Source organism: Mesorhizobium sp. M1006, assembly GCF_040318825.1.
In the GTDB taxonomy this organism is placed as follows: Bacteria; Pseudomonadota; Alphaproteobacteria; order Rhizobiales; family Rhizobiaceae; genus Mesorhizobium.
This window is the reverse complement of sequence record NZ_JAMYMZ010000020.1, coordinates 53,915-109,000: the sequence shown is the minus strand read 5'-3', so window position 1 is coordinate 109,000 and position 55,086 is coordinate 53,915. Positions and strand designations below refer to the sequence as shown.

Sequence of the window (55,086 nt, the reverse complement as noted above, 5' to 3'; positions counted from 1 at the left end):
GAATTCTCAAGAGGTGAACCGAATTTGCATGAGCCGGGAAAACATATCACTTTTTGGCGGGGCGCTTCACTGCTTTCTTTCCACCATGGAGAAACCGGTGACCTCCGCGCAAGCGACCGCACTTGCCTGTCTGGACGACATCCAGCCGTCGCTGTCGGCGTGGACGCGGACAATCTTCGACTTCGGCGAGACCGCCTGGCGCGAATACCAGTCGGCCGCCTGGTATGTCGAGCATCTGAAGCACGAAGGCTTTTCCGTCGAGGAAGGTTCTGGCGGCATGCCGACCGCCTTCTGCGCCCACTGGACCAACGGCGCGGGGCCGACCATCGGCCTGTATGCCGAGTATGATGCAGTGCCCGGCAATTGCCAGGATGCTGCGACGGTGAAGCGACCGCGCCCGGGCCTCGGCGAACAGGCTGGCGGCCACACCGATCCGCATTCCGGCCTCGGCATTGCCAGCCTCGGCGGGCTGCTGGCGACCAAGGCGGCGATGCAGCGCCACGGCATATCAGGCACGCTGCGCTTCACCGGCGAGCCGGCGGAGAAGGTGCGCGGGTCGAAGCCGATCCATGCCGCGAAGGGCTATTACGATGGGCTAGCGGGCATGGTCTCCTTCCATCCTTTTTATATGCTGCCGCTCTGCAATACCGCGCGCTGGGATACGCATTGCGGTGCGGCCTATGCGATGATCTACCGCTTTGTGTGCGACGAGCCGGAACATTGGGCGAGGGCGGCAGGCGGCGCAGCACCCATCCCGCAGGCGCATTCGGCAGTCAGGGCGCCCGGCGCCAACGACGCGCTGATGATGATGTATATGGCGTCCAAGGCGCTGCGCGATTCCATGCTGCCGCATCAGGGCGGCTGGTCGATCAGCGAGGCGATCCTGACGGCGGGCCAGGCGACCGCCGACAATCTGCCGGCCGGGCTGGCCGAGATCCAGTACATGATCCGCGTGCCGACGCTGGCGATGGCCGAGCAGGTCACCGCCGTGCTCGACCGCAATGCGGAAGCCGCAGCCAGGATGAGCGGCTGCCGCCATGAGCGGCACTGGGTGTCGAAGTCGCGGCCGGGGCTGGCCAATCACGTCATGGCCGGTATTGCCTTCGACGCGCTGGCGGCGGTCGGGCCGCCGTGCTGGGACGAGACGGCCAAGGCGATCGCCCGCGAAGTCCAGCTCAATGCCGGGGGCGAGGCGACCGAGGAACCATTCATCGACGAACTGGAGCGGCTGATTGCACCACAGGCGGCCGAGGCGCTCCTGCGCCGCGACCTGCCGCCTTGGCAGCTCAATTCGACCTCTGACGATTACACCGACATGTCGTGGCATACACCGACGGCACGATTCTACGTCGCCCGGCCGGCGCTGCGATCCGAGAACGGCCACGCGTTTCCGTCCTGGGCTATGAATGCGCTGGGCGGCATTTCTGCCACCATCGACCCGATGGTCATCTGCGCCGCAAAGACGGTCGCGCTGGCAGCACTTCGCCTGTTGGAAGACGATGCCGCGCGCAACGCGGCGATGGATGAATTCGTCGCCCGCACCGGCGGCGGCATCGGCGGCTCGAACTGGATCGCGCCGCTCTGCGACTACGATCCGCCCATCGGATTTCGCTGGCCGGAATACATCACCACCCCGCGCGGACGGGATTGGTGGATACCAGGCAACCAAGCCGCATGATCAACCAAGCCGCCCTTCACGAGGAGAAACCCCATGACCGTCCATGACCGCATCGTCGCCGAGGCGTTTTCGCTGCAGCACCGCAACCCGGCCGGCGGAACCAAGCCGCTGACCGCCTGGGGCTTCGCCAACGAGACCGACGTGCTGACCGACGTGCTGCTCGGCTCGCCGAATTTCCTGCGCCATCTCTCGACCAGCTCGCTGTCGCGCAAGCATCTGCGCGAAGCGCCATGCAACGTCCAGATCGCGCAGGCGCAGCACAAGGACTTGGTCGCCGCCTATGAGCATTTCGGTGTCAACATCCACTGGCACGAGCCGACGCCGGAGTTGCCGATGCAGGTCTACTCGCGCGATTCCAGCGTCATGACGCCGTACGGCGCCATCATCACCGCCATGTCGCAATGGTGGCGGCGCGGCGAGAACTACGCGGCGATCCGCACCTATAAGAAGCTCGGCATCCCGATCTACGACATGGTCACCGCGGGCACGTTCGAGGGCGGCGACTTCAACGTCATCGAGGACGGCGTCGTGCTGATCGGCTGCGGTGGCGCCCGCACGCAGGAGGAGGGCGCGCGCCAGGTCCAGGCCTGGTTCGACAAGGAGGGCTGGGAGACCCGCATCGCCTTCATCGACGAGTATTACGTCCATATCGACCTGATGGTGGTGCCGATCGCCGAAAAGCTGACCGCCGTCTGCCTTGCCTGTACAGAGCCCGGCATCGTCGACTGGCTGAAGGGCAAGGGCCACGAGATCATCGACGTGCCGTTCCAGGATACTATGGCGCTCGGCTGCAACTTCATGTCGCTGGGCAAGGACAGGGTAATCGCCCCGACCTCGAGCCAGACACTGATCGGCCAGCTCAAGGCGCGCGGCTTCGAGGTGGCGGCCATCGACATGAGCGAGATCTCGAAGACCGGCGGCGGCATCCACTGCATGGCGCAGGCGCTGAAGCGCGAGCCGGCCTGAGGGGCCGGCCTAGCCCGGCCGCTTGCGCGAAAGCGCCATTGTCAGCACCGTCGATCCCGCCCGGCGTGCGGCGCGCGCCTACAGCACGACGAGCTTTCCCTTGCGCAGACGCCGGGCGCAACGATAGACGAGGTCGGCAGCGACCATGTCTTCCATCGCAATGCCCATCGCCTTGTAGGTGGTGATCTGTTGATCCGAAACGCGGCCCGGCGCGCGGTCGAGCAGCATGGCGCCAAGCTCGGTGCCGAAATCCGGGTCGAAGCCGGCAAGCTCGCAAGATCCGACCGGGGTCGGTCTGAATGCATCCTTGGTTTCGACAAAAAGACTGGATCTGCCGATGAGCTCGATCGGCATTTCACCGCCGGGCGGCGCCACCCCGACCGAGGAGACATGCGTGCCCGGCTGGACCCAGCCTGCGTCGATCACCGGCTGGTAGGAGTGGGTCGCCAGGCACACCACGTCGGAACTGCGCACTGCCGTCTCGAGATCGGCGACCGCCACCACCGACGGATGCAGCCGGGCAAGCGCTGCCGCATCGTCGAAGCTCTTCGAAGCGACACGGATTTCGGCAAAGTCGCGCACCAGCGGCAACAGATGCAGGTGCTGGTTGGCCTGCACGCCGGCGCCGACCACGGTCGCTATCCTGGCATCCCGGCGCGCAAGCGCGCGCACCGACAGCACGGCGGAGCCGGAGGTTCGCACCGCGGTTATGAAGGTGCCGTCCATGATGCAGACCGGCAGGCCCGACAGCGGATCGAACAGGCTGATGGTGGCAAGGTGGCTGGGCAGGTTCTTGGCCAGGTTGCCTTCGAAGACGTTGACGATCTTGACGGTCAGGTTCATGCCCTCCATCCAGGCCGGCATGGCGAGGCTGTAGCCGGCCTCGGGGATGTCGAGCTGTGGTCGGGGTGGATTGACGACCTTGCCTTGTGACAGCACCTTGAAGCCGTCTTCCAGAACATCGAGAAGCTGGCTGAGGTCGATGCATGCCATCACGTCGGCTTCGCTCAGCACCAGGATCTCGGTCGCTCCCTTGCTGATTTCCGCCGCACTCCTGCCGGCTGGGCTGAACGCTTCCTTGGTCATCCTGCACTCCTGTGTTCGAAATCGGCTCACCACGTTTGCTTTCAGCGGTGAGGGAAGCGCAGGCTATTGCGAGGTTTTATGTTGTGAAATACGTTGATTTCGGTGTCTCTGCGTGAAATCAACACGCAAATCCCTTAGATAGCGTGGATTGTGAAATGAGCGACCTCGACCAGATAGACCGCAGCCTGCTCCGGTTGCTGCAGGAAGACGGACGCCGGACGACGCTTGATCTTGCCGGGCGTGTCGGGCTGTCTCCGACCGGAACCAGCCAGCGGGTTAAGCGCCTGTTCCGCGACGGGTTCATCACCGCGGTCAGGGCCATGCTCGATCCGCGCAAGGTCGGCCGGGGAACGCTGGTGTTCATCGAGGTCCGGCTTGACCACACGGCGCCTCATGTCTTTGACCGCTTCGCCGAAGCCGTGGCGAAAGCTCCGGAGGTTCTGGAGTGCCATATGGTGGTTGGCGGTTTCGATTATCTGGTCAAGGCGCGGATCGCCGATATGGCGGTGTTCCAGGATTTCCTGCAGCGGATCATCCTGCCGCTGCCCGGCGTGCGCGAAACGCACACGTTCGCCTCCATCGCCGATGTCAAGCCGAACGCCCTTTTGCCGGTGTGATCGGGTAGAGGAGGGGAACGCTGTTCAGGGCGACCTGCATCGCATCTTCGCCATCTAATCGCTCCCCCCTGGCGCGCCTTCAGGTGCAGCGATGCCGGAGACCGGCTCTAGCCTTGCTGGGTCAGCAGGTTTGCGTCGCGTGCGAGCCGCCACTCACCATCCGCCTCCTTGCGCAGGAGCGTCAGCGCATATCCCGATCGATGGACCGGCTCGCCATTCGGCGGGGTCGCGGTCATATTGATGCGGCTGCGGATGAAGGCCCAAGTGCCGAGAAGCTGTAGTTCCACGATATCGCTCGTGCCGTCGATATGAACGCCGGCCGTCTCCCGCGCGGCTGCCGCGAAGATCTCCTTGTCGAAGGGTTCCCGGCCGGGAACCATGAAGATCGCGTCGTCCGTCATTAAGCTGAGGACGGTCGCGATGTCTCCACGCTTGCTCGCATCCATCCACGTCTCGACCAGCTTTCGGATTGCTTTTTCGTCGCCCGTCATCCGTTACCTCCCTGGCATCTCGCCGTCATCGATGGCGCACGGCGCTCCTTCCTCGCTGCTACATAGGGCTTAGATCGCTCTCGTCATCGATTGCAGTGCGTCGCGCCGCGGGTAGCACGGTCAGCGAGCCGGCAGGTTCGCGCCCTCCATGCCTATCGCCAGCCACCGGAGGCGGTGATGCGCTCGCCGGTCAGCCAGGACGCTTCGTCGGAGGCGAGGAACACCGCGACGCGGGCGACGTCGTCGGGCAGGCCGAAGCGACCGAGCGGCGTCATGGCTATAATCTGCTTCTCGAATTCGCTGCCGACGATGCCGATGCGCGCGAGGCCCTCGGTATCGATGCCGCCGGGCGCGATGGCGTTGACGCGGATGTTGCGTGCGCCGAGCTCCCGCGACATCGACAGCGTGATCGTGTCCACCGCACCTTTGGTCGCGGCGTAGACGAGCGAGTTCGGCTGCGGATTGCGGCTGGCGACCGAGCTTATGTTGATGATGCTGCCGCCGCCCGCGCCAAAATGCTTCACTGCTGCTTGCGTGGTCAGAATGATGCCCAACACATTGATGTCGAACTCGCGGTGAAACTCGGCCTCGGTAACCGCTTCCAGCGGCTCGAATGCGAAGACTCCGGCATTGTTGACCAGTATGTCGAGCCCGCCAAACTCCAATTTCGCCGCCTCGAACAGGCGGCGCACATCAGCCGCTTGCGACACGTCGCCCTGGACGGCGACGGCGCGGCCGCCACGGTCGTCGATCTCGGCGACAACGCGGTCAGCGCCTTCCCGTGACGAGGCGTAGTTGACGACCACTGCGGCGCCGGCCGTGGCAAGACTCTTGGCGATGGCGGCGCCGATACCCTTGGAGGCGCCGGTGACGATGGCGACCTTGCCGTTCAGCTTGCTCATCAAATCTCTCCTTTGTTGACGATGAGCGTATTTAATCATGATCGAAACGCGTATTATGGTGCCCGCAATCCGATCTTTCGTGCCTGGAATTCCGGAATGACCACCATCCTCGAAAAGACCGCCGGTCTCGTCGCCTTCGTCCGCACGGTCGATGCCGGCTCGTTCGATGCCGCCAGCCGGCTGGTCGGCTCCAGCCCGTCGGCAGTGTCGAAAAGCGTGGCGCGGCTCGAGCGTCGGCTCGGCGTCAGGCTGATCCAGCGCTCGACGCGCCGGCTCGGGCTGACCAGCGAAGGCATCGCCTATTACGAGCGCGTGGCGCCGCTGCTCAGGGCGCTGGACGATGCCGAAGACATCGTTCAGATGGCCGATACGGCGCGCGGCCTGCTGCGCGTTACAGCGCCGGTCGAGCTTGGGCGTGGCCTGATCGCGGCATGGGCGCAAGCGTTCCTTGCGCAGCACGGCGCAGTCAAACTGGAGCTCAGCGTCACCGACCGTCACGCCGATCTGATCCGCGAAGGCTATGACGTTGCGGTGCGCATGGGGCCGCTCTCAGACACCGGGCTCGTCGCGCGCAAGATCGCCAATCTGCCGATCATGCTGGTGGCCTCACCGGCCTATGTCGAGCGGCGCGGCCGTCCGGCATCGGTCGAGGATTTACGGGACCATGAATTCGTCCGCCACCAGATGGCTGGCCGGCCTTATCCGGTCACATTTGCCGACGGTACGATGATCGTGCCGGATGGGCGGCTCGATACCGATGACGGCGGCGCCATCCGCAATGCCGCACTTGCCGGCACCGGCATCGCGCATCTGATGCGGTTTGCCGTGCAGAACGATCTCGACACGGGTCGCCTGGTCCGCATCCTGCCCGACGTGGCGATGCCAACCATGCCGGTGCACATCGTCCATGCCTACGGGCGGCAGCTGCCGGTCCGGGCGCGGCTGTTCGTCGACTTCCTGGTGGGCCAAATGGCGGCACTGACGCGATAGGGCAGACGCGGTCTGACGCAAGCACCCAGCTTTTGGCAGAGACCAACCGTGCCGGCCGGCGCGAACCACCCTTACCCGAAGCTAGAACGTGATCTTCACTGAATCGGCGCTGCGGTTGGCCGCGCCGTGGTGGACGGCCTCGATGTTGTTGCCGTCGGGGTCGAGCAGGAAGGCGGCGTAATAGCCGGGATGGTAGGATCGTTCGCCGGGCGCGCCATTGTCGGTGCCGCCGCCGTCGAGGCCGGCCCTGTAGAATGCGTCGACCATGGCGCGGTCATTTGCCTGGAAGGCCAGGTGGTGGCGGCCGGTCAGCTTTCCCAGGGCCGCCGGGCTGTCGGGGCTGGAAATGAACAGCTCGTCGGCCCAGAAATAATTATTGCCGGCGCCACCGATCGGTATGCCGAGCACGTTGAGAACCGCCTCGTAGAAACGACGGCTGGCCGCAAGATCCCTGACCACCAGCTGGAGGTGGTCGATGAGACGGCCGCGATGAAGTTCCTGATTTGCCATGCTTGACAGCTCCTGATCGCCGGTTGGAAATCTAGCTTCGAATGGTGCGCGGTCAATCCAGAAAGCCGTGGAATGGCGCCGTCGCGCCGACTGGATAAAAATGCAACCGGATTGTCGGATTCAAGACATGTCCAACGTCCTTCGGACGCAAGCGGCTCGGCGGAGCTCGAAAAGGTCGTGCCGTATCAACGCTTCCGGCATGGGAGAAAAGTGAAATGAGCCTTCCCTATCGTTGGGTTGTCGTCACGGCTGGCGCGCTGATGACCTGTGTCGCCCTCGGGGCGATGTTCTCGCTGGCGATCTTTCTCGAACCGATGGCGCTCGACACACAATGGTCGCGCGCCGGCATATCGAGTGCGATGACGCTGAACTTCCTGGTAATGGGCCTCGGCGGCTTCGCCTGGGGCGCCATTTACGACCGCTTTGGCGCCCGCATCGTCGTCATGACCGGCGCCGTGCTGCTCGGCCTGGCGCTGGTCCTGGCCAGCCGCACCGGTTCGCTGCTCGTTTTCCAGTTGGCCTACGGCGTGCTCGTCGGCCTCGCGGCAAGCGCCTTCTTCGCGCCGATGATTGCGCTGACCTCCGCCTGGTTCGACACGAACCGCAGCCTCGCCGTCTCGCTGGTCTCGGCCGGCATGGGCGTGGCGCCAATGACCATCTCGCCCTTCGCCCGCTGGCTGATTTCGGCCTACGACTGGCGCACCGCAATGTTCGACATCGGCATAACCGCGTGGGTGCTGCTACTGCCGGCCGCGCTTCTGGTGCGCCAGCCGCCCAAGCCCGCTGCCGACGGCGCTGCCCCAAGCGTTGCCGCCGAGGGTGCCGGCATGACGGTTCCGCAGGCGCTGCGCTCGCCGCAATTCATCGTGTTGGGACTGACCTTCTTTGCCTGCTGCGCGGCGCATTCCGGGCCGATCTTCCACATGGTGAGCTATGCCATGCTGTGCGGCATAGCGCCGATGGCGGCGGTCAGCATCTACAGCATCGAGGGCCTGGCAGGGCTGGGTGGCCGGCTGCTTTACGGCGTGCTTGCCGATCGGTTGGGCGTCAAGCCGGTGCTGATCACCGGGCTGGCCATACAGGCCGTGGTCATCGCAGCCTATCTGGCGGTCAGCGAGCTTGGTCAATTCTACACGCTCGCCGTCATCTTCGGCGCCACCTATGGCGGCGTCATGCCGCTCTATGCGGTGCTGGCGCGCGAATATTTCGGCCAGCGCATCCTCGGTACGGTGTTCGGTGCAGTAACCATGCTGTCCAGCCTCGGCATGGCTTTCGGCCCGCTCGCCGGCGGCATGGTGTTCGATGCCTATGCCAGCTATTCCTGGCTGTTCATCGGCTCGGCCCTTGTCGGGCTTGGCGCGATGGCGATTGCGATCGCCTTCCCGCCGCTGCCGCGCAGGGAGTTGCAACCGGCTTAAAGCAGGATCGGTGGAAAAGGGCGGCCGCTTGGATGGCAAGCGGCCGCGATCCAAAAATAGCTGGCAGTGTTTGTTCGGCATTATGAAACGCGAATTGCTATGCAAGCAGAGGCACCACCTCGGCGCCGTCAAGCGTGTAGCGCGCATAGCGGAAATCGCGAATTCTCGCCAATCTGTCGCCGGCCCATTCCAGCAGGATAAAGTATTTTAGCCCTCCGGCCGAGTCGTCCGGATCGATCACCAGAATGGCTGGCTGCCGATCCACCAGGCCTGGAAGCAGCCGCCAATCGTGGATACCCGCGTAATTGTGGAAGTACCGGCCCACTTTCGTGCGGCCACTCGCCCGGAGCCGGTTGACGAGGTCAAGCCGGACGTCCTCGGCCAGCATGTCGCGGATCGCATCGAAGTCGCGGGCGTTGAACCGCTCTACATAGGCTGCCAGACGCGCCTGCTCGGGCTCGGCCAACACCGGCACAGGCCGATCGTCAGGCTCGCCGGCGACCTGGCGCAGGTGCAGACGGCCGCGATGCAGTGCGGCTTTCACCGCCGGAACGCTGCTGTCGATAATGTTGCCGATCTCTTCGATCGTATAGCCGAGCACATCCATGAGGATGACGCTGCTACGCTGCGCCGCGGGCAGGCGCATGAAGGTCTGCAGGCTTGCGGCTGCAGTGTGTCGACCCTCGGCCGACATACCGGGGTCAGGGATCATATCGATATCCTCAACGACATGCGCGGCATCCAACCTGGCACGACGGCGTAGGTGGTCGAGCGCGGCATTGTGCGCGATGCGAAACAGCCAGCCCTCGACATTGGCTATCGGCCCGGTCCCGGGGAACGCCTCGAGCGCCTTGACCGTAGCTTCCTGGACGACATCCTCGGCATCGATCACCGAACCGGTCATGCGGGCACAATAGCGGTGCAGTTTCGGCCGCAATTCGCCGAGCAGCCGGTCAAATGGCTCCCGTCCTTCTAGCGTGCCGGTTGCGGATCCGGTCATCGCACAAGGATCAATTTCATGCGTATCTCCCAGGCAAGGCGCGGGTCATCAGGCGCAGCGTCTTATAGACGCTCGACGATGGCAAAAGGATTCGGTCGAAAAAACTTTGTTTGGCTGGAATCCTTTGATGGTTCCTACGCGTCTCTGGATCACGGGCCCGTCAACCTGGCGGGCCCTTTGTTCAAGCCGGAGGCGCCATAATCATGAGCAAGCAAAGTGCGGGATCAACGAAGGTCTGGGTTCTCGCCCTCACGTCGATAGGCTCCTTGATGGTCGTTCTCGATGCGATGGTCGTGGCGACGGCATTGAGCACGATGCGCGTCGAGCTCGACGCCTCGCTGGAGACGCTGCAATGGACGATGAACGCCTATAATTTGAGTTTTGCCGTCCTGCTCATGACCGGGGCTGCGCTCGGTGACCGGTTCGGCCGCCGCCGTACGCTCGTTGCCGGATTGGCGTTGTTCGTCGCAGCGTCGGTTGCGTGCGCGCTCGCTGGCAATGCCGGATTGCTGATTGCGGCCCGTGCGGTCCAGGGCGCAGGTGCCGCGATGGTCATGCCGCTGGCCATGGCGCTGCTGAGCGTCGCTTTTCCTCCGGAGGAACGAGGCAAGGCGCTGGGTATCTTCAGCAGCATCACCGGCCTGGCCCTGATCATCGGCCCGATAGCGGGCGGTGCGATTTCCGAAGGCCTCTCCTGGCACTGGATCTTCTGGCTCAATGTCCCGGTCGGCATCGTTCTCATCCCGCTGGTGCTGCGTCGGATTCCGGAGAGTCACGGGCCGGGCACGGTTATCGATGTCCTCGGCGTCGTGCTGGTAACTGCGGCGGCATTCGGAGTGGTCTGGGGCCTGATGCGCGGCAACATCGTGGGCTGGAGCAGCTCTGAAGTGCTGACGGCGCTGACGGCCGGGCTGCTTCTCGCCATCGCGTTCGTCCTTTGGCAGCTGCGTGCCCGTGAGCCCATGCTGCCTTTGCGGTTCTTTCAGGCGCGCGCATTCTCCTCGGGCGTAGGGGCGAACTTCCTGCTTTGCGCCGCCATGTACGGCCTCGTATTCCTGTTGCCGCAGTTTCTGCAGTTTGCCCAGAGCCGTGGGCCGTTCGGCGCCGGCATGGGATTGCTGCCTTGGACCGCCACGCTTTTCGTGGTCGCACCGATCGCCGGCAGCCTGATCAACCGAGTCGGCGAGCGCTGGCTTGTGGTGGCCGGACTGATCCTGCAAGCGGCTGGCATGGCCTGGCTGGCGCAGATCGCCGCACCTGATCTGCCCTACGTTCAGCTAGTCGCCCCGCTGATCATTACCGGTGCCGGCGTGTCGATGGCCATGCCTGCCGCGCAGAACGCGGTTCTCAATGCGGTCGCCCGGCCGGAGGTCGGCAAGGCTGCCGGCACGTTCAACACATTCCGCTTTCTCGGCGGCGTATCCGGGATCGCGATCGCCGGTGCGGTGTTCGCCGGCACTGGAAGCTTCTCGTCCACCGACGCGTTCAGCGATGGCTTCACCTCGGCAATCGACGTCTCCGCTCTGCTCTCGCTCGCCGGCGCGCTCGTCGGATTGGGGCTCCCGGAGCGTCGCGCAGTGGCGCTCGCGAATGCCAGCAAGGAGGCGTAACTCGAAGGCGGGAAGCTTGCGCTTGCTCCCACTGTTGTCGCGCTAACAGCAGCCGCGCCAGCGCAGCAAAAAGGTCGCCGAGCGTCGGTTGCCGGCCGGTCCTGTGGCGGGGCATCTGTGTCCAGACCCAGATCTTGCGCCCGTGATGGCGGCGAACATGCTGCATCGCAGCACCCTCTCGCCGATATCGGCGGGCCAAGGCAGTGCGAAAAAATCGTCAAGAATGGACAATTCAGGCTGTTTCCTGCTGTTTTTTGGCTTTTATTAGTCGCGCCTCACGTTCCTGTTTCAAATGTGTCAACTTTTTGTGTTGCGTTGCACAATGGTGGTCCTATTCTGCGCAAGGGGGGCGCTTCCGATTGGAATGCGCCGTGAACGACGCCGCTATATTGACCGATTGGCAGTTTCGCCGTCCCTCCGGCGTATGCCGCTAATGGGAAATGCGCGCGACACCCAATTGGACGCGCTGAGGGCCATCGCCGTGACGATGGTGCTGTACTCCCATTTCTTCGCGGCCGGAGGGTCCTCGTTCTGGGGCCATATCGGCGTGCGCCTGTTCTTCGTGCTGAGCGGCTTTCTGATCACGCGACTGCTGCTGGAAGCCAGAGCGGCCGCCGAATTCGAAACCGGACCGGCGCTGAAATCCTTCTATATCAGGCGGGCGCTGCGAATATTCCCGCCCTATTTCGCCGTGCTGGGTTTCGTCTGGCTGGTGGACCTGGAGCAGTCCAGAGGATCGCTGGCCTGGCATGCCCTCTATCTGTCGAATTTCTGGTACGCGGCGCAGAATGAATGGACGCCCTGGCTGCTCTGCCATTTCTGGAGCCTGAGCATCGAGGAGCAGTTCTATATCGCCTGGCCACTGATCGTCCTGCTGGCACCGCGCCAGCGCCTCGAAGCGATCTGCATCGGCGTGATCATGCTGTCGCTGGCCTACCGGTTTTATTGGCCGATCGCGGGAACGCCCGGTTTGGCGCGCGACCTGCTGCCGCCGGCGTCGATGGATGCATTGGCGTCAGGCGCGCTGCTCGCCGCCTACCGGTCAAGAACAGCCGGCTTGCCGCAATGGCTTCGAGCTGGCTGGCCGGGGCTCGCCGCGGCGTTTTTCGTTCTGCAGTGGTTTGCGCCGGCGCCGGCAAATCCGGTGCAGGAATGGGGTCTCTGGCTGCTGTTGCAGATCCTGCCTGTCGCGCCTCTGGTGGTCATCGTTGCAAGCTGTTCAACGGGCATTGGCGGTCGCGTCGGAAAACTTCTCGAACTGCCGCCGCTGCTTGGCCTTGGCCGCATAAGCTACGGCGTCTATCTCTACCATCCCATAGTGCTGGCTCTGGTTGTCAAGTCGCAGCCCTGGATCCCGCTCAACGTCTCGGAGCAAGGGCCGGGGCGGTTCCTGGTCGCGGGAACTGCGACGCTCATGCTGGCTTCGGTTTCGTGGCTGCTTTTCGAAAAGCCGCTCAACAGCCTCAAGCGCCACTTCCCCTATGTTGCTGGAAAAGGCCGAGGCGCCATCTCGGCAGGCATGGACGTGGGCAATGCCGGATGGCTCGCGGCCGGAGCATATCCGGGCAGGCCGCTTGATGGTGGCACGTCACCCTTGCCGCGCAAGCTGCACCGAACCGATCGGAGCTGATCATGGCTGCTGCTCCCTTGGTTTCCGTTCTGCTGCCGATCTACAATGCGGGACCTTATCTCGCCGCTGCGCTGGGCAGCGTCCTGCGCCAGGATTACGAGCGTCTGGAGGTCATCGCCATCGATGACGGCTCGACCGACAACTCGCTGCAGATCCTGCAGAAATACCGCCAGGCCGACAATCGCATCTCGATCATCTCACGCGAAAACCGTGGCCTGATCGCAACTTTGAACGAAGGCCTGGCCGTGGCGCGCGGCGATCTGGTCGCCAGGATGGACGCCGACGACATCGCCTATCCCCAGCGCCTGTCGCGGCAGGTCGCGCTGTTCAACCAGCAGCCTGACCTGGCTCTATGCGGCGCGGGTTTCGATACCTTGCTCGGCAACCGCATCGTCCGGGGTTCGCCCGATCCGATATTCCAGGACAATATCCTGCGAATACTGTCGATGTTCTTCACGATCTTCATGCATTCCACGGTCGTCTACAACAGGAAGGTCATCGAAGAGAGCGTTCTATTTTATGACGAAAGCTACAAGCATGCCGAGGATTTCGACCTGTTCAGGCGGCTGACCGACCGCTACCCGGCGGCCATGATCCCCGAAAGCCTGATCGCCTATCGTATCCATGACGACAGCGTGACCAACAGGCACAAGCGCGAAATGCGCAGGACCCATTTGAAGATCGTCGCCGAGAACCTCGAGCGCGAAGGGCTCGCACAAGAGACGCAAGGCCTGCGCGACATCGGTGAGGTCCTGTCGATGGACACGGTTCGCCGTGCCGCCGAATGGATCCTTGCGCTGGAAGAAAGGATTTCGGCACTGCCAGCCGAGACGAGGCCGAGTTACCAGGCCGGCACGCTGAACCTGTTCTATTTCCACTACCAGCTGATATCGGGGGAAAGGCAGCCGCTGCTGATGCACGAATTCCTGACGCGGACGGCGAAATGGAACCTCATCCGGCGGCGCGAGCAGTACGTGTTTCGGACCGGTGCCTTCGCGCCGCGCTTCAGTCTCGCCTCGATGTCGGTCACCAGGCAGGTGGATGCCCTGTCGCGGTATCTGCAGTCCGTGCCGGCCGCGGCGGTTTTGCCTTCGAACCAGTTGAGCTAGCAACGCATGTTCGTCAAATCGCACCAGCTCCAGCAGCGCGGCCGCTCGACGGTGCCGGCGGCCATGTCGCCGCGGCCGCAGCAAGGACCGGCGCCGGCGGTCAGCTTCATTGTCTGCACACGCGACCGTGTCGCCGTACTCGAGCCCTGCATCAGCTCGATCCAGGCCGCGTGTCGTGCCCATGCCGACTTTGCCGCCGAGCTGGTGGTTGTCGACAACGGCTCGACCGACAGCACGGCCAAACGGCTGGCCAGCATCGCCGAACTGTCGGACATCCCGTTCACCGCCATTTGCGAGCCGCGACCCGGATTAGCGGCCGCGCGCAACGCCGGGCTGGAGCGGGCGCGGGGCCGCGTGCTGGTCTTCGTCGACGATGATTGCGCTGTCCACAAGGATTATTTGCGCGATCTGCAGCGGCACTATGCGGCCGGCGAACGGGTCATCCGCGGCGGCCGCGTCGAGATCGGCGACCCCCGCGACCTGCCGTTCACCATCAAGCGGTCGCCGGTGCGCGCGCGGCTTACGCCGGATGTCCATCCCGGCGGCTTCGTGCTTGGCTGCAACATGACGATGCATCGCGATGTCGCCGCCCGTATCGGGCGGTTCGACGAACGGTTCGGCGCCGGCGGCCCGCTGCGATCGGCGGAGGATACGGACTATCTGGTGCGGGCGGTGCTGCTTGGGATTCCGGTCGAATACGTGCCCGACATGACCATCTATCACCATCACGGCCGGCGCGACCGCAAGGCCATCGAAAAGCTGCATCGCGACTACAGCATGGGCAATGGCGGGCTTTGCCTGAAGCATATCCGCAACGCGCCGTGGCTGCTTCGGCATTTCTACTGGTCGATGAGGGCGGCCTTGCGCGAATTGGGGAAAGGCCCGCTGTTCGACCGTGAACTCCAGCTGTCGCACTGGCCGATCATCGGCATGAACTTGCTGGGCGCGGCCAAGTTCGCGGTGCTTTTGCTGGCGAAATCCCCCGAAACGACGGAAATGCGACAGGAGCAACAGGCAAATGCCGAGGCAAGGTGATCCGCCATCATGCGACTGATGCCGCCCAGCCTACCGATGCTGCGCCGCGCGCTCGGGCAAAAACAGTTGCGTCTGCTTCCGGCCGTGGTGGTGCTCGGGCTGCTCAGCGCCGCGCTTGAAGGCTTCGGCATCGGCCTGATCATCCCGTTGCTGAACATAATCATGGGGCAACAGGGGCAGACCGGCATGGCTGGCTTTTCCGCCGTCTTCCAGCATGTCGGATCGAGCTTGAGCGAGCGCGACCGGCTGATCGTCATATCGGTCGCCATCCTCGGCTCGATCGTGCTGAAGAACCTGTTCGCTTTCGCCAACACGCTGCTGACCACCTTTATCTATGGCAAGGCAAGCCATTCGATCCGCAGCGCGCTGTCGGAGCGGCTGCTGCGGGTGGGCTACCCATTCTTCCTGCAGCAAAGCCCGGGACGGCTGCTCAACATCATCTCCAACGAATCCTGGCGGGCCTCGGATGCCATCCAGATCACGTTGGGGGCAATCGTCAATGCATCGGCCGCAATCATCCTATTGGCCTTCCTGCTGCTCCTGTCGTGGCAGATGACGCTGCTGGTGACGCTGGGCCTGGCGCTGGTCCAGGTCGCGCACGCCGTGCTGTCGGCCAATCTGAAGGCGCCGAGCCGCAGCGTCGCCTCCCGCAACAGCCAGCTCGCATCGCAGATGCTGCATCTGGTGCATGCCGGGCGGCTGATCCGCATTTTTGGCCAGGAGCAACGCGAGAAGGCGGCATTCGACCAGGCATCGGATGCGGTGCGCCGGGCGGCGTTCGTGCTTTTAACCCGCCAGGGAGCTTTGCCGCCGCTGACCGAGGTTCTGCACGCCATGCTGTTCCTGGCGGTGGTGATCGGCGCCTGGTTCGCCAATGTTTCCTTCCCGCTGATCGTCGCCTTCGTCATCCTGCTCTACAGGCTGCAGCCCTACATGCGATCGTTGCAAATGGCCTGGAGCCAGCTGCAGGGCCTCAGCGGATCGCTGGAAGAGGTGACGTGGATGCTGGACCCATCCGACAAGCCAGCGCCGCCGCAAGGCAGCGCAGCGTTCCCCGGGCTCAGCCAAGGCATCAAGTTCGAGGACGTCACCTTTACCTATTCCGGCTCGGAGCAGCGCGCGGTGGTGCTGCATGCGGCGAGTTTCGATATCCGTAGCGGCCGCTCGACCGCGCTGATCGGCCGGTCGGGCGCCGGCAAGACGACGATCGTCAACCTTTTGTGCCGCTTCGTCGAACCGGATAGCGGCAGGATCCTCGTCGATGGATCGCCGCTGGACCGCATAGACCCCGGCCAGTGGCGAAAGCACATCGCGCTTGCCAGCCAGGAGCTGGAGCTGGTCGACGGCACGATTTTCGACAACATCATCTACGGCCAGGACGCGGCCTCGGCCGATGACGCCGAGCGCGCGGCAAAACTGGCCGAAGCGCATGGCTTCATCGAGCAACTGCCGCAGGGTTACTGGACGGTCGTCGGCTACCGCGGCGTCAATCTCTCGGCGGGACAGCGACAGCGGATCGCGCTGGCCAGAGCGCTGGTGCGCGATCCCGATATCCTGATCCTGGACGAAGCCACCAATGCGGTGGACGGCCTGTCGGAAGCGGCAATCGTCGAGACGCTCAAGTCGCGGGCCGGCCGCCGCACTACCATCGTCATCAGCCATCATCGCAGCACCATCTCGTTCTGCGACGACGTCGTGATCCTGAGCCACGGCCGTGTGAAAAAGCAGGCGCCGTTCGCCGCGCTTGCGACGCTCAGCATGGACGAGCTTTACCAGCACGAGGCGCTGGAAGGCTGAGGGCGACCCGCTGCGTGCGCGCGCTGGGAGGTCGTCTCGGATGTCAAGCCGGGTCAAGCATCTCAGGGGCGAGGAAGACCTCCGCCATACGTCTCTACGGGGTTTCTGGGATGATGAGTGATCCCGAGCTTACCCGCTTTTCATCTGGAGCGTACAGAACCAAGGGTCCGCCTGCCAAATCCAGCAATGGCAGGCGGACCCTAATCAGCGCATGAAGGGACTGATTCTGCGCCGATGTCTCCTCGAGGAGGTGACGCCTTCAACTGAAGACGGGCGCAGTTGTTCCCGACGCCGGCCGTACACAAGACCATTGCGCAGGCAGGTCAGACTTAGGTCCCTGTAAACGCGCATCGCTGGCTGGAGTGAACATCGGATCGGCTCGGTGGTAGCGAAACTTCGGCCGGAGATAGATGCAGCCATCGGGTCCCGGAGCATGACCGGCTCGGCGCTGATCATGGGCGGCGATCTGTCCCCGCACGACTGATGCCGAGGGCGCTTGCAGTCCTGCGGAATACGCATCCACCAGCGCCAGTGAAGTTGTCCAAGCGGTACGCAGCGGTCGTCAAGCTGTTGCTAATATGCAGCACAGGCAGCGCTCTATGAACGGCGTCGCTTTGGAACCGCTACCTCCGACCAACCGTTAGTGTCACAATGACAAACCAAAAAGTGAGGCTGACGATGGACCCGCTGCAAAACAACACGTTGGAGATCTGGTGTCTTGCGGCCGTTCCGCTGTCGCTGCTCCTCACGGTGTTATTAGCCGGATTTATCCTTTAGCCGGACCCAACGGGGCCGGCTGCGGACCGGGGCCTGGAAGATGAAAATGCCGGCCATTTAGGCACGCTAGGCGTCTCGGACACCCCGTAGCACCAGGCCGTGGCAGCCTTTCCAACATTGCCATCATAATCGGCTCTTTCGACCGGTCCGGTCCGCAGCGATTGCTCGCAGGCCCGTTGCGAGGGCGAGCATGCGAGCTCGTACGTTTTTTACACAATCTCTGATTGGTGGACTCGCCCGCCGCCATCGACGTTAATTTTGCGTTAGCGACAGGAGGGGGAGATCGCTAAAGGGAGGAAGAAAATGAAAGAAAACTACGATCTGACGATCGACTACGCCGACGAACCTTACGACAACAAGCCTTACGATCTAGCCACATTCGCAAGGAAGCACGGGCTCAACATTCGAGCCGCCGAGCTTCTTCTTTTCGCCAAAGGCCCGTCTCGAGCGGCCTGCGATGCCGCGGCGAGGGCTTTTCTCGCCGCAGTCGCCGCACAAGCTATGAGACAATCGGCGCGGTAAGTCTCACAAACCATTGCTGACACGGCCTGCCGTGTCAGCAACCCGACGCACAGCGCTGGAAATTCCAGGCCGTTTCCAACAAGATGCCTGAGCATCCGGGAACGGCCTGAAATGTGCAATCTCTACAACATCACGACCAGCCAGGAGGCCATCCGCCAGTGGACCCGCGCCTTGCGCGACATCCTCGGCAATCTCGAACCCTCCATCGACATCTATCCCAACCAGCCCGGCCCTGTGGTGCGCAACACGCCGGACGGCGAACGCGAATTGGCCAATCTGCTGTGGGGCATGCCGACGCCACTGGAGCGGGTCAAGGGCAAGGCCGACTATGGCACCACCAATATCCGCAATCCGCAATACGGCCACTGGCAGCAATATCTCGGCATCGAGAACCGCTGCGTGGTGCCCGTCACCAGCTTCGCCGAGCCCAGCCCGACGCCCGGCGACAAGGACCCCGAGACCGGCATTCAGCGCAACTACTGGTTTGCACTCGGCGAGGACCGCCCGCTATTCTTCTTTGCCGGCCTGTGGACGCGCTGGCATGGCCTTCGCAAGGTCAAGGACGGCCCCGCCGATCACCAGGTCTATGGCTTCATGACGACCCAGCCCAACGCGCTGATCTCGCCGATCCACGAGAAGGCGATGCCGGTGATCCTGACCACGCCGGAAGAAACCGAGGCCTGGCTCACCGCGCCATGGTCGGAGGCAAGGCACCTGCAGCGCACGGCGCCCGATGACGCGCTGGTGATCGTCGAAAAACCGGCGACACAGATCAAGTTTCCGCAGCAGGCGCCGGCGCAAGGCTCGTTGTTTTAGCGCTTGAATTTCTGCAGCACCCAGATGTAGCCCTTGGGTGGATGGTCCTGGTCGATGAACTGCGTCTTCACCGTCGTGTCCTTGCGGCTGCATCGTTTGCACCTGAACCTGATCGCTTCCAGCGGCTTGTTCCAGCCCACCACCTGGGCCACGTCATTCGCCCTGAAGCGTCCGACATGGTAGCAATGGCCGCACTCCACGATAAGCAGCATGTTGGCCTTGGCGGCACGCCCAACGCTGTCCATCGGCCCGGCCATGGCTCATTTCCGGGTCGAGTAATCCTCGGGCAGCGGAAGCAGGCCAAGCTCCGCCATCCGATAATCGGGCTCCTTCTCCGCGACGCTGGCCAGCACCTCGTGCAATTTCTCGACAAGCCCGCAAAGCTGCCAGAACAGCTCGCCATGCGCCTGCAGATGCAGCTGCGACGACAGCACCGTCTTGCGCAGGCTCAAAGCGTCCCTGATGATCGCCCCCGCATCCCTCGCCGACAGCCTGTCAAACCGGCTTTTTCGTCTGCCCATCGCGGCTCTCCTCGATTTGTGAGCAACCGCCCCGCTTACTGACAAATAGGAAGGCATTCCTCGCAGAGTCAATTCGCTCTTGACATTTTTGTTCCCGTTTTGTTCTGTCTCAACAGAAACTAATGGAGGCATCGAAGCGACAGCACGCCGCCTCAATGCCTCTTGAAATACTGCACCTCACGTTCGTGCTTTTCGGCGGCCTCGCGGGTATCGAAGGTGCCGAGATTGCGGCGCTTGCCGGTCTTTTCGTCCTTCTTGCGCGAATAGAGGCGGTATTTTCCGTCTTTGAGTTTTCTGATCATCTGTCACTCCCCGAGGCGCTGCTTCCCCTTGAGGTTGCGCGCGGCTTGTTCGATAGCCGCCCTGTCGTTGCCCAGCCTGTCGATCAGCTCCTGCGCCTGTTCGCCCGATATGCCGGTGCGCACCGCCAGGGCCTCCACCGTCAAGACGTCGGAGCTCGCGACCTCGCGGGTTTCCGGCAGGGCATCGCCTGCCGTCAGCGGCAGGGCTGCCTCCCTGTCGATCTCGGCCTCGGCCCGGTGCCAGTGCCGCTCGGGATCGCCATGGATCCCGCCTTCGCGTTCCCAGATCTGGTATGCGCGCTCACGAATCTTGTCTTCCCGGTCGTCGCCCATGTTGATTTCTCCTTTGGGTATCGGATGAACGCCGCGCCAACCCGAACGATCCAAGAAATCTGCGTGATCGTTGGGTGGGGTCGCACAAGGCGCCATGCACTGCGGCCGCCAGCCACCCCACGGCCTGCCTACTCGCACTGCCGGCGCGGCCCGCCCGAATACGGCTGATAGCTGTTGTCCTCCGGTCGATATGACCGGTAGCGGCTGAAGCAGTATTGCACGTGGTCGAATGAGAGCTCGGCGGCGCCGGGTTCATCCGATGGCGCGTAGCCCGCCACCGACGACGTATCGCTCGCCTCGAAATAGCTGCCGTCATCGGCGGCGCCGAGATAGGGCGAGATGCAGGGGCGCTGTTGTCCGCTGTAGGATGTGTAGTGGTTGTCGTCCGGCCTGTAGGAGCGGTAGCGGCTTGCGCACCATTCCACGTGGGCGGCGGGTAGCGTCTGCTGCTTTTCCGCTGGCGGCTGGATAGAGCCGGTCGCGGTGATGTCGGTTGTCGACGCTGCGGCATCGGCGGGTTTCGAGCTGCGATCAACTTCCGAGGTGCGAACGGGGACCGGGCGGGCCGGAAGGCGCTCGAGGCGCTGCGCGGCCGGGTTCACCGGTCGCGGGTCCCTGGTCCACAGTTCGGCGACGCTGGAGACCGGGGCGGCCGGCCGTACCGGCTTGGCTATCAGAAGCCAGGTGGCGAAGGCGAGGCCGCTGGCGAATACGGCAAGCGTCAGCACGAAGCCGCCAAAGATTGCGAACAAGGCTTTCATGCCGCGCTCCTTCGCCTCCCGGTTAAGGAAATGCGGGGGTGGGGAATCCGGTTCCAGGAAGAGGGTGGGGGCAGGGCACTAAAGGAGGACCCCTCTCTCCGTCTCGACTACGCCGAGACACCTCTCCCGCTTTGCGGGGCGAGGACCCAAGGCCCCTTAGGCGGCTTTCAGTGCAGGCCGAATTCGCGCAGCAGTTCCTCGCGGTAGCGTACGAAGCGGCTTTCGCTGCGCTCGCGCGGGCGGGGCAGGTCGATGTCGATCAGCCGCGCCGCGCCGCCTTCCTCCTTGGGCAGGATCAGCACCCGGTCGGCGAGGTAGATCGCTTCCTCGAGGTCGTGCGTCACCATCACCATGGTGACGTTCTCCTCGCTCCAGATGCGCGCCAGTTCCTCCTGCATGCCGATCTTGGTCATCGCGTCGAGCGCGCCCAGCGGCTCGTCGAGCAGCAGGATTTCGGGCTGCACGGTCAGCGCGCGGGCGATGCCGACGCGCTGCGCCATGCCGCCCGACAGCTGCCGCGGAAACGCATCGCTGAATTCGGCGAGGCCGACGAGCGCGATATAGAAGCGCGCCCTTTCCTCGGCCTCCGCCTTGGGCACGCCGCGCACTTCGAGACCGAAGGCGACATTGCCGAGCACCGTCAGCCAGGGCAGCAGGCGCGGTTCCTGGAAAATCACCGCACGCTCGGCGCCGACGCCGTGCACCGGCTTGCCGTCGATGGCGACGCCGCCGCTGTCGGCGGCCTCCAGCCCGGCTAGGATGCGCAGCAGCGTGGTCTTGCCCGATCCGCTGGCGCCGACGATAACAAGGCATTCACCCGAGCGGATGTCGAGGTTGAGGGTCCTCAACACGGCGAGCGAGCGCCCACTGATGCTGAACGATTTGGACAGGTCGCGTATGCTGACCTGACCGCCGCTTGTGCTGCTCATCGCGCTCGTCTCCCAACTGGTTGGTCGGTTGCTTTTGTCAGTTGGTCTTGGTTTCGCCCGGCCGGTAGAGGATGTCTGTTGCCTTCAGCTTGCCCTTTGGCAGGCGGCCGTCGCGCTCGAGCACGCTGACCCAGAAGTCGATGTCGCGGTCCGTCGCCTTGGCGCCCTGGCGCAGGCCGAAGCCGGTCCAATAACGCGCCAGCTCGCCGTTTTCGCCGCGCTTGTCGAGGATGTTTGCCAGCACCTTGCGCGCTTCGTCGGGGTTCTGCAGCGACCAGTCGGAGGCGCGCGCCGATTGTTCGACGAAGTTGCGGGCGGCGTCGGGATGCGCGGCGATGAAGTCGCGCCTGAGCACGACGAAGCCGCCGGCCAGCTCGCCCAGCACGTCGGTGTCGTTGAACACGCCACGCACACCGCCATTGTCGACCAGCGCCCCGGCAAACGTCGCCTGCCAGTAGCCCAGCGCCGCGATGTCGACCTGGCGGGAGCGCAAGGTCTGCTCGAGCTGCGGTCCGGGCACGACGACGAGATTGGCGGCATCCGGCGACAGGCCGACGCTGTGCAGCGCCTCGCGCACGGTATAGTCGAGATGGGCGCCGAGCGTGTTGACGGCGATGGTCTTGCCGGCAATGTCAGCGATCGATTTGATCGGGCTGTCGTCGAGCACGTAGAAGACGCTGCGCACCTTGCTGTTGATGCCGTTGCTCGGATAGACGGCGACGAAGTCGTTGCCGCCGGAGATCGAGTTGATCACGGCGGCGGTTGCAGCCGAGCCGATATCGACGCTGCCGGAGGCGAGCGCAAACAATGATTCCGGGCCGCCGCCGGAATAGCCGACATTCTCGACCTCGATACCGAGGCCTTTGAAATAGCCGAGCTCGGCGGCCAACTCATGCGGAGAGATGCTGCCACGGCTGGCGAGGGAGCGGAACTTGACGGGTGCCGCTTCGGCAAAGGCGAAGCGCGGCAGGCCGGCGGTGAGAAGGCCGGCGGCGAAGGGCGCGCCGGCAAGCAGGGAACGGCGGGAGATTTTCATGGTCCGGGTCTTTCCTGATTTGAGTTCTGGCCTGGTTGAGATTGGTAAGCGCGGGTGGTCAGTCGACGGCATTGCTCCAGCGGCAGAGCCGGCGCTGCAGGCTGACCAGCGCCTGGTTGGCGATCAGGCCGAGGCCGGCGAGGATGACGATTGCCGCAAACATCAGCGGGATCTGGAAATTGTATTGCGCGTTCATCACCTGGAAGCCGATGCCCTTGTTGGCGCCGATCATTTCGGAAGCGATCAACAGCAGCAGCGCCGTGGTGGCGCTGAGCCTAAGCCCAACGAAGATCGACGGCACGGCGCCGGGCAGCACGACGCGACGGAAGACGGTGAGCTGCCTGGCACCATAGACGCGGGCCATCTCCAGCAGTTTCGGATCGACTTGCTTGACGCCGCCGATGGTGTTGAGCAGCAGCGGGAACAGCGTCGCCCAGAAGATGACGAATACCTTGGACGCTTCGCCGAGCCCAAGCAGCAGGATAAAGACGGGATAGAGCGCCAGCGCCGAGGTCTGGCGGAAGACCTGCAGGATGGGATCGAGCGCGGTCTCGACCGTGCGCACCTGACCCATGAACAGGCCAAGCGGGATGGCGACCAGCACGGCGGCCGCGAAAGCGAGACCGGCGCGCTGCAGGCTGATGGCGATGTCGCTGAGCAGAGTGCCGCCGACCAGCCCCTTCCAAAGTGCCGCGACAATCATGTCGATCGGCGGCAGCACGGCCGCGTTGACCCAGCCCGCGCTGCTCGACACTTGCCAGATTGCGAGGAAAGCGATGAGGACGCCGTAGCGCGACAGGAAGCGGATGCCCGCCCGGCCACCGAGGCGCAGGAAGTCCGTGCCGAGGCTTGTCGTGCTGTCAGGCGTGCCGAGGCTGGCGGCCTGTTCGATGTGCTGCAAGGTCATCGTGTTGCCTCCTGCTTGGAAAATATCGGGCTTCTCGGGATTATTCGGCGGCCAGCACCGCCGAGCGGGCGGCGGTCCAGGGGTTTTCCGGCCGCCTGAGGCCGAGGTTCTCGCGCAACGTCCTGCCTTCATAGGCGGTGCGGAACAGGCCGCGGCGCTGCAGCTCGGGAATCACCAGCTCGACGAAGTCGTCGAGCCCGCCGGGCAGCCAGGGCGGCAGGATGTTGAAGCCGTCGGCGGCTTCGTTGCCGAACCATTCCTCCAGCTGATCGGCGACCTGCGTGGCGCTGCCGATGACGGTATAATGGCCGCGGGCCGTTGCCACCCATTGGTAGAGCTGTCGGATGGTGAAGTTGTGCTCGTCGGCAATCTGGCGGATCAGCGCCTGGCGGCTCTTCATGCCTTCGGTCTCCTTGCTCGGCGGCAGCGGTCCATCGAGCGGATAGCCGGTGATGTCGAGCGTCTGGCCGGCCAGCCCGTTGAGCAGGGCGACGCCGTCTTCGGGCAGGATGAGATCGTTCAGTTGCTGGTACTTGGCGCGCGCTTCTTCTTCGGTGCGGCCGACGAAGGGTGCCACGCCCGGCATGATCAGCACCTGCTCGGGATCGCGGCCGACGGCCGTCACGCGCGCCTTGATATCGCGATAGAATTCCTGCCCCGACGCCAGGTTCTGATGGGCGGTGAAGATGACTTCCGCCGAGTGGGCGGCGAGCTTGCGACCGTCTTCCGATTGCCCCGCCTGCACCACGACCGGGTGCCCCTGCACCGGGCGCGGCACGTTGAGCGGCCCTTTCACGCTGAAATGCGCGCCCTTGTGGTCGATGTCGTGGAGCTTGTCCTTGTCGTAGAAGCGCCCCGATTTCTTGTCGCGGATGAAGGCATCGTCCTCCCAGCTGTCCCACAGCGCCTTGACCGTCTCGACATGCTCATGCGCGCGGGCATAGCGCTCGGCGTGGGCAGGCTGCGTCTCGCGATTGAAGTTGCGCGCTGTTTCGTCGCCGGCCGAGGTGACGACGTTCCAGCCGGCGCGGCCATTCGACAGATGATCGAGCGAGGCGAATTTGCGGGCGAGCGTGTAGGGCTCCTCGTAGGTGGTCGAGGCGGTAGCGATGAAGCCGAGATGCGTAGTGAGCGGCGCCAGCGCAGCAAACAGCGTCACTGGCTCGAAGCCAGCGATCTTGGCGTTGCCGCCTTCGCGGGCGCCGAGCCCGACCGTCAGATTGTCGGCGAGGAAATAGGCATCGAACAGGCCGCGCTCGGCGATCAGGGCGAGCTGCTTGTGGAACTCGAAATTGGTGGCGCCGTCGGCCGGCGCCTCGGGGTGGCGCCAGGCGGCGATATGTTGTCCGCCGCCGGGCAGGAAAGCGCCCAGTTTGATTTGCCTGGATTTGGTGGATCTGGTCATCGCGGCGTGCTCCTGGACGGATCGGAAAGGGGATCTCGGGTCAGTGGTGCGTTCAGGCGGCAAGGCCGACGCCGTAGGGCACCCCGGTTACCCGGCATGCCTCGGCGACCGCCTGCCGGGCGCGGGCGTGGATGGCTTCGGACACCAGAACACCATTGGCAAAGTCCTTGTCGGAGGCGTAGATCGCGGTCGGTACGGTCAGCGCCTCGAAGAAGCCGAACAGCGGCCGCAGCTGGTGCTCGACGATCAGCGAATGGCGCTCGCCGCCGCCGGTCGCGGCGAGGATGACGGGCTTGCCCCTCAGCGATGACGGATCGAGCAGGTCGAAGAAGTGCTTAAAAAGCCCGGTATAGCTGCCTTTGAAAGTCGGCGAGCCGGCCACCAGGATGTCGGCGCCCAGCAGCCGTTCGACGATGTTGCGCGCCGCGGGGTCGAGGTCGCCGAGGCGCCTTGCCTGCGGCAGGGACGCGCCGAGATCCTCGATGTCGAAGACGGCCGAGGCCGCGCCGATGCTTTCGGCGGCCTGCTCGACAATGTGGCTGACGAACGCCTTGGTCTTCGATGGCCGGGTCAAGTTGCCCGACAGCCCCACCACGAGCTTTTTCGACATTCCTGGCTCCCTCTCAAGCGCTCTATTTTAGGATCTTGGGTCTAGCGATCTATGTTAAATCTAGAGAGTTTGTAGAATTAAGAGAGTGAGAAAATTTCAAAAGTAGCGCATTGGGCGAACGGAGTTTGCGGCACATCGCCTGCAATTGGTTCATTCAATGCGCCGCAGCGCGCTGAAAACCCGCCACAGCGCCTTCAGCCGCGATGGCGCAGCGCGTCGGACAGAGCGCATGAAGCCGGCCGGACATATAAGGCAAGTCGCCCTCGGACGCTCTCGGCGCGACGTCGAGGAACTATGTCCCGATACCACAATCCTCGACGGCCTAGCGGTCCTCGGGGAGGATGCAAGCGAGGCACAGGCCACGGCGCTGGAGCGGCTCCGCGGCATGCAGTGAGTCAGGTCAATTTGATTCAAATCCGGCTGTGGATATTTGCTTTTGGCTAAATCGAGGCGGTCATCTTGCCGGCGGGCGGGCAACAGGGAGATGCCTATGACAAGCGACTTTGCCGCCGCACACCTGCACCTTGAACGAGCCTGCCACTATTTGAGCGGCGAGGACGAGACGAGCCGCACGGCTCGTGCGGCTCTGGATCTCCTGATCGATGCAATTGTCGCAGCGCAATACAAGCGGCCGGTGGGAGATGTTGTGGAGTTTCCAAGGCAGGCAAAGCTGGGGCAATCCGCAAGCGGGAACGGGTAATCCAACTAGCGGCGTCCCTTGTCCTGCCGGATTTACATGAACCAGGTGGCCACCAGGCCGATCGTCGCCGAGAAGATGGCGGCGGTCGTTGCCCAACCGAGTATGTTGGTGCTGCGGCTGTTCACCTGCTCCCCCATGATCCTGCGGCTGTTCGTCATCAGCATGATGAGCAGCAACAAGGGCGGCGTCGAGAAGCCCTGAACGATGCCGGACCAGACCAGCGCCTTCATCGGATTGAAGCCAAGGAAGTTGAGGCCGGCGGCGATCGCCGTAAAAAATCCGATGGCGAGATAAAATTTGGGTGCCTCTCGAGCCCGGGCGTGCAGGCTGTTTTTCCAGCCGATGGCTTGCGCCACGTCATAGGCAGCGCCGGCGGTCATGACAGGAACCGCGAGGAAACCGACGCCGATCACGCCTGCGGCGAACAGGACGCTTGCGGCTTGGCCGGCTAGCGGGCGCAGCGCCTCCGCCGCTTGCGCTGCCGTGTCGATATCGTGGTGGCCCGCCTTGTAGAGCGTAGCACCCGTCGACAGGATGATGAAATACATGATGAGATTTGAAAACGTCATGCCTATGAGGATGTCCCGGCGCGAGCGGCGGAGTTCGCCGGCGGTGGCGCCCTTCCTTTGCCTGAGCGTCGTTCGCCCCTGGGCAATCTCCTCCTCGACCTCCTCATTGGACTGCCACGTGTAGAGATAGGCGGACAGCGTGGTGCCGATGATGGCGACCAGGATCGACAGGAACTCGCGGTTGAATTCGATCCTTGGAAGCAGCGTTCCGCGCAGCACCGCCGCGGCGTCCGGTTTGGCCAGAATGGCGGCACCGACATAGGCGAGCAGCGCCAACGCCAGCCAGCGAAAGATGTTGCGGATCAAAGTATAGGAGCCGAAGACCTGGAGGGCGAAGATGAGGGCGGCGACGAACAGCACGATCAGCGGAATGGGAAGCGGCACGAATATGTTGATCGCCGCCGCCATTCCACCAAGATCGGCCGCTGCCTCGATGGTGTTGCCGACGAGCACACCCAACAGCACCGACCAGAGCAGCCACCGCGGGTAGAAGTCCTTGATGACGTGGAACAATCCGCGCCCCGACACCTGGCCGAGCTTCGACGACAGGTAGACGACCGCGTACATCATCGGCAACGTCACCGGAGCCGTCCAGAGCAGGTCGGGTCCGAAACGGGCGCCGGCACTGGCATAGGTGCCTATTGCGGAACAATCGTCGTCGGCCGCCCCTGTTATCAGTCCGAGGCCGAGCGCTCGTCCTATGCCGCCTTTGCCCTCCTTCGGTGGGATGGAATGATCGGAACCGGCCTGCCTCATTGCGACGGGACCGGGTTGCGAACGAAAGACGCGGCCTGCCATGCAATAATGGTAAGGATCGGTCGCGGCGCTGGTCTCATTTTGCTTCCTTCAACAACTTGCCCAAACCCGGCGTGCCATGACTTGTTCCGCGACGACGGGACAGGGGTTTTGTCTCAGGCAAAAAAGTTCGGGTTGACCGCTTCCGAACGCGAAGCGACTATCCGTTCGAGGCGAAGATCGCAGGAGGAAATGCAATGGACGAGCCCGGTCAGTGGCGCCACATGTCGAGCGCGCCAAGGGACGGCAGCAGAATCCTTGTCACGGTTCGGCCGTCCGAACAGGGTCCGGCCGAGGTCGACATGGCTTACTGGGCCCGCGCCGATCAGTTCGGCAGCGAAGGCTGGCGCGCCTCCGACTCGTCTCCAGGACGCATCGTCGAATATGCCGAACCCGAACTGAAGTGCTGGATGCCGCTGCCGTCGGCCAATCTCAGCAAGGGATCGATGCCTAGCCCCTGGGAGGGCGAAGATGTGCCGCTGGTGGATGGCTCCGGGATATGAGCGAGCGGGAAGGGTAGTTTTGATCGCTGGCGGGACAGCGCCCCCCTCTGGCCTGCCGGCCATCTCCCCCTCAAGGAGGGAGATTGGCCCTCATCGCGGCCTTCGCTAATCTCCGACGCTGCAAGAAGGGCGCGGCTATTGAAGCTGCCGATCTCCCCCTTGAAGGGGAGATGTCCGGTAGGACAGAGGGGGGTGTGAAGGAATGCCAACGTCCCGGTTGGCCCGCCTCGTTAGAACAGGAATGCGGCCGTGGCGGGGTTCGGGCCGGTGCGGCCGTCGGGCGAATCCATGCCCCGGATAAGCTCGAGGTCCTTCGCTTCCAACTCGAAATCGAAGACATCGAAATTGGCGGCGATGCGGTCCTGGTGGATCGACTTTGGAATGACGATCAGCCCTTCCTGAAGGTGCCACCTGACGATCGTCTGCGCCACCGACTTGCCGTGTTTCCTGGCGATGCTTTCAAGCGTCGGATCGCTCAACAGCCGGCCGCTGCCCAGTGGGCTCCAGCTCTCGATGCGGATGTTGTGCCTGTCGTGGAATTCACGTTTGTCACGCTGCTGGAAGCGGGGGTGGAGCTCGATCTGGTTGACGGTCGGCGTGACGCCGGTCTCGCCGATGATCCGTTCGAGGTGGTCCTGGTTGAAGTTCGAAACGCCGATCGACTTGATCCGGCCTGATTGCCTGAGTTCGATCAGCGTCTTCCAGGCCTCGACATATCTGTCCTGGCTGGGCACCGGCCAGTGGATCAGGAACAGGTCGATCTGTTCGATGCCGAGCTTGCTCATCGTCTCGTCGAAGGCGCGCAAGGTGGCGTCGCGCTGATGCGCGCCGTTGCGCAGTTTCGAGGTGATGAACAACTCGCTTCTCGGCACGCCGGCCGAGCGGATCGCCTGCCCGACACCTTCCTCGTTCTGATAGCCTTCGGCGGTGTCGATCAGCCTGTAGCCGGCCTCGATTCCCCAGCGCACCACCTTGGCGGTGATGGCTGGATCGACCTGCCACACGCCGAGGCCGATTTGCGGAATGGCGGAGCCGTCGTTCAATCTGATTTGTTCAGGTCTATTCAGGGTAATCTGTTCAGGCATGTTCAGGTCCTTCTGCATCGTTCCGCCCGGCGCAGGCTCTATCTAGTCTGAATGGCCGCCAAAGCCAGTCGATATCAGGAGAATGTGAGGAGACGGACGTGAAGCGCTGATCCTCCGCTTCGGGCCGACAGCTCTCTGTGACCCACGGACTCCAGGGAACTCTATACAGGACGACCCCACTATCGCGGATTCTGTGGTATTCTGTGGACTATCCGAGGAGGCGACTGCGTTGACCAACAGCTTGGAAGCCGAAGGGGCAAGAGACTGGTCGCCCCTGCTGGTCGCGGCAGAACAAGGCGATGCGGAGGCGGTTCGATCGGAATTGGCGGCTGGCGCCGACATCAATCAGTCGGACGACGGCGGCTGGTCTGCACTTCACCTTTCAGCCCTCAATGGCCGCACAGCTGTGGTGGAGGCGCTGATCGAAGACCCGGAAATCGACGTGAATGCCAGAAACAAGTGGAAGAGCACGCCCTTGAGCCTTGCGTCGGCCAAGGGACATTACGCGTGTATCGCAGTCCTCGTGAGACACCCCCAAATAGAGATCAACGCGCGAGCTGACTACTACGGCAGAACGGCTCTTATCGAGGCGGCGAAGAACGGGCATCTCGAAGTCGTCAAGTTGCTCGTGGAGAATGGCGCGGAAGTAAATCTGACCGACAAGACGGGGAGAAACAACGCGCTCATCGAGGCTATCAAGGGGCGGCACTACGAGATCGCGGAATACCTGCTGGATTCTGGGAAAGTGAGCTTTATCAACAAAGAGATGAGGCTAAACGCCCTGATCTGGGCTGGCAGCTGCCACAACTCTCAGCTTATCGAAAAGCTGGAAGCCGCGATCCACAGTTTCTTCAACGGCAAATAAGGGCCTCGCCCTTACTGTCGCGGGGCGCGTCCGTATCTCCCGTCACGTCGACACGCTCGATGGCGCAAACGGCCCCGCGGCGCTTCACAAAAATTATTCAACCAAACGGTTGACTATCTCAAAGCGTGCGTCTATATTCAACTACATGGTTGAATTAGAGACACCCCAGATGGACGCGGTTTTTCACGCCCTTGGCGACGCCACCCGGCGGCACATGCTTCGCGATCTCGCCGATGGCGAGAAAACGGTAAGCCAGCTGGCGGAACCCTTCGCGATGTCGCTCGCGGCGGCCTCCAAGCACATCAAGGCGCTGGAGAACGCAGGGCTTATTCGTCGAGAGGTGAGGGGCCGCACGCATCTGTGCCGACTAGCCCCTGGACCGCTGGCCAGCGCCCATCAGTGGCTCAGCTTCTACGAGCGCTTCTGGACCGGTCGTCTCGATGTTCTCGAACGCCTTCTTCGCGAAGAGGACGCACGCAAAGCCCAGGATGAGTCCAGGAAATCGCCCAACCCGAAAGAAGGAGACGAGCAATGAACCAGATGAGAACCATCGACGCCTATGGCGAGCTGAGCGAGCCCGCCACGTTCACCATCCAGCGCCTCTTGCCCGGCCCCATCGAGCGCGTCTGGGCCTATCTCACCGAGAGTGACTTGCGCCGGCAATGGATGGCCGCGGGCCAGATGGAAATGAAGGCCGGCAGCTCGTTCGAATTGGTCTGGCGTAACGACGAGCTGACGGACCCGCCTGGCCAGCGCCCCGCGGGCTTTCCCGAAGAGCATCGGATGGAGGGCCGGATCACCGAACTCGATCCGCCGCGCAAGCTTTCCATCACCTGGGGAAACACCGGCGGCGTCTCCTTCCTGCTGGAGGCGAAGGGTAACGATGTGCTGCTCACCGTCGTTCATCGCCGCCTGCCGGAACGTGCAATCCAGCTCAACATCACGGCCGGCTGGCACATACACCTCGACCTGCTGGCCGCCCGCCTGGCGGGCAAGACGCCGACCTCGTTCTGGGACGGCTGGAGCCGCCTGCGGGAAGAATACGACCGCCGCCTGCCGGCCTGATGTAACTCGCGGCGGCCATCCCTGAGGTCGCCGCCAGCAACACGAAGCAACGCTGAAACGATGAAACGTGCTTGCATCCCGCAAGCCTGATGGAGGAAGTCATGCGCAAATTGATCGCTGGAATGAAGATTTCCGTCGACGGCAAGATGGAGGGGCCCGAGGGTTATGCCGATTGGGTCGACGCGTGGTCGGACGAATACGGCCTGACGCCGCAAATCGACGCTTGCCTGCTTGGCAGCGTCATGTATGCCGGCTACGAGCGCTACTGGAGCGCCATCCAGAACGAGCCCGACAAGCCGCTGCCGATGACCGGCAAGTTACCGAAGCCGGCCGAGCTCGAATGGGCCAGCTTCGCCGCGCAGACGCCGCATTATGTGCTGTCGAACACAATGACTTCGGCGGCCTGGCCAAAGACGCGCTTCGTGCGGAATTTCGAGGATATCGCTGCGCTGAAACAGCAGCCCGGCAAGGACATCTACCTTATGGGCGGCGCCCGAATTACCGCGAGCCTTATCGATGCCGGGCTGGTCGATGAACTCAGGCTGATCGTCTATCCGCTGCTCGCCGGTGACGGAAAGGCGCTGTTTGGAACGGCGAAAAATCGTCGTGGGCTCGAACTGCGCAAGGTCGAACAGCTTTCGGACGGCCGCGTCGGGCTGGTTTACGGGATCGGCTAAAGCGCGTCGCATTCGATCGGCCTCATGCGACGCGCTTTTTCGCGGCGTGCATTAGCGCCAACGTCAGGCAACGGCACCGCGGCAGGCCCAGGCGACATTGGCAAAGGACCTCGGGCCGTCGGGCCGGCCGGCCTCATAGGCGTCGCGCATGGCGGCGTCGGTGCGCGCCCGCTCTTCCGGATCGAGCGCGGCCACATACTTGCCGAGCGGCCCTTCGCCGGCGGCAATCGGCGCCCAGTAATCACCGAAATTTTGGTAGTCCATGCGGATCATCAACTGGGTTTCCGTAACGTCGCGGAGACCCTGTTCGACAAAGGTCCGTTTCATTTCACCCGGCTGCATCATCGGCTGCGTGCAATAGCGGGCACGCAGCTGGCGTCCGCCTTCACTGAGCACCGCCACCGTGTCGATCATCATGCGCATCCCCGGCATGCCGCCGAGATGGTCCCATACCGTCGCCGCGACGACGCCGCCCGGCCGCACGACGCGGCGCATCTCGGCGACTGCCTTGCCGGCTTCGGGCACGAAATGGAGCACGAGCAGGGCTAGGGCACGGTCGAACGCGCCATCCTCAAAGGGCAGGGCGCAGGCATCCGCCTGACGGATTTTTATCCGCGGATCGGTGTTGCGTCGGATTGCCTCCTCGACGAAAACGGCCGAAAAGTCGATCGCCGCGACCTCGCCGAGGTCAGCGGCCTTGACGAGCGCGAAGGTCAGGCTGCCGGTACCGCAACCGACGTCGAGGATCTTTTCGCCGTCGGCAAGCCCCACGAAGTCGATGAACAGCGGCGCGAGTCTTTGGCTCCAGCGGCCCATGAGCTGCTCATAGCCGGCAGCATGATGAACGTTGAAACTTGAAGTCATCGAAGCCTCCTCCCAAAGCCGTATGCTAGACTTCGGCGGCCGCTGACGAAAGCCACTTTTGGCGCGTGTTGGTTCGGCAGCCCGGAGCGCGCGAAGACATCGCCGGCCGGATTTGATGGCGCCGGCCAGCCAGCCTCCGTGGCCTCGACCACCTATTCGGCGGGCAATCCGCGGCGCTTCCATTCGCTGCGCGGCACCGGATTTCCAACACGAAAGGCAAACGACACGACTCTCATCGCGTCCGGATCGACCTCGCAGCGAAAGCTCAGATCGTACCACTGCCCGTTTGCAGGGAACGGCGCACTGGCGACGTTCATGACCGTGCCGGCCTTCAGCCGATACTCAAGCAGGCTGTTTGGGAAATAGGGGGGCGACGCGTGCACCAATTGCTGTGCGAGTTCCGTGTTGCAGAGCTGACCGATCCGCACGGCGCGCGGCACATTTTTCATCGCGGTTGTCGCTACCGGATCACCGGTTGCTGATTTTGAGAACAATCTCTTCGCTTCCTGAAGCTTCAAGGGCCTTTGCACTTTGGCGACATCCGCTGGCTTGGGCTTCGGCGGCGGTGATGCGCCAGGCGACGGAGCCTGGTCTTTCCCCTCAACCGCTGTCACGGCAGGTGGCTGTGCAAGATCCTGGCTACTGGGAACTTGCGGCGCTGGCGGTTGTTCCGAACCATCCTCCGCACTGTTGCCGTCCAGAGACTTGCGAGGACCGGCGTCCTTCTCACCGAATTGGAAGACAGGTCTCTGCGCGGTGACCTCACGGCTCGTCGGCGTCTCGACCTTGGCTTCCGGCTGCTTTTCCGGCTTGGGCGGTTCAGCGGGGGACGGAGGTTTGGTTTTTTCCGGCGGTTTAGGCGGCGGCACGATATCAACTGCGATGGGCTGCTCCTTCTGCGGCTGCGGGGGCGACAGCGGCAGTGCGGACAAAAGAAGCGCGGCGGCGAGCAAATGCACGACCGCGGAGGCAGGCAAGGCCCACCCGAATACCCGGCGCTGATCCCGTATGTCGTCTCTCATTGTGACCGGTGTGTGGAATGAAATATTGGCGGCATCAAGCATCGATGCCGCCAGACGTCGAAATAACCTGTTGCGAATCGAAAGTCGGCGGCTGCAATGCGGCGCGGCATCCAATCGTGTGGCGTCGGCGTCCGCGCAGGGGACCGGGCCAGCAGCGCATGCATCAAGTCGTCATTTCAGGCGGCTAGCAGGCACGCCCTCCCGGCACGGTGTCGCCGGTTGAAATCACAGGGAAACCGATAGCCCGCCGTCAACCGCCAGCACGTGCCCGTTGACGTAAGCGGCAGCGTCGGAGGCGAGAAACACCACGGCTCCGCCGAGCTCCTCAGGCTGGGCCCAGCGGCCCGCGGGGGTTCGTGCCTCGACCCATTTGGTGAAGGCCTCGTCGTGCATAAGTGCGGTGTTGAGCTCGGTGGCGAAATAGCCGGGGGCGATGGCGTTGACGGTGATGCCGTGACGGCCCAGCTCAGCGGCAGTGGAGCGTGTCAGCCCGTGCAGGCCCGCCTTTGCCGCCACATAGGCGTGAATGGTGGGGCGGCCAAGGATCGCTGCGACCGATCCGGTGTTTATTATGCGCCCGAACTTGTTTGGCAGCATCAGGCGCACCGCGTCGCGCATCATGCGGAAGCAAGCCGACAGATTGACGGCAACCACATGGTTGAAATCCTCGTCCTGCCATTCGACCAGCGGTTTCCGATGCTGGATGCCGGCGTTGTTGACCAGAATGTCGAGGCGGCCGTGGCGTTCGACGATTCCTTCGAGCGACGCCCTTGAGATCGCCGCGTCGGTGACATCGAACGGCAGGGCTTCTGCACCGATCCTTTCGGCCGCCACGGAAAGGGCGGCCACGTCGCGGGCATTGACGATCACCGTCGCACCGTTTTCGGCAAGTGCCTTGGCCATGGCAAAACCAAGACCACGCGAGGCACCCGTGACCAATGCGACACGGCCCTTGAGCGAGAACAATTCCGGCATTGAGATCCCCTATGAAAAGGGCGGGAGTTTCCTCCCGCCCAAAAGCGCTATTTGGCGACGCAGGTGTCGGCTGTCTCCGGAGTGCAGACATCGAGGCCCGTGTAGGTCGGGTCGGCCGGCGGAGCCTTGCCCTCCTTCATGTCCTTCAGCGCCATCATCGTCTTGTAGCCCATCTCGAACGGCCGCTGACCGACCTGGCCAAGGGAGAAACCTTCCTTCATCTGGTCGATCTGTACCGGAAGCGTGTCGGCAACGACAAGGGCCAGGGCTTTCGAGGCGATCTTGTCCTTGTACGGTGCGACCGCGGCGCGGTTGGCGTCGGGGATGAACTGCGGGAAGCCACCGGTTGGGACGAATGCGTCGAGGTTCGGGTTTTTCGCCATGATATCCTCGAACTGTTGCACCGAAAGCGGGAAATCATCGTTGGTGTAGAGCGGACAGCCTTCGATTTCGGTCCAGCCGTTCTGGCCCGTCAGCCGATCCCCGGGCGAGGCCGCCGATTTGGTGCCCGAAAGTGTATCGCGAATGCCCTGCATGCGCTCGTTGTGGTTGGCCGCCGCGGCGCCGCCGGACTGGATGCAGATCGTGCCGCCTTTGGGCTTGATCTGCATGACAAGCTTGGCGAGGTTCTCGCCGATCTCATAATTGTGCGTGCCGATATAGGCAACGCGCAGATCCTTGTTTTCGGGCAGGAGATCGGAGTCCCAGGTGAGGACCGGGATGCCGGCTTCCTTGGCGGCCTGCAGCGCAACCGCCATCGCCGCGGCGTTCGATGGTGACACGGCGATGCCGTCCACCTTCTTGGCCACGAGATCCTGTACGATCTGTACCTGCTCGTCGCCGCCGCCATGCTCGCCGGGGCCGATATACATGCACTCCACGGCGCCATTGGATTCGGCCTCGGCTTTCTTGCAGCCGTCGCGTGCCTGGTCGAAGAAAGGATTGTTCATGTTCTTCGGCACCAGGGCGAAGGTGTATTTCGCCTGGGCGCCGGAAACGGCAAGCACCATTGCGCCAAGCGCGACGGCGGCCGTCAGCAGATGTTTTTTCATGTGACGTTCTCCTCCTTGGTGTGATGTCCCGCAAGCCTCCCGCCGGCGGGTTTCTAGCGGCGTTTTTTGGGCATCAAGACTGCCAGCGACGCGGCGAGAATCGATTTGCCGCCCGTTTGCATGCCCAAGAGAACCGCAAGAACGATGAAGGCGCCGACGAAGGCACCCTGCCAGTTTGAATCGATGCCGGCCATCAGCAGCGCATTCCTGATCACCTCGAGGAAGGCCGAACCGATGATCGCACCGAAGGCCGTGCCGGCGCCGCCCATGAGGCTGGCGCCGCCAATGACTGTCGCGGCGATAACGCGCAGTTCGTAGCCCTGGCCCATGGCATTTATAGCCGAACCGTTATAGCCGAGGAGCAGGAGCGAGGCGAGCGCGGCGGTGAAAGCCGAGAAGACATAGGCCTCGAATTTAATCCAGTTGACCGGAACGCCGGTGAGCCGTGCCGCCTCCTCATTGCCGCCGATGGCGAAGAGATGCCGGGCCCAGGCTGTGAAGTTGAATACGAAGCCGACAATCAGGGCCAGGATCACCATGGTCCAGAACTGTGACGACAGTTCTGGTATCCAATGCGGTGCCCAGTCGTTCGGACCATGCCGCGGCCATTTCCACTGACCGATTGCCTTCACAATCGGAGCATCGGGCCCGAACTGGTAGAGCATCTGGTTGGCCGAGAATACGACCGCCAGCGAGCGCGCGACGGACAGCATGCCGAGGGTGACCACAAAGGACGGCATCCCGACATAGGCGACAAAGAATCCGTTGACCGCGCCACAGGCCAGACCGGAGAAAAGGCCCATGGCGAAGGCGACGTACCAGGGATAATGCCAGGTGAGGAACAGGCCGGCGACGATGACCACGAGACCCATGACGGAGCCGACCGACAGATCGATACCGCCGGTGATGATGACGATCGTCATGCCAAGTGCCATGATGCCGAAAGGTGCGAAATTGCGCGTCACATTGGCGACGTTTTCAGAGGTGCCGAAGCTCGGCTCCATCGCAGTCATCAACATGACGAGCGCGATGAGCGCGATCATCACCCAGAAGGGCTGACTTGAAATCACACGTTGGAGAACTGTTTTTTCCTTGGTCGGGACGAAATCCGACATGGCCGGCCTGCCATGTTCTTCGACTGAGCCCTGAACGCCAACTGACTCCTGAACACTATTCGCCACGGATGGCCCCCGTTATCAGTCCGGTGATTTCCTCGGGCGATGTTTTGTCGGCTGGCTTGTCGGCAACTTTCGAGCCCCGCCTGAGGACGATAATGCGATCTGCCACGGCGAACACGTCAGGCATTCGGTGACTGATCAGCATGACGCCGACTCCTTGTGCTTTGAGGCGTCGGATCAGTTCGAGTACTTCCGCCACCTGGCGCACTGAGATGGCGGCCGTTGGTTCGTCCATCAGCACCAGCTTGGCATTTGAAAGCCGGGTCCGCGCGATGGCGACCGCCTGGCGCTGCCCACCCGACATCTTCCTGACGAGGTCGCGCGGCCGGGTTTCCGATTTGAGTTCCTTGAACAGCGCTGCCGAGCGATCGATCATCGCCTGCTTGTCAAGAATCCTGATCGGCCAGAAGCCCTTCTTGATCTCGCGCCCCAGAAAGACGTTCTGCGCGGCCGTCAGATTATCGGCGAGCGCCAGGTCCTGATAAACAACTTCGATCCCCTTGGCGCGGGCCTGCACGGGCTGGTGGAAGTGGCACACCTCGCCCTCGACTACAATTTCGCCGTCGCTCGGAGGAAAATTCCCGGCCACAGTCTTGACTATCGTCGACTTGCCGGCGCCGTTGTCCCCCATCAGACCAACGACTTCGCCTCGCTCCACCTGGAAGCTGACGTCGGTCAGGGCCTGGATAGCCCCGAAATTCTTGGAGACGTGGCGAACCTCAAGCACCGGCATCGCGGTCCTCCCGGGACAACATTTTATCGGTCTTGTCCCTGGTCTATGCACAGCAGCTAATCAGCGAAACGTATTCAACACAATCATTTATTAGGTCAGGCATTTATTAGGTCAGGCCTCCCGGCAGTGACACGCGTCGTCTTAGGCCGTGACCTTGTAGCTGCTGCAGAACACCGAGGGCTCGGCCGGTCCTTAAGACAATCACCAGGCGATCCTCAGGCTTGCGCCGCTTCATATCCGTTTCGGGTGAAATGAGCAGGCATTTTGCGAGCGGTGCCAACGCCTCGGGTATGGAGCGCGGCAGAACACGGTTTGCGTCATTCAAACACACGAGGACAGTGGCCAAGCCTGTCCCTAGCGTGCGTCGGCCAGAGCGCACGTCAGGAGATGAACCCGCATTCGGGGGAGGCGAGGGTCAAGTATTGAAAATCCGCTCCTTGCCGGCGCTGCACGAGAGGGATATTCGGTCATGAATTTCAAAGGTTTGATCAAGCGTGCCGAGACAGTGGAGAGAGCGTTCAAGGAGCTCGAAACCGATTTGGCGGATGCGTTTAGCGAATGTCTCAATGTGGACGATCAGTCGCCGTTGAACGACGTCACTGTGCCGGATGAGACGGTATCGGATGAGAATCTCGCGACAACGGATGACAGCTCGCAGCTCGAAGCCAATGCGGACGCCTTCGAGACCGCACGACGGCTGTCCCCCCATACGCAAACCCGGCTGGCTGCCTTAAATGCGGTCGATGGGCTCTTTCACGACGCGCAGGAGTATCTGGGGGAGATCAATGCGAAACTGTCGGAGATCGCGACCTCGCATCATCTGACGGGCGAATTCCTGAAACTGCTTCACGGCGACATTCTTCGCGCCAACGAATTGGAGCTGGCAAATACCGGCCTGACCGCGCAGCAAAGGGTGCTGTCCGAACAGCTCCACGATGCAACCAGAAAGCAGCGCGAGCGCACCAGCGCTATCGAGGCCCTGCAGCAGCACGAGGCGAGCCTGGTCGAGGACAAGGAAGCACTTCGCGGCGCGCTGGCTGCGGCAAGGCTGGAACTCGTCGTCGCAGGCAATGCGAGCGCAAAACGCGAGGCCGAGTTCGGCGAGCTTGTCAAAACGCTCTCGGCCAGAGCGGTCGAGGCCAACAGACGCTCGCGCGAGAACGAGATGCTGCGGGAGAAGCATGTCAGTCTGTCGATCGATCTCGACAAGGCGCTGAAACGGGAGGCCGAGGCGCGGCACAGGCTGGACGAACTCTCGACCGTCCATGCCAATGACGCCGCGCAGGTTTCCGAACTGCTGGCCGCGCTTGGCAAGAGCGAGAAAGAGGAAATGCGGCTGCAGAAATCGCTCGATATGGCGCAGACGAAGCTATCGGAAATAACGGAAGCGGCCCGCCTCAGGGACGGTGACAGGGAAGCCGAGCTTGCACGCAGTGTCGCGGAGATGACCGGCTTGCGTTCTGAAATCGAGGACCTTCGATCGCGGCTGGAAGCCGCCTCCAACCACAACAGCGAAGCCGTCACCGAGATCGCCAGGCTCAAGGCTCAAGCGAGCGACGCGGTGGCCGAAAAGCAAATTGTCGAGCAAAAATTGTCCGCTCTCACGAAGGAGAGCGAACACGACAAGATGAACCTTTCCGCGGTCAGCGCGAATTTTTCGCAGCTTTCCCTGCAGCAGGCATCCGAACAGATACAGTTCGACGTCCAGCGGCAGGAATGCGAGGATCTGCGAGCCGAAGTCGCGTCGCTTCAAGCCCGGGTCAAGGAACTGTTGCCCTATGAGCGGCTCCACAAGGCCACCAACGCCAGACCGCGTGAAGACGGCGTGGTCGAGATCACCGCCGCGGTGGCGGAGAAGGCCCGCGCCAGCAGGCGGCGCCTTCGCCTGCGCGCTGCTTCGTAGCTCAGGCGCGGCTGTCTGAATTTCGACTGGTGCGAAGCGAACATCCGTCGATGGAAGCGATCCTTGGGGCTGGCCTCCCCTGCGTCAGGCTGCAATAGTGCACGCCGGTGAGGCGGAGGGGGCTGAGCGTGCGGCTATTCACAAACCGGAACCACCTCCGTTGGAGGTTGGCCGTCATCGCAATCATGGTGCTTTCGCCGAAGGCGGCGTCGGCCGACACCATTACGCCCGACCGGGTCGCCGCGGCCATTGCGAAGCTCGAATTGCTTGCCGAAGGCGTCGTCGCGGATGGTAGCGTGCCCGGTCTGGCCATCGGCGCCGTGCACGGCGACGAGGTGATCTTCCTCAAGGGGTTCGGGCATCGCGAAGCCGGAAAACCGGAGATCGTCGATGCTGACACGGTCTTCCAGATTGCCTCGCTCTCCAAGCCGGTCTCCGCCACCGTCGTGGCGGCGCTGGTCAGCGACGGGATCGCTTCGTGGGATTCCAAGATCGCCGACCTCGATCCGGCTTTCCGGCTCGCTCAGCCCTATCCGACCAGCGAACTCACGGTCCGCGACCTGTTTGCGCACCGCAGCGGGCTTCCCGGCACCGCCGGCGACGACCTCGAGGACATCGGCTATGACCGCGCGGAGATCCTGCGCCGGCTGCGGTTCGCGTCGCCGTCATCGAGCTTTCGTGCGGGCTATTCCTACAGCAATTTCGGACTGACCGAGGGTGCGGTCGCGGCCGCGAAGCCGACGGGTAAATCATGGGAAGAGGTCGCCGAAGAGAAGCTCTACCGTCCGCTTGGAATGGCCTCGACCAGCTCCCGTCATTCGGACTTCATCAAGCACGCCAACCGCGCCGAGCTCCACGCCAAAATCGATGGCGCCTGGATCGCGAAGGTCCAGCGCTATCCGGATGCGCAGGCGCCAGCAGGCGGCGTCAGCTCCACCGCACGCGACCTCTCGCAATGGATGCGCCTTGTGCTCGGCAACGGGGTCTATGCCGGCAAGAGACTCATTGCCGCCGATGCGCTGGAACAGACACATATTCCCTTGACGGCTCGCGGCAAGAATCCCGTCTCCGGAGGCGAGGCCTTCTACGGCCTCGGCTGGAATATTGAATTCGGCCGGCACGGGCTGATCTGGGGTCACGCGGGCGCCTTCAGCACCGGCGCACGCAGCCTGGTGATGCTCTTCCCCGAGGAGAAGCTTGGCATCGTCGTCGTCGCCAACGCCTTTCCGACAGGCGTGCCGGAGGGGCTGTCCGACAGCTTCGCCGATCTCGTTTTCGACGGAACGCTGGGGAAGGATAAGGTAAAGGCATGGAATAATATCTATGCGAGCATGTTCGGCCCGGTGATTGCGGCGGCCAAGGCCACCTATGCCGCGCCGCCCTCTCCAGCAAGTCCAGCCGAGCCGGCTAGTGCCTATGCAGGCCGTTACTTCAACGATTTCTTCGGCGATGCTATTGTATCGGGCGAAGGAGACACTCTTGTCCTCAAGGTCGGGCCTGCCGGCGCGCGGTCCTATTCGCTGAAGCATTTCGACCGCGACCTCTTCGTGACCTTCCCCGATGCCGAGATGCCGGACAGGCCCTCGGCCGTCAGCTTTGCCGTCGGCCCCGACGGCAAGGCGTCGGCCATCACCGTCGAATTTCTCGACGACAATCATCTCGGCACGCTGCAACGCGTGGGAGATTAGAGCACTTCCAGGAAAGTCCGGAGCGGCTTTCCGTCCATAATTGCGTAAAAACAGATATTTGGAGCGGGTCAGCGACTATCAAAAGCTGAACCGCTTTAGGTCAAAATTCAATCAGCGGGCTGCCGCCAACAGCCGAGATGGTCAAAAAGCAGTCAAGCTTATTATGGTAGGAATCGCCGATAGCGGATTCGACAAATCATGCAAAGACCGACTAACGAGACCAGTCGGCTTTCGTCCCAAATTGGAGACCAGCAGGTGGCCTGGGTGCAGAATTGGGTCTGGCTAGTTAATTGGAACCCGCTGATCGATGAACTCGGTCACATGGCTGGCGAGGCCCTTGATGTCGGATTGCGTAGGATTCTCGAAGACGAGCTCAAAGAAACCGATACAGATGCATCTCCACAGCGATGGGCATCGTGCCATTTCGATGGTCCCCGACCGATTGCCGCTTTGTTCGGAATTGATCAAGGAACAGACATTTTACTCGTTCGGATCGAGGTGCCAGACAACCTTTCTGTACGCGCCGAGACAACACTTGATCTGATGAAGTCATACGCGTTTGTGGCGCTTGACTGATCGTCCGCAATGGGGTCGAACCTGGTCGTTGAGTGTTTGGCTCGTTCTCAACTCAAAGGCGCCGGGCCGAACTGGAGCAGTTTGAAGCAATCGCCGCTTCCTGACTTCAACTGCGTCAGAAAGGGTTTCGACCGGTCGAGCCATTCCTGGTGCGATCTGGCATCGGCTTCGATTTCATTGGCCGGTGCAAGCTTGACGAAGCCGCGCCCCGTGCTGAAAAGCCAGCACGCGCGGGCGAGAAACCGCCTGCTGCGCTGGCGCAGGAGGTCGGCATCATAAAAGACGTCGAGCACCTCCTGCTTGATCTTCCGTTCCTTTTCGGGATTGGCGATCGCAACCTCGATCGGCTCGCCGCCGATTGCATCCTGCAGGTCCTTGTAATCCAGAGCGATCTGGGTAGTGGCATATTTGATGTCGCTCTCGTCCCGGACGATGTTGAACCATAGCGTTGGGTTGAGCTCGTTGACAACGAACGATGCTTCGAAATCGCGTGACAGATTGAGAATATCGAACCCGTGAACATCGACGTCGCGCTCGACCAGAAGGATCTGCGAAACCTGCTTGGCGAGCCCCGTTCCCTGGGCGCTGACAGCGGCGTTGTCACCGCCGTGTTCCGGACTGGCATAGGCACCGCCATCATCCAGCAGCGCGTCGAATTCGCCGAGGGCCTCCACGACAGCGCTGCCGCGGGCAACACGCGCCGCCAGTTTGGCGAGAACCTGCTGGAGCTCCGTTTCGCGTTTGCGCTGGTCCTGATAATTCTGCTGGAAAAAGAAGATGAACAGGGACACGCCAATCCCGATCAGGATCACGCCCAGCTGCGAAAAGATATTGCGATAATATTCCAGCAGCTTTTCACGATGGCGTACGTCGTCACGCACACTGTGCGCCACGCGAAGATTGACGATCAGCGAAACGACCAGGAGCCCGGCGCCGACCAGGATCAGGCCACCGATCAGCAGGTAGCCATGTCGTGAGTTGAAGTCCATTGCTTTGCCGCGCTCCCGAAACCCCAGACAGCGCAGACTAATACCATTCCGCCTCAACACCTACGATCATCCCCACCATTCGGCCACTGTTCTTACAGCCAGGACTATGCTCGCCATCCGCCTCGTTTCGTGGCGGTCTTCTCGCAGCCGGATTCAGGCCGCGTGCTTGGAACCAATGACGGGCGAGACTGTTCAGCTATGACTTTGATACGACGCCGACGTGCCCGGCCGGCTGGGCATGCGGCGATCTTGAGGAGTTCTCATCATGAAGATTTCGTCCAGATTTCGTTCAGTCGCAGTTGCCGTCATCGCTGCGGCGGCAGTTAGCTTTGCCAGCGTCGCGCATGCCGACAGCGGTACGATCCGCTTCGCCGTCTACAAGGCGGCCTTCTTCATCGGCGGCTCCGGAGGCGAGGGCACACTGACCTTCCATGGTCGCCGATATCCCATCTCGGTCGGCGGCATCTCGGGCGGCCTCGCCTTCGGCGCCTCCAAGACCTATTTCAAAGGTACCGTGCGCCACATACGCCGCGCCCGGGATGTGACGGGGGTGTACGGTGCAGCGGGCGGTGGCGGCGCGCTCGGCAAAGGAGCCCAGGTGATCGTCATGACCAATGACAAGGGTGCCCAACTCGAACTCACGGGCAGGCAGGTAGGCCTGCAAGTCAATGCCGATCTCAGCGGTATGAGCATCTCGCTGAAATAAGGACAGTCACTGCATTCGTTATTCCTTGGATGGGCCGGATTTGGCCGCTCCAAACCGCAACCCATCCATCAGCAGCGACACCAATCGGCGCGAGCGGTCGCGCCAGTCCTTGGTGTCCGGGGCCGAATAGATGCCGCCCAGCGCATGCAGCACGTCGGAGGCATCGACATCGCCGCGGATCGAGCCGTCGGCGACCGCAGCATCGATCAGCCGCCGCAAGGCGAGCGTCACCCTGCCGGAAACGTCGGAGAACAGGGTTGAGTTGGTCGTGAGCAGGATGCGCAGGCTTGTCGACAGCCCGCGCTTGGTGGCGATGTAGTCGACGAAGCGCTGCATCCATTGTTCGAGCGCCATGTCGGGCGCATGATCGCGGGCGAGTTCGTCGGCCGCCTGGCACAGTCCTTCCACTTCGCGCCGATAAACCACCTCGACCAGGTGCTCGCGGGTTGGGAAATGCCGGTAGAGCGTGCCGATGCCGACGCCGGCCTGGCGCGCAATCTCCTCCAGCGAGGCATCGACGCCTTGCGCGGCAAAGGCTTTTGCCGCGACCTCGACCAGAGCATCGCGGTTGCGCTGCGCGTCGGCGCGCAGCGGCTTTGCAACGGCGGCTTCGGTTTTGTCTCCAGAAATGACGGGCGGCTCCGCGGCCAATTTTTTCTCCAGTGCTGATCCGAAGCATACCCGGATAGGCAGGCCCCGTTTCAAGAACGCAGACGCTTCCACCTTCGTTACGTCTCCGGCAAATATAATCGCAAGTAAACATAATCACAGGATCGAATCTGGGCCGGCGTTCCGGCAGGCGAGGCATCTTGCCCGCCTCCGGTGCACGGCCCGTGGATGACGTCCGGTGGATGACGACGGAGGATATTTCCTCGCGGCCGGCACTCGTCATCTGTTCGGCCGATGCCGTGGGGCAAAAATGAGCCCATGTTGAGCACGATCCCCTCAGGATCATTGGACTGTCCTGCCCCTACAGACAGTTCAGAGAGCACCACCGGCTTGGGCCGGTGGTGCTTTTTTGTCTCCAGACATGACGGCCGGCTGCCCTGCCAATTTCCTCCAATTTTGATCATTTTCGATCCGGGGCTTGAACAGGGCGGAGCAGGCCCTTAGGTAACAAACGGAGGCGCCTCCGATTGTGGAGCGCCTTTCTCATGTAATCACGGGATCGGGTATGTCACGTCTTTCGACCTCCCAAGTCGCAGCCCCGGAGCTCGCGCCAAGTCGAACCGACCCCCTCTGCCCTGCCGGGCACTTCCCCCAAGGGGAAGATAGCCTTCACCTAGCCATAAGCTGACCTTGCCGCTCGCCGGCCGGGCACCAGATCATCCCCTCCCGCGTCAAGCAACTGGAGCCAGACGCCCCATGACAAGCAAAACCCGAACTCCAATCCAACTTCGAATCAACGGACATCGACATGAGCTGGAGGTCGAACCGCGCGTTACCCTGCTCGACGCCTTGCGCGACCATCTCGGGCTGACCGGCACCAAGAAGGGCTGCGACCAGGGCCAGTGCGGCGCCTGCACCGTTCATATCGACGGCCAGCGCGTGCTGGCCTGCCTGACGCTTGCCACTCAGGCTGAAAGCAGGGACATCACCACCATCGAAGGGCTTGCCGGGGAGGATGGCACGCTGCATGCGGTGCAGGCCGCCTTCCTCGAACAGGATGCCTTCCAGTGCGGCTATTGCACGCCGGGCCAGATCATGTCGGCGGTCGCCTGCATTCGCGAAGGCCATGCCGGCTCGGATGAGGAGATCCGCGAATACATGGCCGGCAATCTCTGCCGCTGCGGCGCCTATCCGCATATCGTCGCCGCCGTGCGCCAGGCGGCCATGGAGGCCGCGTCATGAGGGACTTTTCGTATCTCCGCGCCGGCTCCGTCGATGCAGCCCGTGAGGCAGCAGCACTTCCCGGCGCCATGCTTCTGGCCGGCGGCACGACGCTTGTCGATCTCGCGAAATGCGGCGTTGCCGAACCCGAGACCGTGGTCGATATCACCCATCTCAAAGGACTGGACACGATTGCCGTTGATGACCGGGGCGCCACGATCGGCGCGCTGGCCAGGATGAGCCGCGTCGCCGACCATGCCGATATCAAGAGCCGGTTCCCCGCAGTCTCGGAAGCATTGTGGCAGGCGGCATCGGCGCAGCTGCGCAACATGGCGACGATCGGCGGCAATCTGATGCAGCGTACACGCTGCCCCTATTTCCGCGATCCGGCAAATTTCCCCGCCTGCAACAAGCGCTCGCCCGGCAGCGGCTGCTCGGCGATTGGCGGGGTCACCCGCGGCCATGCCGTGCTCGGCACCAGCGAGGCCTGCGTCGCCACCTATCCCGGCGACCTGGCGGTTGCACTCGTCGCCTTCGACGCGATCGTCCATCTCGGCGACCGTCAGATCGCCGTCGATGATTTTTTCCTGTTGCCGGGCAGCACACCCGAAAGGGAACATGCGATCGAGCCCGGCGAGATGATCACCGCGATCGGCATTCCCGCTTCGGCGGCCGCCCGCCGCTCGACCTATCTCAAGGTCCGCGACCGCCAGTCCTATGAATTCGCCGCGGCAAGTGCCGCGGTCGGCATCGAATTCGAGGCCGACGGAAGGACGATCCGCGATCTGCGCGTCGCGCTTGGCGGCGTCGCCACCAAGCCATGGCGCGCCCTTGCCGTCGAAGAGGCGCTGAAAGGCAAAGTGCTCGAGCCGGAGGTCGTCAGGCAAGCCAGCCTGCTCGCCGTCGAGGGCGCCGTCGACCATGGCGCCAACCACTACAAGATCGAACTGGCGCCGCGCGTCGTCGCCCGCGCCATCCTCAAAATGGGAGAAACGGCATGACCGTTCACGAGTTGAGAACAAGACCCGGCGATGCCAAACGCGGCGACGCTTCGGACGGTGCCGTCCTCGCCGACCAGGTCGGCGGCCGGCTGTCGCGCGTCGACGGCCCGGCCAAGATCACCGGTGCCGCCAAATACGCCGTCGAGCAGCAGCTCGAGGGGCTTACCCATGCGGTGCTGGTCGAGAGCACCATTGCCGCCGGCCGGGTGCGTTCGATCGACACGGCCGCGGCCAAGGCGTCGCCCGGCGTGCTGCTGGTGCTGACGCCCGACAATATCCTGCCGCTGAGAACCGCAACGGACTGGCTGGGCACGCCGCCGCCGGACGTCGCTTATTGCCCGCTGGCGCGCGACATCACCTTCAGCGGCCAGCATGTCGCGGCGGTGGTGGCCGAGAGTTTCGAGCAGGCGGTCGCCGCCGCGGCGCTGGTCAAGATCGCCTATGACGAGGCGCCGGCGATCGTCGACCTCAGCGATCCAAAGGCCGGCGACGGCATCCCCGTCGATGCGATGACCAAGGAATGGGGCGAGGCGGAGACAGCGTTCGCCTCGGCTCCGGTCAGGATCTGCAACGCCTACAACACGCCGCGCGAATACCAGGCGCCGATGGAGCCGCATGGCCTGATCGCAAAGTGGCAGGGCGACCAGCTGACGGTCTGGGAGCCGAGCCAATGGCTCGACGGCATGGCGCGGACCTATGCCGAATGGTTCGGCGTGCCGTTCGAGAATGTACGACTGGTCTCGCCTTATATTGGCGGCGGCTTCGGCTCCAAGGCGTTTGCCTATGGCTACGGCGCTGTAGCGGCAGTCGCCGCGAAAATGCTGGGACGGCCGGTGAAGCTGGCGGTCACCAGGCCGCAGACCTTCACCGCCTATGGCGGACGGGCGGCGACGCGCCAGACCGTGGCGCTCGGCGCCAACGCGGAGGGCCAGATCCAGTCGATCGTGCATCGCGGCGTCAACGAGACCTCGGTCGACGGCATGTGGGTCGAGCCGCTCGGCTCGGTCACCTCGGTCATGTACGCGACGCCGAATTTCTCGTCGCGGCAGAACGTCGTGCGCGTCAACACGGTGGTGCCGGGGGCATTGCGCGCGCCGGGCGAGAACCCGAGCGCCTTCGGCATCGAAAGCGCCATCGACGAGCTCGCCTATGAGGTCGGTATCGATCCGCTGGAAATCCGGCTCAGGAATTATGCCGAGCAGGATCCGCATGCGAAGAAGCCGTGGTCGACACGGCAGCTGCGTGAGGCCTTCGCGGCCGGCGCCGAAGCCTTTGGCTGGTCGAAGCGGAACCCCCGGCCGCGTTCGATGCGCGACGGCAACCAGCTGATCGGCTGGGGTGTCGCGGCAGGCACCTATCCGGTGCGGCGCGCCTATGGCGAGGCGGTCGTGCGCATTCTCGCCGACGGCTCGGTCGAGGTCGAAAGCTCATCGATCGACATGGGGCAGGGCACCTACACGATCCTGGCGCAGACCGCCGCCGAGGTGGTGGGCGTGCCGGCGGAAAACGTCGTCGTCAAGCTTGGCGATTCCCGCTATGCCCGTGCCGGCGTCACCGGCGGTTCGCGGCTGGCCGGGGTGATGACCGGCGCCGTCCACAAGGCGGCGAGTGCCGCGCTCGACCAGCTGATCGGGCTCGCCATCAGCGATCCGGCTTCGCCGTTCCATGCGCTGCAGGCCAACACGCTCGTCGTCGCCAATGGCCGCATCGCCTCGCCGCGCGGCAACGGCCCTGAAGTTTCCATCGCCGAACTGCTCAGGAGCGTCGGGCGCGAGCATATCGAGGCGAAGGGCGACACCATGCCGGCCAATTCGACGGTCGAGGACCGCTACAAGAACTACACCACCATAGCCATGGCGCTGCCACACACCGAGGGCGACTATTCCCGCCACAGCTGGTGCGCGCATTTCATCGAAGTCCGTGTCGACGAGGACTTTGGCACGGTTCGCGTCTCCCGCGTGGTGTCGGCGCTGGATTCGGGCCGGCTCTACAATCCCAAGCTCGCCGAAAGCCAATGGAAGGGCGGCATCATCATGGGCATCGGCCAGGCGCTGCTCGAGGAGGGCATCGTCGACCGCCGGCATGGGCGCATCGTCAACGACAATTTCGCCGACTATCTCATCGCCACCAATGCCGACATTCCCGACATCGAGGTGATCTCGGTCGGTATTCCCGATCCGCATTCCTCGGCGCTTGGCGGCAAGGGGGTCGGCGAGCTGGGCATTGTCGGCGTGGCGCCGGCGATCGCCAACGCGGTATTCCACGCCACCGGGAAAAGGGTGCGGGACCTGCCGATCACGCTGGAGAAGCTGATTTAGGCGGAGGTTGGGACTGTCGGCGCATTGGCGATTGTCAAAAGCCGAGGTGACGACCGATCTCCCCACGAGAGGGGAGATCGGCAGCTTCAACGCTCTGCCTTTTTCAGGCTCACCACGACAGACTGAACGCGAGCTTGCCGAAATGCCGGCCGCCGGCTGCCATGTGGGCGTAGGCCTCGGTCGCCTGGTGCTGGCTGTAGACAGTGTCGATGACCGGATCGATACGGGCGGCGCCGATGGCGCGCGCCGCGTCGCACAGATCGGATACCGAACCGGTGTTGTTGCCCACAACCTTGAGTGCCTTGATGATGATCGGCAGCAGGTTCGTGGTGGCCTCGGCGCCGGTGACGAAGCCGATGGCGAACACCGTGCCGCCGGGCGCCGCGGCATTGATGGAGCGGGCGAAGGTGGCCGAGCCGCCGGTTTCGACGATCAGATCGGCGCCGAGGCCGTCGGTCAACTCGAGCACCTTGGCGTCCCAGTCCGGCGTCTCACGATAATTTATGAGATGATCCGCACCCAAGGCCTTGGCGCGGGCCAGCTTTTCGTCAGACGACGAGGTGATGATGACCGTGGCGCCGGCTGCCTTGGCCAGCTGCAGGGTCAGGATCGAGACACCGCCGGTACCGAGCAGGACGACGACCGACCCCGGCCCGGCATCGGCGGCGCGAAGCGCATTCCACGCGGTGGTGCCGGCGATCGGCAGCGTCGCTGCCGCTTCGAAGGACAGATGCGCCGGCATCGGCACGACGGCATTGGCCGGCAGCGCGACATATTCGGCGAGCGAGCCGGGCAGTGTCAGCCCGCGCATCTCTCTGGTCTCATAAGGCCGCGGACGGCCGCCGATCCAGCGCGGTTTTGCATGGGCGATGACGCGGTCGTTGATGGCGAGCCTCGACACGCCCTCGCCGATGCCGACGATCTCGCCGGCGCCGTCGACGACGGGAATGAGCGGAAAGCTCGGACCTGGATAGTTGCCGCTCGCTATCGCGACATCGACAAGATTGAGGCTTGCGGCGCGCAGGCGGATCAGCACTTCGCCGCGTTGCGGTTCAGGCGTGGGAACGGTGGCCGCGCGAAACGCGTCCAGTCTCGGGGCAGTCAGTTCGATCGCTTTCATGTCTCACTCCGGTTGATGGCCGATTGACGGGCCGGGATTGAGTGAAACTAGCTGCTGCGCTATTGGTATATAATCCTTGGCTTTTACATTTGAGCTCTGCACCTGATGCAGCAATCGCACGAACCGGCAGCATTGGTCGAAATGGCCGCCTTCGCGGCAATCGCTGAAGCACGCTCCTTCACCAGGGCGGCTGCTCGCATCGGCCGCGACGCGACGATCCTGTCGCGGCGCCTTGCCTCGCTGGAAGAGCGGTTGGGCGTGCGCCTGCTGCACCGGACGACACGAAGCGTGTCGCTGACCGAGGCGGGTTCGGAATTTCTCATCCGGGTCCGCGCCATCCTGGCTGCGGTCGACGAGGCCGAGGCTGTCGCGTCGGCGCATGCCGGCGGCGGGCCGCGCGGCGTGCTGCGGCTGGCGCTGCCCGGCTCGTTCGGGCGCATGTGGATCGGCCCGCTGCTGCCCCAGTTTCTCGCCGAATTTCCCGACGTTCGTATCGAGGCCGAGTTCTCCAACCGCTTCGTCGATCTCGTCGCCGAGAATTTCGATGTCGCCGTGCGTCTCGGCGCGCTGGAGGATTCGCGGCTGGTGGCGCGCAAGGTCGCTACACGGCGGCGGCTGCTGTGCGCCGCGCCGTCCTACCTCGCCCGCCGGGGCACGCCGACTGCGCCGGAGGCGCTGCTGGAACACAGCTGCCTGGGCTTCTCGGGTTTCCAGACCTTTCCGGCCTGGGAGATGACCGACAGTTCGGGTCGCCGCATCAGTATCGAGGTCTCCGGGCCGCTGGTCACCGACGACGCCGAGGTGCTGGTCGAAGCCGCCGTGCAAGGCGTCGGACTGATGATGAGCACGGATTGGCTGGTCGGACGCGAGCTCGCCGACGGCCGTCTGGTGCCAGTGCTGGAGGACTGGACGCTTGCCGACGAGGGCGCCGTCTATGTCGTCATGCCTTCGGCCAAGGGGCAAGCCGCCAAGACACGTGCCTTCGCCGACTGGATCGGCAAACGCTTTGCGCCGGTCCCGCCGTGGCGGAGGTGAGGGTGGGTCGCGGCGCGTGGAGCGTCAGCGCCGTCTCTCGTAGGGAAGGCGTCGGCGATCTATGTGAGACGACCTCCTCTGGCCGCTTCGCAGCCATCTCCCCCTCGAGGGGGAAGATTACGCGCTCAGCCGCCTCCACCACCCTGCTTGATGAAATGACCGAGCAGATCCATCGGCACCGGAAACACGACCGTCGACGAGCGCTCACCGGCGATGTCATGGAGAGCCTCGAAATAGCGTAGCTGCATGGCCTGCGGTGCTTCGGCCAGCATCTTGCCGGCCTCGACGAGCTTTGCCGCCGCCTGCTGTTCGCCGTCGGCATTGATCACTTTCGCACGCCGCAGCCGTTCCGCCTCGGCCTGCTTGGCGATGGCGCGGACCATGTTCTCGTTGAGGTCGACATGCTTGATCTCGACATCGGAGACCTTGATGCCCCAGGCATCGGTGCGCTGGTCGAGAATCTCCTGGATATCGCTGTTGAGCTTGTCACGTTCGGCCAGCATTTCGTCGAGCTCATGCTTGCCGAGCACCGAGCGCAACGTGGTCTGTGCCAGCTGGTTGGTGGCGGTCATGAAGTCTTCAACCTGGATCACCGCCCGCTCGGCGTCGACGATACGAAAATACAGCACCGCGTTGACCTTCACCGAGACGTTGTCGCGCGAGATCACGTCCTGCGGCGGGACGTCCTGGACCACCACTCGCAGGTCGACCTTCACCATCTGCTGCACGAAAGGGATGAGGATGATAAGGCCGGGGCCCTTGACTCCGGTGAAGCGGCCGAGCGTGAAGACCACGCCGCGCTCATATTCCCGCAGGATGCGAATGGCCGCGGACAGGAACATGACCACGACGAGCGCTGCTGCCAGATAGGCCACATAACCGATGATCATTGCCTTGCTCCATCGCTTCTCACATTGCGGCGCCGTATCGTCAGCACGAGATCCCTGACATCGGCCACCTCGACGCTGTCGCCCACTGCAAGCGGTTCGTCGGCTTTTGCCCGCCAGCGCTCGCCCCGGGCGAGCACGTGGCCCTCGCTGCCCTGCCAGTCGAGGACCTCCGCCGGCAGCCCTTGCATGGCCTGTGCGCCAACACGCGGAACGTTCTTGCGGGCCGCCCACAGATAGCTGCCGGTCAACAGCGCCAGGCCGAGCGTCAGGACGGCGGCGGTGCCGATAACGGCCCACGACATCTCGAAGCCGGGCCCCTCGATCCTGAGCAGCATGGCTGCGCCCAGCAGAAACGCAGCCACGCCTCCCAGCCCAAGGACCACAGTCGGGTTCAAGGCTTCGACGACCAGGAAGATGATGCCAAGCAGCATCAAGGCAAGGCCGGCATAGCTGATCGGCAAGAGATTGAGCGCATAGAGCCCGAGCAGAAGGCAAATCGTGCCGATCACGCCGGGCGCGACCGCGCCCGGGCTCGTGAATTCGAAGACGAGGCCATAGACGCCGACCAGCATCAGGATGACGGCAATATTCGGGTCCGTGATGACGGCGAGAAGCCGGATGAGCCAGCCTGGCCCGAGCGTTTCGACCGGCAGCCCCTTCGTCGCCAATGCCTCTTTTTTGCCGGCGATCTCGACGGTCCGGCCGTCGGCCAGTTGAAGCAGTTCGGTGGTGTCGCGGGCGACGAAGTCGATGACATGCTGCTGCAGCGCCGCGCCGGCCGACAGGCTGGCCGCCTCGCGCACGGCCTTTTCTCCCCATTCGGCATTGCGCCCGCGCAATTCAGCCAGGCTGCGGATCAGGGCAACGGCGTCGTTCGTCGCCTTGGCGATCATCGCATCGCCCGCGGGTGCGTTCTTCTTGTCCTTGTCCGCCTCCGGGCCATCGTTCTTGCCGCCGGGAAACGATGGCAGCGGCCCGCCCATCTCGATCGGCGTTGCCGCGCCCAGATTGGTGCCGGGCGCCATCGCCGCCAGATGGGCGGCGTAGAGGATGTAGGTTCCGGCGCTCGCCGCATGCCCGCCGGCCGGCGCGACATAGCCGATGACGGGAACCGGCGAGGCGAGAATGCCGGCGATCATCTCGCGCATGCTGGTGACCAGCCCGCCGGGCGTATCCATCTGCAGGATGAGAGCCTGGGCATTTCGGTCCGCGGCCACCGCCAGCGCTTCCTCGAGCTGCCTGGCACTCGCCGGACCGATGGCGCCGTCTATCTCGACGCGCAACACAATTTTCTCCCGGCCGTCCGCCTCTCCGGTTGCTGAAGAGGGACAAACGGCCGCAACAGCCACGAAAGCCGCGGCAAGCAGGACCGCACGCGCGAGTTTCACGCTCAAAGCTCCACATCTAGGAATATGGGCTGGATTTTGCCGAAATCCATGACGCGGCGCGCGGCGGGTGACGCATCGCACGGTCCTGCTGGATGTCGGCCTGCTCAGCGGCGGCTACGGCACCGTAGAAGCTCCGCCAATCGGGCACGTTCCGCGTCTATGAAGATCCCGACGACATGCTGCGCCATGTCGACGAAGTCGGCGGCCGCACATGAAGGCGACCGGCGGGCTGTCGCCGTCATTCGATCACACCTATGTTTTGCGCATTGGAGCCATCTCTGGCGGGCTTCTATTGCGCGGCGTCCTCCTGGATTGTCTGTTCCTGGATACGGGCGGGTGCCCCGAGACACTGATCGTAGCCGATGGTGCAATTATTCAGACATTCGTTGCGCCCCTGGATGGATTTGACGCTGTTGTAGTCGATCGGCACAGCCTGGCATTTCTTCTGGCACGCCTGGTCCTTCTCGGCGCAATTTGTGCCGTGGCCCTTAGGGTACTTCTTCGTGGTCGCTTCAGCGTTCAATGGCATGACGGCCAGCAGCGCCAGCAGCGTCGGTATCAGTCGGAGCATACGCATGGATCCTCCCTTGCGCGTTAGACCCTCTACACTTGGAGGCAATGTTAGCGCGCCACTTCCGCTGGCCACATCACCCGTGCGGGGGATGGACGGCAGCGGGGCCGCCGCTAGCCCAGGCAATTTCCCCGTGGTCGGTTCTGATCGTCATCGCTCCGGCCGGCAGCCGATCACAAAACGCGACGACGTTCAGGCAGTCATATCGCGCGCTGGGCACGATCAGACCGTCATAATCGAGGAAATGCGCGGCCTCGCCGATGTCTTGCGACCTCGGATATTCGGCGTGCTTTTCCTGATACGAAAGCTGCCCGTAGCGCGCGGTGTCGAGGCCAAGGGTCTGCAAGGCCGCCAGGTCGAGCAGTCTGAGCGTCCGGTCCAAAGCAAGATCGATCTCGAAGAGATTGTATCTGACGCGCGAAGGGACCACTGGCTGCCCCCGCGTCAGGTGGAATCTCATCTCGCTCAAGGCACCTTCGCGCTCTTGCGAAGTGTAGAGCACGTCGAACGTTCCATCGTCCCAACGGCCACCGGAGCTCGAGCACTGGATCGGGCTGCGGCCCTGGCGCACCACACGCCAAACCGTCCCGGAGTATTCGACCGGAACTGTTGCCTCGATAGCGTCGATGAGCCGGCTATCGCGTCGTTTCCGCCCGGCGATCGCCAACTAGAGAAAGACCTCGTTCTCAAGCCGATCGATGACTTTGAGCACGTCGAGAGCACGGTCGTCGTGAATGAGATCTATCGCCCTTTCACCGTTCAATTGCGGGTGGCGAGCGTAAAGCCAGGTGCGGATATCACTTGGCTCGTAGAACTCCTGCAGACGGCCGACGATATAGTGCAGGTCCGATAGAATGAGCTCGCTGCGCGGCTGGGGCTTGATGTCGCCGGCCTTCCACCTCGAAACCGTGGCCTTGGACACGTCGGTGATGTTTGCAATATCGGTTCCCTTGAGGCCGCCAAACGTACCCAATTCGTCCAGGAACCTGGGGACCGCCCGCAACGCCGTGCTCATGCTTTTCTCTCCGGCTGCCGAGCCACTTCGCGTCGGACCAGCCCTTCAATTGCGCTGTCGCATTTCGGTTTCATAAAAGGAAAATATGAAACAGGAATGTTAATGTCAATCACCCGTTCGGTGCGAAGGCCCCCTGGAGCCAGCACTTCAGGCCTGAAGTAGCGCCAGCTCTTCCGCGCTCAGATGGCGTGCTTTGCCTTTGGCAAGCTCGCCGA

57 protein-coding genes and 2 pseudogenes (2 of these 59 only partly in view) are annotated in these 55,086 nt (G+C 63.3%); 26 read left to right on the top strand and 33 right to left on the bottom strand.

Features of this window, described 5'->3' with window-relative positions:
• On the bottom strand, window positions 1–10 hold the beginning of the coding sequence (locus tag NKH60_RS20210; RefSeq protein ID WP_352836636.1) for a LysR substrate-binding domain-containing protein. Its footprint begins 878 nt before the window's first position; only the first 10 of its 888 coding nucleotides appear in the window; the start codon lies at window positions 8–10; its stop codon lies off the left edge, out of view.
• Between the two features lie 75 nt (window positions 11–85).
• On the opposite strand from NKH60_RS20210, the gene NKH60_RS20205 reads away from it, so the two are divergent.
• A complete protein-coding gene (locus NKH60_RS20205; RefSeq protein ID WP_352836640.1) occupies window positions 86–1,678 on the top strand; it encodes a zinc-binding metallopeptidase family protein in 1,593 nt (530 codons plus the stop codon).
• Between the two features lie 33 nt (window positions 1,679–1,711).
• Window positions 1,712–2,644: a dimethylarginine dimethylaminohydrolase family protein gene (locus NKH60_RS20200; protein WP_352836634.1), complete on the top strand. Its 933-nt coding sequence runs from the start codon at window positions 1,712–1,714 to the stop codon at window positions 2,642–2,644.
• Window positions 2,645–2,722: 78 nt separating this feature from the next.
• On the opposite strand, the gene NKH60_RS20195 is transcribed toward NKH60_RS20200, so the two are convergent.
• Window positions 2,723–3,730, bottom strand: coding sequence for an ornithine cyclodeaminase family protein (locus NKH60_RS20195; RefSeq protein ID WP_352836631.1), 1,008 nt, complete (start codon window positions 3,728–3,730; stop codon window positions 2,723–2,725).
• A 155-nt stretch (window positions 3,731–3,885) separates the two neighbouring features.
• On the opposite strand from NKH60_RS20195, the gene NKH60_RS20190 reads away from it, so the two are divergent.
• Complete coding sequence (locus NKH60_RS20190) at window positions 3,886–4,347, top strand: Lrp/AsnC family transcriptional regulator (protein WP_352836628.1); 462 nt, start codon at window positions 3,886–3,888, stop codon at window positions 4,345–4,347.
• Between the two features lie 107 nt (window positions 4,348–4,454).
• Here NKH60_RS20190 and NKH60_RS20185 read toward each other — a convergent pair whose 3' ends face one another.
• Window positions 4,455–4,838: a YybH family protein gene (locus NKH60_RS20185; protein ID WP_352501278.1), complete on the bottom strand. Its 384-nt coding sequence runs from the start codon at window positions 4,836–4,838 to the stop codon at window positions 4,455–4,457.
• A 152-nt stretch (window positions 4,839–4,990) separates the two neighbouring features.
• Window positions 4,991–5,740 (bottom strand): SDR family NAD(P)-dependent oxidoreductase, encoded by a 750-nt coding sequence (locus NKH60_RS20180; protein WP_352873107.1) that lies wholly within the window; start codon window positions 5,738–5,740, stop codon window positions 4,991–4,993.
• 96 nt (window positions 5,741–5,836) lie between these two features.
• On the opposite strand from NKH60_RS20180, the gene NKH60_RS20175 reads away from it, so the two are divergent.
• On the top strand, window positions 5,837–6,730 hold the full coding sequence (locus tag NKH60_RS20175; RefSeq protein WP_352836622.1) for a LysR family transcriptional regulator: 894 nt from the start codon (window positions 5,837–5,839) through the stop codon (window positions 6,728–6,730).
• 81 nt (window positions 6,731–6,811) lie between these two features.
• Here the strand turns inward: NKH60_RS20175 and NKH60_RS20170 are convergent, their stop codons facing one another.
• Complete coding sequence (locus NKH60_RS20170; protein WP_352541214.1) at window positions 6,812–7,240, bottom strand: VOC family protein; 429 nt, start codon at window positions 7,238–7,240, stop codon at window positions 6,812–6,814.
• A gap of 215 nt (window positions 7,241–7,455) precedes the next feature.
• Between NKH60_RS20170 and NKH60_RS20165 the strand changes: the two genes are divergently transcribed.
• Window positions 7,456–8,658, top strand: a complete 1,203-nt coding sequence (locus NKH60_RS20165; protein ID WP_352836618.1) for an MFS transporter — start codon at window positions 7,456–7,458, stop codon at window positions 8,656–8,658.
• Window positions 8,659–8,755: 97 nt separating this feature from the next.
• Here NKH60_RS20165 and NKH60_RS20160 read toward each other — a convergent pair whose 3' ends face one another.
• Complete coding sequence (locus NKH60_RS20160; RefSeq protein ID WP_352836615.1) at window positions 8,756–9,658, bottom strand: sigma-70 family RNA polymerase sigma factor; 903 nt, start codon at window positions 9,656–9,658, stop codon at window positions 8,756–8,758.
• A gap of 203 nt (window positions 9,659–9,861) precedes the next feature.
• On the opposite strand from NKH60_RS20160, the gene NKH60_RS20155 reads away from it, so the two are divergent.
• The 7 genes from NKH60_RS20155 to NKH60_RS20125 all read left to right on the top strand — a co-directional run bounded on the left by NKH60_RS20155 (window position 9,862) and on the right by NKH60_RS20125 (window position 18,954).
• A complete protein-coding gene (locus NKH60_RS20155) occupies window positions 9,862–11,268 on the top strand; it encodes an MFS transporter (RefSeq protein ID WP_352473740.1) in 1,407 nt (468 codons plus the stop codon).
• Window positions 11,269–11,701: 433 nt separating this feature from the next.
• Complete coding sequence (locus NKH60_RS20150; RefSeq protein WP_352473739.1) at window positions 11,702–12,898, top strand: acyltransferase family protein; 1,197 nt, start codon at window positions 11,702–11,704, stop codon at window positions 12,896–12,898.
• 2 nt (window positions 12,899–12,900) lie between these two features.
• Window positions 12,901–14,007 (top strand): glycosyltransferase family 2 protein, encoded by a 1,107-nt coding sequence (locus NKH60_RS20145; RefSeq protein WP_352473738.1) that lies wholly within the window; start codon window positions 12,901–12,903, stop codon window positions 14,005–14,007.
• A 6-nt stretch (window positions 14,008–14,013) separates the two neighbouring features.
• A complete protein-coding gene (locus tag NKH60_RS20140) occupies window positions 14,014–15,042 on the top strand; it encodes a glycosyltransferase family 2 protein (protein ID WP_502896437.1) in 1,029 nt (342 codons plus the stop codon).
• A gap of 9 nt (window positions 15,043–15,051) precedes the next feature.
• Window positions 15,052–16,839, top strand: coding sequence for an ABC transporter ATP-binding protein (locus NKH60_RS20135; protein ID WP_502898640.1), 1,788 nt, complete (start codon window positions 15,052–15,054; stop codon window positions 16,837–16,839).
• A gap of 1,080 nt (window positions 16,840–17,919) precedes the next feature.
• Entirely contained in the window at window positions 17,920–18,138 is a 219-nt protein-coding gene (locus NKH60_RS20130) for a hypothetical protein (protein WP_352836611.1), read from the top strand.
• 111 nt (window positions 18,139–18,249) lie between these two features.
• The gene (locus NKH60_RS20125; protein WP_352836608.1) at window positions 18,250–18,954 is read left to right on the top strand and encodes an SOS response-associated peptidase; all 705 of its coding nucleotides are present in this window, start codon (window positions 18,250–18,252) and stop codon (window positions 18,952–18,954) included.
• Here NKH60_RS20125 and NKH60_RS20120 read toward each other — a convergent pair.
• The 11 genes from NKH60_RS20120 to NKH60_RS20070 all read right to left on the bottom strand — a co-directional run bounded on the left by NKH60_RS20120 (window position 18,951) and on the right by NKH60_RS20070 (window position 27,783).
• Window positions 18,951–19,211 (bottom strand): hypothetical protein, encoded by a 261-nt coding sequence (locus tag NKH60_RS20120; RefSeq protein WP_023677293.1) that lies wholly within the window; start codon window positions 19,209–19,211, stop codon window positions 18,951–18,953. The two genes, NKH60_RS20125 and NKH60_RS20120, sit on opposite strands and share 4 nt — an antisense overlap.
• A 3-nt stretch (window positions 19,212–19,214) precedes the next feature.
• A complete protein-coding gene (locus tag NKH60_RS20115) occupies window positions 19,215–19,475 on the bottom strand; it encodes a hypothetical protein (RefSeq protein WP_352873102.1) in 261 nt (86 codons plus the stop codon).
• A gap of 152 nt (window positions 19,476–19,627) precedes the next feature.
• The gene (locus tag NKH60_RS20110) at window positions 19,628–19,777 is read right to left on the bottom strand and encodes a hypothetical protein (RefSeq protein ID WP_023677295.1); all 150 of its coding nucleotides are present in this window, start codon (window positions 19,775–19,777) and stop codon (window positions 19,628–19,630) included.
• Between the two features lie 3 nt (window positions 19,778–19,780).
• Window positions 19,781–20,110 (bottom strand): DUF2934 domain-containing protein, encoded by a 330-nt coding sequence (locus NKH60_RS20105; RefSeq protein ID WP_287286361.1) that lies wholly within the window; start codon window positions 20,108–20,110, stop codon window positions 19,781–19,783.
• A 128-nt stretch (window positions 20,111–20,238) separates the two neighbouring features.
• Window positions 20,239–20,871, bottom strand: a complete 633-nt coding sequence (locus tag NKH60_RS20100) for a BA14K family protein (protein WP_352836602.1) — start codon at window positions 20,869–20,871, stop codon at window positions 20,239–20,241.
• Between the two features lie 167 nt (window positions 20,872–21,038).
• Entirely contained in the window at window positions 21,039–21,800 is a 762-nt protein-coding gene (locus tag NKH60_RS20095) for an ABC transporter ATP-binding protein (protein ID WP_352836599.1), read from the bottom strand.
• 37 nt (window positions 21,801–21,837) lie between these two features.
• Window positions 21,838–22,836, bottom strand: coding sequence for an ABC transporter substrate-binding protein (locus NKH60_RS20090; RefSeq protein ID WP_352836596.1), 999 nt, complete (start codon window positions 22,834–22,836; stop codon window positions 21,838–21,840).
• Window positions 22,837–22,894: 58 nt separating this feature from the next.
• Window positions 22,895–23,743, bottom strand: coding sequence for an ABC transporter permease (locus tag NKH60_RS20085; protein ID WP_352836592.1), 849 nt, complete (start codon window positions 23,741–23,743; stop codon window positions 22,895–22,897).
• Window positions 23,744–23,783: 40 nt separating this feature from the next.
• Complete coding sequence (locus NKH60_RS20080) at window positions 23,784–25,148, bottom strand: LLM class flavin-dependent oxidoreductase (protein WP_352451454.1); 1,365 nt, start codon at window positions 25,146–25,148, stop codon at window positions 23,784–23,786.
• A gap of 52 nt (window positions 25,149–25,200) precedes the next feature.
• Window positions 25,201–25,758, bottom strand: coding sequence for an FMN reductase (msuE, locus tag NKH60_RS20075; RefSeq protein ID WP_352836588.1), 558 nt, complete (start codon window positions 25,756–25,758; stop codon window positions 25,201–25,203).
• Window positions 25,759–26,490: 732 nt separating this feature from the next.
• Window positions 26,491–27,783: an Nramp family divalent metal transporter gene (locus NKH60_RS20070; RefSeq protein ID WP_352451453.1), complete on the bottom strand. Its 1,293-nt coding sequence runs from the start codon at window positions 27,781–27,783 to the stop codon at window positions 26,491–26,493.
• Between the two features lie 236 nt (window positions 27,784–28,019).
• Between NKH60_RS20070 and NKH60_RS20065 the strand changes: the two genes are divergently transcribed.
• Window positions 28,020–28,325, top strand: coding sequence for a hypothetical protein (locus NKH60_RS20065; RefSeq protein ID WP_023677305.1), 306 nt, complete (start codon window positions 28,020–28,022; stop codon window positions 28,323–28,325).
• Window positions 28,326–28,555: 230 nt separating this feature from the next.
• On the opposite strand, the gene NKH60_RS20060 is transcribed toward NKH60_RS20065, so the two are convergent.
• Entirely contained in the window at window positions 28,556–29,410 is an 855-nt protein-coding gene (locus tag NKH60_RS20060; RefSeq protein WP_352774375.1) for an aldo/keto reductase, read from the bottom strand.
• 229 nt (window positions 29,411–29,639) lie between these two features.
• On the opposite strand from NKH60_RS20060, the gene NKH60_RS20055 reads away from it, so the two are divergent.
• The 4 genes from NKH60_RS20055 (at window position 29,640) to NKH60_RS20040 (ending at window position 32,017) form a co-directional block, all read left to right on the top strand.
• The gene (locus tag NKH60_RS20055; RefSeq protein WP_352834078.1) at window positions 29,640–30,275 is read left to right on the top strand and encodes an ankyrin repeat domain-containing protein; all 636 of its coding nucleotides are present in this window, start codon (window positions 29,640–29,642) and stop codon (window positions 30,273–30,275) included.
• Window positions 30,276–30,420: 145 nt separating this feature from the next.
• On the top strand, window positions 30,421–30,810 hold the full coding sequence (locus NKH60_RS20050) for an ArsR/SmtB family transcription factor (protein ID WP_352569142.1): 390 nt from the start codon (window positions 30,421–30,423) through the stop codon (window positions 30,808–30,810).
• Entirely contained in the window at window positions 30,807–31,340 is a 534-nt protein-coding gene (locus NKH60_RS20045) for an SRPBCC family protein (protein WP_352472189.1), read from the top strand. Before NKH60_RS20050 ends, NKH60_RS20045 begins: the two co-directional genes overlap by 4 nt.
• A gap of 101 nt (window positions 31,341–31,441) precedes the next feature.
• Window positions 31,442–32,017 (top strand): dihydrofolate reductase family protein, encoded by a 576-nt coding sequence (locus NKH60_RS20040; protein ID WP_352451449.1) that lies wholly within the window; start codon window positions 31,442–31,444, stop codon window positions 32,015–32,017.
• Between the two features lie 63 nt (window positions 32,018–32,080).
• On the opposite strand, the gene NKH60_RS20035 is transcribed toward NKH60_RS20040, so the two are convergent.
• The 6 genes from NKH60_RS20035 to NKH60_RS20010 form a co-directional block, all read right to left on the bottom strand.
• Window positions 32,081–32,881: a class I SAM-dependent methyltransferase gene (locus NKH60_RS20035; RefSeq protein ID WP_352834081.1), complete on the bottom strand. Its 801-nt coding sequence runs from the start codon at window positions 32,879–32,881 to the stop codon at window positions 32,081–32,083.
• A 152-nt stretch (window positions 32,882–33,033) separates the two neighbouring features.
• A complete protein-coding gene (locus NKH60_RS20030; RefSeq protein WP_352834084.1) occupies window positions 33,034–33,945 on the bottom strand; it encodes a DUF930 domain-containing protein in 912 nt (303 codons plus the stop codon).
• Between the two features lie 183 nt (window positions 33,946–34,128).
• The gene (locus NKH60_RS20025) at window positions 34,129–34,878 is read right to left on the bottom strand and encodes a glucose 1-dehydrogenase (RefSeq protein ID WP_352489988.1); all 750 of its coding nucleotides are present in this window, start codon (window positions 34,876–34,878) and stop codon (window positions 34,129–34,131) included.
• A gap of 47 nt (window positions 34,879–34,925) precedes the next feature.
• A complete protein-coding gene (locus tag NKH60_RS20020) occupies window positions 34,926–35,930 on the bottom strand; it encodes a sugar-binding protein (protein WP_352489989.1) in 1,005 nt (334 codons plus the stop codon).
• A gap of 53 nt (window positions 35,931–35,983) precedes the next feature.
• A complete protein-coding gene (locus tag NKH60_RS20015; RefSeq protein WP_352489990.1) occupies window positions 35,984–37,045 on the bottom strand; it encodes an ABC transporter permease in 1,062 nt (353 codons plus the stop codon).
• A gap of 55 nt (window positions 37,046–37,100) precedes the next feature.
• The gene (locus NKH60_RS20010; protein ID WP_254819718.1) at window positions 37,101–37,841 is read right to left on the bottom strand and encodes an ATP-binding cassette domain-containing protein; all 741 of its coding nucleotides are present in this window, start codon (window positions 37,839–37,841) and stop codon (window positions 37,101–37,103) included.
• Between the two features lie 469 nt (window positions 37,842–38,310).
• On the opposite strand from NKH60_RS20010, the gene NKH60_RS20005 reads away from it, so the two are divergent.
• The 3 genes from NKH60_RS20005 to NKH60_RS19995 all read left to right on the top strand — a co-directional run bounded on the left by NKH60_RS20005 (window position 38,311) and on the right by NKH60_RS19995 (window position 42,008).
• Window positions 38,311–39,744: a coiled-coil domain-containing protein gene (locus NKH60_RS20005; protein ID WP_352873095.1), complete on the top strand. Its 1,434-nt coding sequence runs from the start codon at window positions 38,311–38,313 to the stop codon at window positions 39,742–39,744.
• Window positions 39,745–39,929: 185 nt separating this feature from the next.
• A complete protein-coding gene (locus tag NKH60_RS20000) occupies window positions 39,930–41,432 on the top strand; it encodes a serine hydrolase (RefSeq protein WP_352834184.1) in 1,503 nt (500 codons plus the stop codon).
• Between the two features lie 255 nt (window positions 41,433–41,687).
• Entirely contained in the window at window positions 41,688–42,008 is a 321-nt protein-coding gene (locus NKH60_RS19995) for a hypothetical protein (protein ID WP_352501252.1), read from the top strand.
• A gap of 47 nt (window positions 42,009–42,055) precedes the next feature.
• On the opposite strand, the gene NKH60_RS19990 is transcribed toward NKH60_RS19995, so the two are convergent.
• Window positions 42,056–42,997 carry a hypothetical protein gene (locus NKH60_RS19990; RefSeq protein WP_352873093.1) on the bottom strand — a complete coding sequence of 314 codons (942 nt, stop codon included), beginning with the start codon at window positions 42,995–42,997 and terminating at the stop codon, window positions 42,056–42,058.
• A gap of 265 nt (window positions 42,998–43,262) precedes the next feature.
• On the opposite strand from NKH60_RS19990, the gene NKH60_RS19985 reads away from it, so the two are divergent.
• The gene (locus NKH60_RS19985) at window positions 43,263–43,703 is read left to right on the top strand and encodes a lipid-binding SYLF domain-containing protein (RefSeq protein ID WP_352451439.1); all 441 of its coding nucleotides are present in this window, start codon (window positions 43,263–43,265) and stop codon (window positions 43,701–43,703) included.
• 18 nt (window positions 43,704–43,721) lie between these two features.
• On the opposite strand, the gene NKH60_RS19980 is transcribed toward NKH60_RS19985, so the two are convergent.
• A complete protein-coding gene (locus tag NKH60_RS19980) occupies window positions 43,722–44,354 on the bottom strand; it encodes a TetR/AcrR family transcriptional regulator (RefSeq protein WP_023677324.1) in 633 nt (210 codons plus the stop codon).
• Between the two features lie 714 nt (window positions 44,355–45,068).
• Between NKH60_RS19980 and NKH60_RS19975 the strand changes: the two genes are divergently transcribed.
• The 3 genes from NKH60_RS19975 to NKH60_RS19965 are packed head-to-tail and all read left to right on the top strand — an operon-like array spanning window position 45,069 to window position 48,852.
• A complete protein-coding gene (locus NKH60_RS19975; protein WP_352451438.1) occupies window positions 45,069–45,554 on the top strand; it encodes a (2Fe-2S)-binding protein in 486 nt (161 codons plus the stop codon).
• A complete protein-coding gene (locus NKH60_RS19970; protein WP_352834090.1) occupies window positions 45,551–46,534 on the top strand; it encodes an FAD binding domain-containing protein in 984 nt (327 codons plus the stop codon). Before NKH60_RS19975 ends, NKH60_RS19970 begins: the two co-directional genes overlap by 4 nt.
• Window positions 46,531–48,852 (top strand): xanthine dehydrogenase family protein molybdopterin-binding subunit, encoded by a 2,322-nt coding sequence (locus NKH60_RS19965; protein ID WP_352834093.1) that lies wholly within the window; start codon window positions 46,531–46,533, stop codon window positions 48,850–48,852. The genes NKH60_RS19970 and NKH60_RS19965 overlap by 4 nt, the downstream gene beginning before the upstream one ends.
• 109 nt (window positions 48,853–48,961) lie before the next feature.
• Here the strand turns inward: NKH60_RS19965 and NKH60_RS19960 are convergent, their stop codons facing one another.
• Complete coding sequence (locus NKH60_RS19960; protein ID WP_352873089.1) at window positions 48,962–49,972, bottom strand: zinc-dependent alcohol dehydrogenase family protein; 1,011 nt, start codon at window positions 49,970–49,972, stop codon at window positions 48,962–48,964.
• Between the two features lie 105 nt (window positions 49,973–50,077).
• On the opposite strand from NKH60_RS19960, the gene NKH60_RS19955 reads away from it, so the two are divergent.
• A complete protein-coding gene (locus NKH60_RS19955) occupies window positions 50,078–51,007 on the top strand; it encodes a LysR family transcriptional regulator (protein WP_352685278.1) in 930 nt (309 codons plus the stop codon).
• Window positions 51,008–51,132: 125 nt separating this feature from the next.
• On the opposite strand, the gene NKH60_RS19950 is transcribed toward NKH60_RS19955, so the two are convergent.
• On the bottom strand, window positions 51,133–51,897 hold the full coding sequence (locus NKH60_RS19950; RefSeq protein WP_352822324.1) for a slipin family protein: 765 nt from the start codon (window positions 51,895–51,897) through the stop codon (window positions 51,133–51,135).
• Window positions 51,894–53,285 (bottom strand): NfeD family protein, encoded by a 1,392-nt coding sequence (locus NKH60_RS19945; RefSeq protein WP_352834096.1) that lies wholly within the window; start codon window positions 53,283–53,285, stop codon window positions 51,894–51,896. The genes NKH60_RS19950 and NKH60_RS19945 overlap by 4 nt, the downstream gene beginning before the upstream one ends.
• 88 nt (window positions 53,286–53,373) lie before the next feature.
• On the opposite strand from NKH60_RS19945, the pseudogene NKH60_RS19940 reads away from it, so the two are divergent.
• Window positions 53,374–53,500, top strand: a pseudogene (locus NKH60_RS19940) (HAD family hydrolase); the annotation flags it as partial.
• A gap of 74 nt (window positions 53,501–53,574) precedes the next feature.
• Here NKH60_RS19940 and NKH60_RS19935 read toward each other — a convergent pair.
• From NKH60_RS19935 to NKH60_RS19920, 4 genes and pseudogenes are all read right to left on the bottom strand, one after another.
• Complete coding sequence (locus NKH60_RS19935) at window positions 53,575–53,862, bottom strand: hypothetical protein (RefSeq protein WP_352494411.1); 288 nt, start codon at window positions 53,860–53,862, stop codon at window positions 53,575–53,577.
• Between the two features lie 70 nt (window positions 53,863–53,932).
• Window positions 53,933–54,523 (bottom strand): RES family NAD+ phosphorylase, encoded by a 591-nt coding sequence (locus tag NKH60_RS19930; RefSeq protein ID WP_352873086.1) that lies wholly within the window; start codon window positions 54,521–54,523, stop codon window positions 53,933–53,935.
• The gene (locus tag NKH60_RS19925; protein WP_023680350.1) at window positions 54,524–54,871 is read right to left on the bottom strand and encodes an antitoxin Xre/MbcA/ParS toxin-binding domain-containing protein; all 348 of its coding nucleotides are present in this window, start codon (window positions 54,869–54,871) and stop codon (window positions 54,524–54,526) included. It abuts the gene before it with no gap.
• Between the two features lie 147 nt (window positions 54,872–55,018).
• Window positions 55,019–55,086: pseudogene (locus tag NKH60_RS19920) on the bottom strand (pseudouridine synthase) (its annotated part continues 130 nt past the right edge of the window); the annotation flags it as partial.

Excerpts from the sequence above, each read along its gene's own strand:
- NKH60_RS20155 (WP_352473740.1), top strand. The coding sequence starts at position 9,862 with ATGAGCAAGCAAAGTGCGGGATCAACGAAGGTCTGGGTTCTCGCCCTC.
- NKH60_RS20190 (WP_352836628.1), top strand. The coding sequence starts at position 3,886 with ATGAGCGACCTCGACCAGATAGACCGCAGCCTGCTCCGGTTGCTGCAG.
- NKH60_RS20205 (WP_352836640.1), top strand. The coding sequence starts at position 86 with ATGGAGAAACCGGTGACCTCCGCGCAAGCGACCGCACTTGCCTGTCTG.
- NKH60_RS19960 (WP_352873089.1), bottom strand. The coding sequence starts at position 49,972 with ATGAAAGCGATCGAACTGACTGCCCCGAGACTGGACGCGTTTCGCGCG.
- NKH60_RS19955 (WP_352685278.1), top strand. The coding sequence starts at position 50,078 with ATGCAGCAATCGCACGAACCGGCAGCATTGGTCGAAATGGCCGCCTTC.
- NKH60_RS20120 (WP_023677293.1), bottom strand. The coding sequence starts at position 19,211 with ATGGCCGGGCCGATGGACAGCGTTGGGCGTGCCGCCAAGGCCAACATG.
- NKH60_RS19975 (WP_352451438.1), top strand. The coding sequence starts at position 45,069 with ATGACAAGCAAAACCCGAACTCCAATCCAACTTCGAATCAACGGACAT.
- NKH60_RS20015 (WP_352489990.1), bottom strand. The coding sequence starts at position 37,045 with ATGTCGGATTTCGTCCCGACCAAGGAAAAAACAGTTCTCCAACGTGTG.
- NKH60_RS20185 (WP_352501278.1), bottom strand. The coding sequence starts at position 4,838 with ATGACGGGCGACGAAAAAGCAATCCGAAAGCTGGTCGAGACGTGGATG.
- NKH60_RS20175 (WP_352836622.1), top strand. The coding sequence starts at position 5,837 with ATGACCACCATCCTCGAAAAGACCGCCGGTCTCGTCGCCTTCGTCCGC.
- NKH60_RS20160 (WP_352836615.1), bottom strand. The coding sequence starts at position 9,658 with ATGACCGGATCCGCAACCGGCACGCTAGAAGGACGGGAGCCATTTGAC.
- NKH60_RS20070 (WP_352451453.1), bottom strand. The coding sequence starts at position 27,783 with ATGAGGCAGGCCGGTTCCGATCATTCCATCCCACCGAAGGAGGGCAAA.
- NKH60_RS20130 (WP_352836611.1), top strand. The coding sequence starts at position 17,920 with ATGAAAGAAAACTACGATCTGACGATCGACTACGCCGACGAACCTTAC.
- NKH60_RS20140 (WP_502896437.1), top strand. The coding sequence starts at position 14,014 with ATGTTCGTCAAATCGCACCAGCTCCAGCAGCGCGGCCGCTCGACGGTG.
- NKH60_RS20195 (WP_352836631.1), bottom strand. The coding sequence starts at position 3,730 with ATGACCAAGGAAGCGTTCAGCCCAGCCGGCAGGAGTGCGGCGGAAATC.
- NKH60_RS20025 (WP_352489988.1), bottom strand. The coding sequence starts at position 34,878 with ATGCCGGAATTGTTCTCGCTCAAGGGCCGTGTCGCATTGGTCACGGGT.
- NKH60_RS19970 (WP_352834090.1), top strand. The coding sequence starts at position 45,551 with ATGAGGGACTTTTCGTATCTCCGCGCCGGCTCCGTCGATGCAGCCCGT.
- NKH60_RS20085 (WP_352836592.1), bottom strand. The coding sequence starts at position 23,743 with ATGACCTTGCAGCACATCGAACAGGCCGCCAGCCTCGGCACGCCTGAC.
- NKH60_RS19935 (WP_352494411.1), bottom strand. The coding sequence starts at position 53,862 with ATGCGTATGCTCCGACTGATACCGACGCTGCTGGCGCTGCTGGCCGTC.
- NKH60_RS20045 (WP_352472189.1), top strand. The coding sequence starts at position 30,807 with ATGAACCAGATGAGAACCATCGACGCCTATGGCGAGCTGAGCGAGCCC.
- NKH60_RS20040 (WP_352451449.1), top strand. The coding sequence starts at position 31,442 with ATGCGCAAATTGATCGCTGGAATGAAGATTTCCGTCGACGGCAAGATG.
- NKH60_RS20180 (WP_352873107.1), bottom strand. The coding sequence starts at position 5,740 with ATGAGCAAGCTGAACGGCAAGGTCGCCATCGTCACCGGCGCCTCCAAG.
- NKH60_RS20010 (WP_254819718.1), bottom strand. The coding sequence starts at position 37,841 with ATGCCGGTGCTTGAGGTTCGCCACGTCTCCAAGAATTTCGGGGCTATC.
- NKH60_RS20135 (WP_502898640.1), top strand. The coding sequence starts at position 15,052 with ATGCGACTGATGCCGCCCAGCCTACCGATGCTGCGCCGCGCGCTCGGG.
- NKH60_RS20115 (WP_352873102.1), bottom strand. The coding sequence starts at position 19,475 with ATGGGCAGACGAAAAAGCCGGTTTGACAGGCTGTCGGCGAGGGATGCG.
- NKH60_RS20080 (WP_352451454.1), bottom strand. The coding sequence starts at position 25,148 with ATGACCAGATCCACCAAATCCAGGCAAATCAAACTGGGCGCTTTCCTG.
- NKH60_RS20000 (WP_352834184.1), top strand. The coding sequence starts at position 39,930 with ATGGTGCTTTCGCCGAAGGCGGCGTCGGCCGACACCATTACGCCCGAC.
- NKH60_RS20005 (WP_352873095.1), top strand. The coding sequence starts at position 38,311 with ATGAATTTCAAAGGTTTGATCAAGCGTGCCGAGACAGTGGAGAGAGCG.
- NKH60_RS20105 (WP_287286361.1), bottom strand. The coding sequence starts at position 20,110 with ATGGGCGACGACCGGGAAGACAAGATTCGTGAGCGCGCATACCAGATC.
- NKH60_RS20150 (WP_352473739.1), top strand. The coding sequence starts at position 11,702 with ATGGGAAATGCGCGCGACACCCAATTGGACGCGCTGAGGGCCATCGCC.
- NKH60_RS20200 (WP_352836634.1), top strand. The coding sequence starts at position 1,712 with ATGACCGTCCATGACCGCATCGTCGCCGAGGCGTTTTCGCTGCAGCAC.
- NKH60_RS20065 (WP_023677305.1), top strand. The coding sequence starts at position 28,020 with ATGGACGAGCCCGGTCAGTGGCGCCACATGTCGAGCGCGCCAAGGGAC.
- NKH60_RS20100 (WP_352836602.1), bottom strand. The coding sequence starts at position 20,871 with ATGAAAGCCTTGTTCGCAATCTTTGGCGGCTTCGTGCTGACGCTTGCC.
- NKH60_RS20170 (WP_352541214.1), bottom strand. The coding sequence starts at position 7,240 with ATGGCAAATCAGGAACTTCATCGCGGCCGTCTCATCGACCACCTCCAG.
- NKH60_RS20125 (WP_352836608.1), top strand. The coding sequence starts at position 18,250 with ATGTGCAATCTCTACAACATCACGACCAGCCAGGAGGCCATCCGCCAG.
- NKH60_RS20060 (WP_352774375.1), bottom strand. The coding sequence starts at position 29,410 with ATGCCTGAACAGATTACCCTGAATAGACCTGAACAAATCAGATTGAAC.
- NKH60_RS20050 (WP_352569142.1), top strand. The coding sequence starts at position 30,421 with ATGGTTGAATTAGAGACACCCCAGATGGACGCGGTTTTTCACGCCCTT.
- NKH60_RS20020 (WP_352489989.1), bottom strand. The coding sequence starts at position 35,930 with ATGAAAAAACATCTGCTGACGGCCGCCGTCGCGCTTGGCGCAATGGTG.
- NKH60_RS20110 (WP_023677295.1), bottom strand. The coding sequence starts at position 19,777 with ATGATCAGAAAACTCAAAGACGGAAAATACCGCCTCTATTCGCGCAAG.
- NKH60_RS20095 (WP_352836599.1), bottom strand. The coding sequence starts at position 21,800 with ATGAGCAGCACAAGCGGCGGTCAGGTCAGCATACGCGACCTGTCCAAA.
- NKH60_RS20145 (WP_352473738.1), top strand. The coding sequence starts at position 12,901 with ATGGCTGCTGCTCCCTTGGTTTCCGTTCTGCTGCCGATCTACAATGCG.
- msuE (WP_352836588.1), bottom strand. The coding sequence starts at position 25,758 with ATGTCGAAAAAGCTCGTGGTGGGGCTGTCGGGCAACTTGACCCGGCCA.
- NKH60_RS19990 (WP_352873093.1), bottom strand. The coding sequence starts at position 42,997 with ATGGACTTCAACTCACGACATGGCTACCTGCTGATCGGTGGCCTGATC.
- NKH60_RS19985 (WP_352451439.1), top strand. The coding sequence starts at position 43,263 with ATGAAGATTTCGTCCAGATTTCGTTCAGTCGCAGTTGCCGTCATCGCT.
- NKH60_RS19950 (WP_352822324.1), bottom strand. The coding sequence starts at position 51,897 with ATGATCATCGGTTATGTGGCCTATCTGGCAGCAGCGCTCGTCGTGGTC.
- NKH60_RS19965 (WP_352834093.1), top strand. The coding sequence starts at position 46,531 with ATGACCGTTCACGAGTTGAGAACAAGACCCGGCGATGCCAAACGCGGC.
- NKH60_RS20090 (WP_352836596.1), bottom strand. The coding sequence starts at position 22,836 with ATGAAAATCTCCCGCCGTTCCCTGCTTGCCGGCGCGCCCTTCGCCGCC.
- NKH60_RS20030 (WP_352834084.1), bottom strand. The coding sequence starts at position 33,945 with ATGCTTGATGCCGCCAATATTTCATTCCACACACCGGTCACAATGAGA.
- NKH60_RS20035 (WP_352834081.1), bottom strand. The coding sequence starts at position 32,881 with ATGACTTCAAGTTTCAACGTTCATCATGCTGCCGGCTATGAGCAGCTC.
- NKH60_RS19925 (WP_023680350.1), bottom strand. The coding sequence starts at position 54,871 with ATGAGCACGGCGTTGCGGGCGGTCCCCAGGTTCCTGGACGAATTGGGT.
- NKH60_RS20165 (WP_352836618.1), top strand. The coding sequence starts at position 7,456 with ATGAGCCTTCCCTATCGTTGGGTTGTCGTCACGGCTGGCGCGCTGATG.